General features: G+C 30.0%; 64 protein-coding genes (2 of these 64 cut by a window edge). 20 read left to right on the plus strand and 44 right to left on the minus strand.

What is annotated here, in order from left to right:
• Positions 1-406 carry the beginning of a sulfoacetaldehyde acetyltransferase gene (gene xsc / locus ACTTAO_RS00320; protein WP_440690260.1) on the minus strand. Its footprint begins 1,379 nt before the window's first position, so only the first 406 of its 1,785 coding nucleotides appear in the window; it begins with the start codon at positions 404-406; its stop codon lies off the left edge, out of view.
• Between the two features lie 116 nt (positions 407-522).
• On the opposite strand from xsc, the gene ACTTAO_RS00325 reads away from it, so the two are divergent.
• The 3 genes from ACTTAO_RS00325 to ACTTAO_RS00335 are packed head-to-tail and all read left to right on the plus strand — an operon-like array spanning position 523 to position 3,068.
• Positions 523-807 (plus strand): UxaA family hydrolase, encoded by a 285-nt coding sequence (locus ACTTAO_RS00325; RefSeq protein ID WP_440614486.1) that lies wholly within the window; start codon positions 523-525, stop codon positions 805-807.
• A gap of 4 nt (positions 808-811) precedes the next feature.
• A complete protein-coding gene (locus ACTTAO_RS00330) occupies positions 812-1,978 on the plus strand; it encodes a UxaA family hydrolase (protein ID WP_075506613.1) in 1,167 nt (388 codons plus the stop codon).
• Between the two features lie 16 nt (positions 1,979-1,994).
• A complete protein-coding gene (locus ACTTAO_RS00335) occupies positions 1,995-3,068 on the plus strand; it encodes a YeiH family protein (RefSeq protein ID WP_440690262.1) in 1,074 nt (357 codons plus the stop codon).
• Here the strand turns inward: ACTTAO_RS00335 and ACTTAO_RS00340 are convergent.
• The 12 genes from ACTTAO_RS00340 to mnmA all read right to left on the minus strand — a co-directional run bounded on the left by ACTTAO_RS00340 (position 3,065) and on the right by mnmA (position 14,530).
• Positions 3,065-4,144, minus strand: coding sequence for a TSUP family transporter (locus ACTTAO_RS00340; RefSeq protein WP_440651280.1), 1,080 nt, complete (start codon positions 4,142-4,144; stop codon positions 3,065-3,067). The two genes, ACTTAO_RS00335 and ACTTAO_RS00340, sit on opposite strands and share 4 nt — an antisense overlap.
• Before the next feature lie 229 nt (positions 4,145-4,373).
• Positions 4,374-4,724: a hypothetical protein gene (locus ACTTAO_RS00345; protein ID WP_075506610.1), complete on the minus strand. Its 351-nt coding sequence runs from the start codon at positions 4,722-4,724 to the stop codon at positions 4,374-4,376.
• Between the two features lie 27 nt (positions 4,725-4,751).
• Complete coding sequence (aprA, locus tag ACTTAO_RS00350) at positions 4,752-6,611, minus strand: adenylyl-sulfate reductase subunit alpha (RefSeq protein WP_262589350.1); 1,860 nt, start codon at positions 6,609-6,611, stop codon at positions 4,752-4,754.
• Positions 6,611-7,081 (minus strand): adenylyl-sulfate reductase subunit beta, encoded by a 471-nt coding sequence (aprB, locus tag ACTTAO_RS00355; protein ID WP_075506608.1) that lies wholly within the window; start codon positions 7,079-7,081, stop codon positions 6,611-6,613. The genes aprA and aprB overlap by 1 nt, the downstream gene beginning before the upstream one ends.
• Before the next feature lie 33 nt (positions 7,082-7,114).
• A complete protein-coding gene (locus ACTTAO_RS00360) occupies positions 7,115-7,909 on the minus strand; it encodes an adenylyl-sulfate reductase (RefSeq protein WP_440690264.1) in 795 nt (264 codons plus the stop codon).
• A 98-nt stretch (positions 7,910-8,007) separates the two neighbouring features.
• Complete coding sequence (locus ACTTAO_RS00365) at positions 8,008-8,406, minus strand: HIT family protein (protein WP_440690266.1); 399 nt, start codon at positions 8,404-8,406, stop codon at positions 8,008-8,010.
• A 2-nt stretch (positions 8,407-8,408) separates the two neighbouring features.
• Positions 8,409-9,152 carry an aminotransferase class IV gene (locus ACTTAO_RS00370; protein WP_440690268.1) on the minus strand — a complete coding sequence of 248 codons (744 nt, stop codon included), beginning with the start codon at positions 9,150-9,152 and terminating at the stop codon, positions 8,409-8,411.
• The gene (locus tag ACTTAO_RS00375) at positions 9,112-9,672 is read right to left on the minus strand and encodes an aminodeoxychorismate/anthranilate synthase component II (RefSeq protein WP_440690270.1); all 561 of its coding nucleotides are present in this window, start codon (positions 9,670-9,672) and stop codon (positions 9,112-9,114) included. Before ACTTAO_RS00375 ends, ACTTAO_RS00370 begins: the two co-directional genes overlap by 41 nt.
• Positions 9,669-10,889, minus strand: a complete 1,221-nt coding sequence (locus tag ACTTAO_RS00380) for a chorismate-binding protein (RefSeq protein ID WP_440690272.1) — start codon at positions 10,887-10,889, stop codon at positions 9,669-9,671. The genes ACTTAO_RS00375 and ACTTAO_RS00380 overlap by 4 nt, the downstream gene beginning before the upstream one ends.
• Positions 10,855-12,069, minus strand: a complete 1,215-nt coding sequence (locus ACTTAO_RS00385; protein ID WP_440690274.1) for an MFS transporter — start codon at positions 12,067-12,069, stop codon at positions 10,855-10,857. Before ACTTAO_RS00385 ends, ACTTAO_RS00380 begins: the two co-directional genes overlap by 35 nt.
• 3 nt (positions 12,070-12,072) lie before the next feature.
• Positions 12,073-13,248, minus strand: coding sequence for a trans-sulfuration enzyme family protein (locus ACTTAO_RS00390; RefSeq protein ID WP_440690276.1), 1,176 nt, complete (start codon positions 13,246-13,248; stop codon positions 12,073-12,075).
• Between the two features lie 163 nt (positions 13,249-13,411).
• Positions 13,412-14,530, minus strand: a complete 1,119-nt coding sequence (gene mnmA, locus ACTTAO_RS00395; RefSeq protein WP_440618548.1) for a tRNA 2-thiouridine(34) synthase MnmA — start codon at positions 14,528-14,530, stop codon at positions 13,412-13,414.
• 41 nt (positions 14,531-14,571) lie between these two features.
• Here mnmA and ACTTAO_RS00400 point away from each other — a divergent pair, with 41 nt between their 5' ends.
• From ACTTAO_RS00400 to ACTTAO_RS00410, 3 genes are read left to right on the plus strand one after another with little or no spacing between them, the layout of a single operon-like run.
• Positions 14,572-14,742 (plus strand): DUF3553 domain-containing protein, encoded by a 171-nt coding sequence (locus tag ACTTAO_RS00400; protein ID WP_075506600.1) that lies wholly within the window; start codon positions 14,572-14,574, stop codon positions 14,740-14,742.
• Positions 14,743-14,745: 3 nt separating this feature from the next.
• Positions 14,746-15,510, plus strand: a complete 765-nt coding sequence (locus ACTTAO_RS00405; RefSeq protein WP_440690278.1) for a 3'(2'),5'-bisphosphate nucleotidase CysQ family protein — start codon at positions 14,746-14,748, stop codon at positions 15,508-15,510.
• Positions 15,510-15,653, plus strand: a complete 144-nt coding sequence (locus ACTTAO_RS00410) for a hypothetical protein (RefSeq protein ID WP_179850440.1) — start codon at positions 15,510-15,512, stop codon at positions 15,651-15,653. Before ACTTAO_RS00405 ends, ACTTAO_RS00410 begins: the two co-directional genes overlap by 1 nt.
• On the opposite strand, the gene ACTTAO_RS00415 is transcribed toward ACTTAO_RS00410, so the two are convergent.
• Positions 15,645-16,208 (minus strand): regulatory protein RecX, encoded by a 564-nt coding sequence (locus ACTTAO_RS00415; protein WP_440690280.1) that lies wholly within the window; start codon positions 16,206-16,208, stop codon positions 15,645-15,647. The two genes, ACTTAO_RS00410 and ACTTAO_RS00415, sit on opposite strands and share 9 nt — an antisense overlap.
• Before the next feature lie 24 nt (positions 16,209-16,232).
• On the opposite strand from ACTTAO_RS00415, the gene ACTTAO_RS00420 reads away from it, so the two are divergent.
• Both ACTTAO_RS00420 and ACTTAO_RS00425 read left to right on the plus strand, forming a co-directional pair.
• A complete protein-coding gene (locus ACTTAO_RS00420) occupies positions 16,233-16,706 on the plus strand; it encodes an ABA4-like family protein (protein ID WP_440690282.1) in 474 nt (157 codons plus the stop codon).
• Positions 16,699-17,277 carry a 2-hydroxychromene-2-carboxylate isomerase gene (locus ACTTAO_RS00425; RefSeq protein ID WP_440690284.1) on the plus strand — a complete coding sequence of 193 codons (579 nt, stop codon included), beginning with the start codon at positions 16,699-16,701 and terminating at the stop codon, positions 17,275-17,277. Before ACTTAO_RS00420 ends, ACTTAO_RS00425 begins: the two co-directional genes overlap by 8 nt.
• Here ACTTAO_RS00425 and ACTTAO_RS00430 read toward each other — a convergent pair.
• Entirely contained in the window at positions 17,274-17,618 is a 345-nt protein-coding gene (locus ACTTAO_RS00430; protein ID WP_440690286.1) for a rhodanese-like domain-containing protein, read from the minus strand. The two genes, ACTTAO_RS00425 and ACTTAO_RS00430, sit on opposite strands and share 4 nt — an antisense overlap.
• 85 nt (positions 17,619-17,703) lie before the next feature.
• Between ACTTAO_RS00430 and bcp the strand changes: the two genes are divergently transcribed.
• A complete protein-coding gene (gene bcp, locus ACTTAO_RS00435; RefSeq protein ID WP_440690288.1) occupies positions 17,704-18,171 on the plus strand; it encodes a thioredoxin-dependent thiol peroxidase in 468 nt (155 codons plus the stop codon).
• A gap of 54 nt (positions 18,172-18,225) precedes the next feature.
• Here the strand turns inward: bcp and ACTTAO_RS00440 are convergent, their stop codons facing one another.
• The 11 genes from ACTTAO_RS00440 to ACTTAO_RS00490 all read right to left on the minus strand — a co-directional run bounded on the left by ACTTAO_RS00440 (position 18,226) and on the right by ACTTAO_RS00490 (position 31,070).
• Complete coding sequence (locus ACTTAO_RS00440) at positions 18,226-19,518, minus strand: ammonium transporter (protein ID WP_440691088.1); 1,293 nt, start codon at positions 19,516-19,518, stop codon at positions 18,226-18,228.
• Between the two features lie 227 nt (positions 19,519-19,745).
• The gene (locus ACTTAO_RS00445; RefSeq protein WP_440690290.1) at positions 19,746-21,047 is read right to left on the minus strand and encodes an ammonium transporter; all 1,302 of its coding nucleotides are present in this window, start codon (positions 21,045-21,047) and stop codon (positions 19,746-19,748) included.
• 145 nt (positions 21,048-21,192) lie between these two features.
• Positions 21,193-21,468 carry an HU family DNA-binding protein gene (locus ACTTAO_RS00450; RefSeq protein WP_075506581.1) on the minus strand — a complete coding sequence of 92 codons (276 nt, stop codon included), beginning with the start codon at positions 21,466-21,468 and terminating at the stop codon, positions 21,193-21,195.
• A 157-nt stretch (positions 21,469-21,625) separates the two neighbouring features.
• On the minus strand, positions 21,626-22,738 hold the full coding sequence (gene rseP / locus ACTTAO_RS00455; protein WP_440690292.1) for an RIP metalloprotease RseP: 1,113 nt from the start codon (positions 22,736-22,738) through the stop codon (positions 21,626-21,628).
• A gap of 89 nt (positions 22,739-22,827) precedes the next feature.
• The gene (gene hsdR / locus ACTTAO_RS00460) at positions 22,828-25,137 is read right to left on the minus strand and encodes an EcoAI/FtnUII family type I restriction enzme subunit R (protein ID WP_440690294.1); all 2,310 of its coding nucleotides are present in this window, start codon (positions 25,135-25,137) and stop codon (positions 22,828-22,830) included.
• Positions 25,134-26,336: a restriction endonuclease subunit S gene (locus ACTTAO_RS00465; RefSeq protein WP_440690296.1), complete on the minus strand. Its 1,203-nt coding sequence runs from the start codon at positions 26,334-26,336 to the stop codon at positions 25,134-25,136. The genes hsdR and ACTTAO_RS00465 overlap by 4 nt, the downstream gene beginning before the upstream one ends.
• The gene (locus ACTTAO_RS00470; RefSeq protein ID WP_440690298.1) at positions 26,333-27,787 is read right to left on the minus strand and encodes an N-6 DNA methylase; all 1,455 of its coding nucleotides are present in this window, start codon (positions 27,785-27,787) and stop codon (positions 26,333-26,335) included. Before ACTTAO_RS00470 ends, ACTTAO_RS00465 begins: the two co-directional genes overlap by 4 nt.
• Positions 27,788-28,064: 277 nt before the next feature.
• Positions 28,065-29,411, minus strand: coding sequence for an NAD(P)/FAD-dependent oxidoreductase (locus ACTTAO_RS00475; protein ID WP_440690300.1), 1,347 nt, complete (start codon positions 29,409-29,411; stop codon positions 28,065-28,067).
• A 46-nt stretch (positions 29,412-29,457) separates the two neighbouring features.
• Entirely contained in the window at positions 29,458-29,877 is a 420-nt protein-coding gene (locus ACTTAO_RS00480) for a hypothetical protein (RefSeq protein ID WP_440690302.1), read from the minus strand.
• A 10-nt stretch (positions 29,878-29,887) separates the two neighbouring features.
• A complete protein-coding gene (locus ACTTAO_RS00485) occupies positions 29,888-30,487 on the minus strand; it encodes a LysE family translocator (protein ID WP_440690304.1) in 600 nt (199 codons plus the stop codon).
• Between the two features lie 37 nt (positions 30,488-30,524).
• Positions 30,525-31,070 (minus strand): DUF4174 domain-containing protein, encoded by a 546-nt coding sequence (locus ACTTAO_RS00490; RefSeq protein ID WP_440690306.1) that lies wholly within the window; start codon positions 31,068-31,070, stop codon positions 30,525-30,527.
• Positions 31,071-31,102: 32 nt separating this feature from the next.
• On the opposite strand from ACTTAO_RS00490, the gene ACTTAO_RS00495 reads away from it, so the two are divergent.
• Both ACTTAO_RS00495 and ACTTAO_RS00500 read left to right on the plus strand, forming a co-directional pair.
• A complete protein-coding gene (locus ACTTAO_RS00495) occupies positions 31,103-31,306 on the plus strand; it encodes a hypothetical protein (protein WP_440690309.1) in 204 nt (67 codons plus the stop codon).
• 34 nt (positions 31,307-31,340) lie between these two features.
• Positions 31,341-32,012, plus strand: coding sequence for a GNAT family N-acetyltransferase (locus ACTTAO_RS00500; protein WP_440690311.1), 672 nt, complete (start codon positions 31,341-31,343; stop codon positions 32,010-32,012).
• 67 nt (positions 32,013-32,079) lie between these two features.
• On the opposite strand, the gene ACTTAO_RS00505 is transcribed toward ACTTAO_RS00500, so the two are convergent.
• On the minus strand, positions 32,080-32,949 hold the full coding sequence (locus ACTTAO_RS00505) for a bile acid:sodium symporter family protein (protein WP_440691090.1): 870 nt from the start codon (positions 32,947-32,949) through the stop codon (positions 32,080-32,082).
• 26 nt (positions 32,950-32,975) lie between these two features.
• Here ACTTAO_RS00505 and ACTTAO_RS00510 point away from each other — a divergent pair, with 26 nt between their 5' ends.
• Positions 32,976-33,950 (plus strand): hypothetical protein, encoded by a 975-nt coding sequence (locus tag ACTTAO_RS00510; RefSeq protein WP_440690313.1) that lies wholly within the window; start codon positions 32,976-32,978, stop codon positions 33,948-33,950.
• 71 nt (positions 33,951-34,021) lie between these two features.
• Here ACTTAO_RS00510 and ACTTAO_RS00515 read toward each other — a convergent pair whose 3' ends face one another.
• Genes ACTTAO_RS00515 through ACTTAO_RS00560 form a run of 10 tightly spaced genes read right to left on the minus strand, consistent with a single transcriptional unit; the run spans position 34,022 to position 42,123 of the window.
• Positions 34,022-34,411, minus strand: coding sequence for a DUF2306 domain-containing protein (locus tag ACTTAO_RS00515; RefSeq protein WP_440690315.1), 390 nt, complete (start codon positions 34,409-34,411; stop codon positions 34,022-34,024).
• 6 nt (positions 34,412-34,417) lie between these two features.
• A complete protein-coding gene (locus ACTTAO_RS00520) occupies positions 34,418-35,632 on the minus strand; it encodes a Coenzyme F420 hydrogenase/dehydrogenase, beta subunit C-terminal domain (protein WP_440690317.1) in 1,215 nt (404 codons plus the stop codon).
• Positions 35,632-36,363 (minus strand): class II aldolase/adducin family protein, encoded by a 732-nt coding sequence (locus ACTTAO_RS00525; protein WP_440634018.1) that lies wholly within the window; start codon positions 36,361-36,363, stop codon positions 35,632-35,634. Before ACTTAO_RS00525 ends, ACTTAO_RS00520 begins: the two co-directional genes overlap by 1 nt.
• Positions 36,360-37,256, minus strand: coding sequence for an NAD(P)-dependent oxidoreductase (locus tag ACTTAO_RS00530; protein WP_440690319.1), 897 nt, complete (start codon positions 37,254-37,256; stop codon positions 36,360-36,362). Before ACTTAO_RS00530 ends, ACTTAO_RS00525 begins: the two co-directional genes overlap by 4 nt.
• 1 nt (position 37,257) lies before the next feature.
• Positions 37,258-38,100: a HalD/BesD family halogenase gene (locus tag ACTTAO_RS00535; RefSeq protein WP_440676756.1), complete on the minus strand. Its 843-nt coding sequence runs from the start codon at positions 38,098-38,100 to the stop codon at positions 37,258-37,260.
• A 43-nt stretch (positions 38,101-38,143) separates the two neighbouring features.
• On the minus strand, positions 38,144-38,287 hold the full coding sequence (locus tag ACTTAO_RS00540; RefSeq protein WP_440690321.1) for a hypothetical protein: 144 nt from the start codon (positions 38,285-38,287) through the stop codon (positions 38,144-38,146).
• A gap of 57 nt (positions 38,288-38,344) precedes the next feature.
• A complete protein-coding gene (locus ACTTAO_RS00545; protein WP_440690324.1) occupies positions 38,345-39,796 on the minus strand; it encodes a deoxyribodipyrimidine photo-lyase/cryptochrome family protein in 1,452 nt (483 codons plus the stop codon).
• A gap of 22 nt (positions 39,797-39,818) precedes the next feature.
• Entirely contained in the window at positions 39,819-40,265 is a 447-nt protein-coding gene (locus ACTTAO_RS00550) for a YtoQ family protein (protein ID WP_440690326.1), read from the minus strand.
• 17 nt (positions 40,266-40,282) lie between these two features.
• On the minus strand, positions 40,283-41,488 hold the full coding sequence (locus ACTTAO_RS00555) for a M20 family metallo-hydrolase (RefSeq protein ID WP_440690328.1): 1,206 nt from the start codon (positions 41,486-41,488) through the stop codon (positions 40,283-40,285).
• Positions 41,488-42,123 (minus strand): DUF1028 domain-containing protein, encoded by a 636-nt coding sequence (locus ACTTAO_RS00560; RefSeq protein WP_440690330.1) that lies wholly within the window; start codon positions 42,121-42,123, stop codon positions 41,488-41,490. Before ACTTAO_RS00560 ends, ACTTAO_RS00555 begins: the two co-directional genes overlap by 1 nt.
• Positions 42,124-42,266: 143 nt before the next feature.
• Here ACTTAO_RS00560 and ACTTAO_RS00565 point away from each other — a divergent pair, with 143 nt between their 5' ends.
• From ACTTAO_RS00565 to ACTTAO_RS00580, 4 genes are read left to right on the plus strand one after another with little or no spacing between them, the layout of a single operon-like run.
• Positions 42,267-43,823 carry an ABC transporter substrate-binding protein gene (locus ACTTAO_RS00565; RefSeq protein ID WP_440690332.1) on the plus strand — a complete coding sequence of 519 codons (1,557 nt, stop codon included), beginning with the start codon at positions 42,267-42,269 and terminating at the stop codon, positions 43,821-43,823.
• Positions 43,824-43,879: 56 nt separating this feature from the next.
• The gene (locus ACTTAO_RS00570; protein ID WP_440614524.1) at positions 43,880-44,821 is read left to right on the plus strand and encodes an ABC transporter permease; all 942 of its coding nucleotides are present in this window, start codon (positions 43,880-43,882) and stop codon (positions 44,819-44,821) included.
• Entirely contained in the window at positions 44,818-46,680 is a 1,863-nt protein-coding gene (locus tag ACTTAO_RS00575; protein WP_440690334.1) for a dipeptide/oligopeptide/nickel ABC transporter permease/ATP-binding protein, read from the plus strand. Before ACTTAO_RS00570 ends, ACTTAO_RS00575 begins: the two co-directional genes overlap by 4 nt.
• Positions 46,673-47,635, plus strand: a complete 963-nt coding sequence (locus ACTTAO_RS00580; RefSeq protein WP_440690336.1) for an oligopeptide/dipeptide ABC transporter ATP-binding protein — start codon at positions 46,673-46,675, stop codon at positions 47,633-47,635. The genes ACTTAO_RS00575 and ACTTAO_RS00580 overlap by 8 nt, the downstream gene beginning before the upstream one ends.
• A gap of 18 nt (positions 47,636-47,653) precedes the next feature.
• On the opposite strand, the gene ACTTAO_RS00585 is transcribed toward ACTTAO_RS00580, so the two are convergent.
• Positions 47,654-48,673, minus strand: coding sequence for a D-2-hydroxyacid dehydrogenase (locus tag ACTTAO_RS00585; protein WP_440690338.1), 1,020 nt, complete (start codon positions 48,671-48,673; stop codon positions 47,654-47,656).
• Between the two features lie 62 nt (positions 48,674-48,735).
• Between ACTTAO_RS00585 and ACTTAO_RS00590 the strand changes: the two genes are divergently transcribed.
• Entirely contained in the window at positions 48,736-49,221 is a 486-nt protein-coding gene (locus tag ACTTAO_RS00590) for a YajQ family cyclic di-GMP-binding protein (RefSeq protein ID WP_262589405.1), read from the plus strand.
• On the opposite strand, the gene ACTTAO_RS00595 is transcribed toward ACTTAO_RS00590, so the two are convergent.
• Positions 49,218-50,003, minus strand: coding sequence for a TIM barrel protein (locus ACTTAO_RS00595; RefSeq protein WP_262589406.1), 786 nt, complete (start codon positions 50,001-50,003; stop codon positions 49,218-49,220). The genes ACTTAO_RS00590 and ACTTAO_RS00595 overlap by 4 nt on opposite strands.
• A 122-nt stretch (positions 50,004-50,125) precedes the next feature.
• Between ACTTAO_RS00595 and ACTTAO_RS00600 the strand changes: the two genes are divergently transcribed.
• On the plus strand, positions 50,126-51,421 hold the full coding sequence (locus tag ACTTAO_RS00600) for a DEAD/DEAH box helicase (RefSeq protein ID WP_440690341.1): 1,296 nt from the start codon (positions 50,126-50,128) through the stop codon (positions 51,419-51,421).
• Positions 51,422-51,423: 2 nt separating this feature from the next.
• On the opposite strand, the gene ACTTAO_RS00605 is transcribed toward ACTTAO_RS00600, so the two are convergent.
• Genes ACTTAO_RS00605 through ACTTAO_RS00625 form a run of 5 tightly spaced genes read right to left on the minus strand, consistent with a single transcriptional unit; the run spans position 51,424 to position 54,398 of the window.
• Complete coding sequence (locus ACTTAO_RS00605; RefSeq protein ID WP_440690343.1) at positions 51,424-52,044, minus strand: SOS response-associated peptidase; 621 nt, start codon at positions 52,042-52,044, stop codon at positions 51,424-51,426.
• 1 nt (position 52,045) lies between these two features.
• Positions 52,046-52,594 carry a tetratricopeptide repeat protein gene (locus tag ACTTAO_RS00610; protein WP_440690345.1) on the minus strand — a complete coding sequence of 183 codons (549 nt, stop codon included), beginning with the start codon at positions 52,592-52,594 and terminating at the stop codon, positions 52,046-52,048.
• A gap of 40 nt (positions 52,595-52,634) precedes the next feature.
• Positions 52,635-53,087, minus strand: a complete 453-nt coding sequence (locus tag ACTTAO_RS00615; RefSeq protein ID WP_440690347.1) for a hypothetical protein — start codon at positions 53,085-53,087, stop codon at positions 52,635-52,637.
• A 9-nt stretch (positions 53,088-53,096) separates the two neighbouring features.
• Positions 53,097-53,786: an ion transporter gene (locus ACTTAO_RS00620; RefSeq protein ID WP_440654432.1), complete on the minus strand. Its 690-nt coding sequence runs from the start codon at positions 53,784-53,786 to the stop codon at positions 53,097-53,099.
• Positions 53,787-54,398: an arylesterase gene (locus tag ACTTAO_RS00625; protein WP_440690349.1), complete on the minus strand. Its 612-nt coding sequence runs from the start codon at positions 54,396-54,398 to the stop codon at positions 53,787-53,789.
• Here ACTTAO_RS00625 and ACTTAO_RS00630 point away from each other — a divergent pair.
• Positions 54,397-55,062: an ABC transporter ATP-binding protein gene (locus tag ACTTAO_RS00630; protein WP_440690351.1), complete on the plus strand. Its 666-nt coding sequence runs from the start codon at positions 54,397-54,399 to the stop codon at positions 55,060-55,062. The genes ACTTAO_RS00625 and ACTTAO_RS00630 overlap by 2 nt on opposite strands.
• Positions 55,046-55,829, plus strand: the 5' end (the start) of a protein-coding gene (locus tag ACTTAO_RS00635; protein ID WP_440690353.1) for an ABC transporter permease. 1,751 nt of this gene lie beyond the right edge of the window; 784 of the gene's 2,535 nt are visible here — the first part of the coding sequence; it begins with the start codon at positions 55,046-55,048; its stop codon lies off the right edge, out of view. The genes ACTTAO_RS00630 and ACTTAO_RS00635 overlap by 17 nt, the downstream gene beginning before the upstream one ends.

Raw genomic sequence — 55,829 nt, forward strand, 5'->3', positions numbered from 1 at the left:
TTGATGGGTCTCTAACTTCTTCTTGATAACAAACCATGTCTTTAAACAGGTTCATTTGTTCTACTTCTTGAAAACCACCTTGGCCCATAGTTTTATTTGCAGCTTGTGGTGTTACCAACAATAGAGGTGTGTGGTTCCAATATGCTGTTTTAATTGGAGTTACTAGTCCTGTTATTCCTGGTCCGTTTTGTGCAATGACCATAGACATTTTACCTGTAGCTCTTGTGTAACCATCAGCAATTAAACCACCATTTGTTTCATGGGCTACATCCCAAAAAGTAATTCCTGCATCAGGAAAAATATCTGATATTGGCATAAAAGCAGAACCGATAATTCCAAAAGCGTGCTCAATGCCGTGCATTTGTAAAACTTTTACAAAAGCTTCTTCTGTTGTCATTTTTGTCATAAGACTAGAACCCCTCTAAAGTATAATTATTAAGAATTTATAAAATTCGTTTGTCAATTTTCGCGATTAATATATAAGATTTCCTAAATTTCAAACAAACAATTCGACACAACATTATGGCTACAGACATCATTATACACGACGAAAAAGACAACGTAGGAGTAGTTGTTATTGAAAAAATCACTCCAAAACAGGACTGCTCTTGCTGGATTATGGAAAATGACAAGACAGTTAACATTCAATCTGAAGATGAAATCCCTCTAGGACACAAAATTGCAATGAACGATTTAAATGAAGGTGACACTATTATTAAATACGGTCATGATATTGGTAAAGTAGTCAAATCAATCAAAAAAGGTGAACACGTACATGTTCACAACGTTAAAACAAAGAAGTGGTAGTAATATGGAAATCCCAAAAAGTTTTTTAGGTTATAAAAGAGAAAATGGCAGAGCTGGAACAAGAAATCATGTAATCATTTTGCCTGTTGATGATATTTCAAATGCTTGTGCAGAAGCTGTCGCAAACAATATTAAAGGCACAATTGCGTTACCTCACTCGTATGGAAGATTACAGTTTGGTGCTGATTTAGAGTTACATTTTAGAACAATGATAGGTACAGCAAAAAACCCAAATGTTGCTGCTGCTATAATTATTGGCATTGAGCCTAAATGGACTAAAAGAATTGTTGATGAAGTGGCAAAAACTGGAAAACCTGTTGAAGGTTTCAGTATTGAGGGTGCTGGTGACATTGAAACAATCATGAAAGCTTCAAAAAAAGCTCAAGAATTTTCAATGTGGGCTTCTGAAAAACAAAGAGAAGAATGTCCAATAAGTGATCTTTGGATTTCGGTAAAATGCGGTGAGTCTGACACTACTTCAGGTCTTGCGTCTAATCCAACAGTTGGAAATTTAATGGATAAATTAGAGCCATTAGGAGTTCATTTATGTTTTGGTGAAACTTCAGAACTTACAGGTGCTGAAACAGTTTGTGAAAAAAGAGGTAAAACTCCAGAGGCACAAGAGAAGTTTAAAAAAACTTGGAATGAATACAATGATTTCATTTTAAAAGAAGCAACAGATGATTTATCAGAAAGTCAACCTACTGCGGGAAATATAGCTGGAGGACTTACTACGATTGAAGAAAAAGCATTTGGAAATTTCCAAAAAATAGGTTCAAGACAATTTGTCGATGTTTTAACACCTGCTGAAGAACCACAAAAAGGTCCAGGATTATATTTTATGGATACTTCTTCAGCTGCAGCAGAATGTGTTACTTTGCAAGCTGCTGGAGGTTTTAATATTCACTTATTCCCAACGGGACAAGGAAATATTATTGGAAACCCAATTGAACCAGTTGTAAAATTAACAGCTAATCCATTAACAGCAGTCAGCATGAAAGAACATATTGACTGTGATGTTTCTAAAATACTTTCTAGAGAAATGAATTTGGATCAAGCTGGTGATGAACTAATTAAAGCAACTATTCGAACAGCTAATGGAAGGTTAACTTGTGCTGAAGCTTTAGGTCATAGAGAATTTGTAATGACTAAGCTTTACAGAAGTGCTTAACAAATAACCCTAGTTTATGTCTAAAAATAAGTACCTGGTACTTTTACCTGGTATTATACTTGCGTTTGTTCTTTACACGCTATCGCAAGGTTTTAACAATATTATAGGCACAGAGTTACTAGGATATGAAAAAAGTCCTATATCCACTGCAATGATAGCAATCCTTTTAGGAATGTTCTTTGGAAATGTTTTTAAAATAAGAGAAAGTTTCATAAGAGGTTTGGATTTTACTCAAAAAAATATTTTAAAACTTGGTATTATTTGCTTGGGTATTCAACTAAAACCTTTTGAGTTTCTAGAATTTGGTGCAATTGCTATTCCTTTAATAGTAATTTGTATCGTAAGTGTATTGGTAGTCATTAAACTTTTAATCAATAAATTAAAAATTCCTAGAAATATGGCTTATCTAATTTCTATAGGAAGCACAGTATGTGGAACAACAGCCATCATGGCAACTGCTCCTGTTATTGGTGCCAAAAAAAATGAGATATCCTATGCAATTGCAAACATCACTTTGTTTGGAATTCTTTCAATGCTGATCTATCCATACTTTGCAAATTTTTATTTTAATGGGGAACCACTTCTAATCGGTTTGTTTTTAGGAACTTCTATACACGAAACAGCACAAGTAGCAGCTGCTGGATTGATCTATGATCAGCAATTCAATAGTCCAGAGACTTTAAATGTAGCAACAGTTACTAAACTAATCAGAAATACTTTTTTGATTATTATGATACCCTTGTTTGCGTATCTTTATAACAGAGGCCAATCTAAAGAAAAAAAATACTCAATAATTGATATTTTTCCCTATTTTGTCCTTGGATTTGTTGCAATGATTATTGTTCGAAATGTTGGTGATCAAATTTATATTACAAACAATAGTGAAATTTGGCTTAGCACTGTAGATAACATTAAATCTTTATCAAAAATATTCCTAACAATGGCAATGGCAGCAATTGGTATGTCTACTAATTTAAGAGATATAAAAAATATGGGATACAAACCTTTTGTAGTTGGATTTGTGGGAATGGCTACTGTTGGAATTGTTTGTTTAGGAACTATTGAATTATATCTTTACTTATTTAATTAAGATTTCATCAACATTTGTTTTTTAAAATTTGAAAAAAACCTTCTTATAAAAGCTGCTGCAACACCTAAAAATATAGCAAACATAATTGAAAATAAGCCATAAAAGAATGGCATCTCATTAGAAAAATCTAAAATAAATTGTGAGAAAAAATTTAAATCAGGAATTACAGAAGTGGTTGTTGAATTTGTATCATGATCTGCAAAAAATGAGTCATAAGCAATAGCAATACCAACTGCTAAAATCAAAATAGCCATCAATGCTCGTAATCCTGAGCTATCAATTTTTTCTCCTAATTTTTGTCCAATCTGAACACCAATTATAGATCCAATAACAAGTAGAAAAACTAAAAGTAAATCAATCGAACCATAATTAAATGAATGCAAGAAAGTAACAATTACACTTACAAAAATAGTAACAAAAAGCGATGTTCCAGGAACAAGTTTAGTTGGCATCTTAATTATATAAATCATTGCTGGCACTAATATAAATGCTCCACCTATTCCCATTATTGCAGCAATAAAACCAACTACTAAACCAATAACTATTGGGGTAAAAATACTTTCATATAATTTTGATTTTGGAAATCTCATTCTTAAAGGAAGACCATGGATCCAATAATGAACATGTAATTTTTTTTTAACTAAAATGTTTCTTTTTGCTTTATCTATTTCACCAAGACTTTCGACTAACATTAAAGATCCAATGATTGCTAAAATATACATGTAAGCTAAAGAGATTACGGTATCTATTTTCCCGATACCTTTAAAATAAGAAAAGGTAAAAATTCCTAATGAGGTACCTATGGCTCCACCAATGACAATCATTAAACCCATTTTGTAATCTAAAGTGTTTTTTAAGTAATGTGTTGTTGAACCAGAAACTGAAGTAGCTAAGATATTGTTTGCTTCATTTGCAACAGCGTATGCAGGAGGAATGCCTAAAAAAATTAAAAAAGGTGTCATTAAAAAACCACCTCCCACTCCAAACAATCCAGAAAGGACACCAACGATTGCGCTTAAAATTAAAATTTCTATTGGATTAACAAAAACTTGAGCGATGGGTAAAAATACATCCATTTAAATAAATAAATTGTTTAAAAACAACTTAGTTAAAAGTAATAAAAGTTCCAACTATAATAACCCCCCAATAAGCAGCTAGACTTAAAAATATACCTGTTTTCATTAAAGAAACTTTTAAGCTAGTTAGTTTATTGAAAATTTTTACGTTAGAAAATTGCATTAAGTGCGTCAATACACCCAGAGAACAAATTGTCAAATATTATTTTAATATTAGATAAATTTTTTTCTAATAGATCGTAGCACCAAAAACTTTAACCATTTCATCCTCAACACCTAAAACTAACCTTCCCAAAAATTCTCCTGGAATTTCTTTATTGGTCTGTTTTATCAGAACGGTTATATGCTCTCCTCTTCTAAGACACCCAAAAGGCTCAAATGTTTCGTGAAGATTTGTAATTAGCTTATTGTTAGCCCATTGTTTTCCAAGCTCTACCTCATTAGCTCCAAAGAGCATCTGAGTTGAAAAATCTCTAGTAAATCCACCATAATCTTTTAAATTTGACGATTTTACCAAGTTGAACCAAATAGGTTTAGCCAACTCATATATTTCATCATCTTTTTTTGATAAAATATCCATAACTTATCTAATTCTAATTAAAGTATCTTAAGAAGCTTTTTTCTTCTCGTTCTCATCCACTATGTGGTAGACAGGAACCTTCTCCATACTAAATTTACCAGTTTTTGGATCTCTTCTTGAAACTGTCAGACAATGCCAATTATCATCATCAAGTTTCATATGGTCTCCTCTATAATAGTATCCTGGCCATCTAGTTTCTTCTCTAAATAAAGTATGTTCAGTTACACACTGAGAAGTTAAAGCTCTATGTTTCAACTCCCAAGCTCTCATCAATTGGTGATAATCCTCAGCACCAACATGCTCAAGATCTTCTTGAAGCCATTCAAGCAATTCAAGGCCTCTTTTCAACATATTACCATTAGTCATGTAATTAGATGTAATTCCACCTACATATTCATCCATAATCTTCTGTAGTCTTTGTAGACCTTGGATTGGTGATATATAGCTCGGAGAAACAGTTCCACCAGTGATTTCATTTTGTGCAACAGTGAAGTTTTCAAGTGGTTTGTATACCATAGCTTTAAAATCCTCACATTGTTTGTCTGAAACCTTAACTCCTTCGGCTTTTTTATCTTCGATATACTTAACAGCAGCTTTAGCAGCTAATCTACCTTCTGTGAAAGATCCAGATGAAAACTTGTGAGCACTTCCACCCACAGTGTCTCCAGCACCAAATAACCCATCAATTGTAAGCATTCTGTTATATCCCCAGAAGTATTCTGGTGGAGATAAATCTTCTGGTCCGCTTACCCAAGCTCCTGAACAAGTAGCGTGTGAACCCATTACATAAGGTTCTGAAGTTGTTAACTCAGGATTTGTGTATTTAGGATCAATGTTTTGAGACGCCCATACTACAGCTTGACCAACAGTCATTCCTAAGAAATTCTCCCAACCAACTGTTTCTAAATGTGGATCTTGGAAAGCTTCAGTTGTAACCATATGAATTGGTCCACCACCAGCAGCAACTTCTTGAATGAAAGCATGATTTCTTAAACAAGTAGGTGTTGGGTGATGATCAATATATTCGCCAACTAACTCTTTGGTTTGATCATACCATTTCTTCTCATAATTTTCCCCATTAGCATTCTGAGTATATGTTTTTAAGTGTAAGAAATAAGCTCCAACAGGACCATAACCATCTTTAAATCTACATAACACAATTCTATTTTCCATTTGTGTCATTTTAGCTCCAGCAGCAATAGGAAGAGCATAAGCTGAACCATTACTCCATGGAGCATACCAAGTTCTACCCATTCCTTCTCCAACTGCTCTTGGTTTGAAGATATGAGAAGCACCACCAGCTGCAACTATTACAGCTTTTGCTCTAAACACATGAAAATCACCTGTTCTCATGTTGAAGCCAACAGCTCCACCAATTCTATTATCTTGAGACTCATCCATAAGTAAATGAGTGATCATTATTCTATTATAAATTTTGTCAGCAGATTTTTTTGCCGCCTCAGCAACAATAGGTTTGTAACTTTCACCATGGATCATGATCTGCCATTTACCTTCTCTTAAATATCTTCCAGTTTGTTCATTTTTCATCATTGGAAGACCCCATTCATCAAACATATGAACAGTAGAGTCTACATGTCTAGCCATGTCGTAACCTAAATCTTCTCTAACCATTCCCATTAAGTCATTTCTTGCATATCTAACATGGTCTTCAGGTTGATTTTCTCCCCATTGCATGCCCATGTAACAATTGATTGCATAAAGACCTTGGGCAACTGCTCCACTTCTATCTATGTTTGCTTTTTCTACACAAACAATTTTCATATCTCTTCCCCAGTGTCTAGCTTCGAACGTAGCACCCGTTCCAGCCATACCACCACCAACAACTAATATATCGCAATCTTCGTAATGTGTCTTATGTCTAGCCATTAGTAGTAAACTCCTTTTTTAAACGACTCTTTTGGAACTGATGGTAACTCACCATCAATATTTAAACCTTCTGGCTCAGTATAAAGTCTTTGTGAATTAATCTCACCTTGGTTTGGTTTATCACCTTCAGCAAGCTTTGGAATAAATTTACCCCATGGTTTTGTAGTAATTGGTGAAACAAAGTTTTTCTCTGTTCCATTTCTAAATTTGATCTTCCATGAAATTGTTCCTTTTTCTTCTTCTCTTCTAACTCTAACGCTATGACCCATAGGAGCAAAATCAGCATAACCTCTTACGTCTATTGCATGATTTGGGCATGCTTTTACACATGAATAACATTCCCAACAAAAGTTAGGTTCAATATTTTTTGCACGTCTGATATTTTCATCTATGTGCATAATATCTGATGGACAAATATCTACACAGTGACCACAGCCATCACATCTTGTCATGTATACGAAAGTTGACATAATTATTTATTCTCCTTTTTTAATTTCATCATATTAATAGTGTTTAGGTTGTTCTCTTTTAATACCTAAACCAAACTGTTCAGGCGCGTCAGCAGGAGGAGGTAAGTTGTCTCGCGAACCATCTGCTTCTGCTAAATTTTTTTGGATTGCTGCACCAGGTTTATAAAACATGTGTGCAAATTTAGACCAATAAACTCCTCCAAATAAAACTAAATTTGAAAGAACAAATAAAGTCAAAAATAAATAAGATAAACCTGCTTGACCATTAGATTGTGTGTAAGACCACAACAAACCAAAAGTCGAACAAGCTAATAAAGCTAAAACAAATAAATCAGCTTTAATTATTCTGTACCAAGGATGCGCTTCAGCAGATACATCTACTCTTAAAAAAAACCAAAACCAATAACCACCAACACATGTAAGTATTGCTCCTACATGCCAAACCATTGACCACGTAGATGAAGTAGGTTTATCAGCCCCTGTATAACAGAATACTAAAACTGCTGATGCAACCCAAAATAATATTGTGCCATACATACCAAGAACATGTGCAAGTCTTCTTTTTCCAAATCCAAGTTCTGCAGTTGTGCCGATATCATAAACTGTTGTCTTTGCAATGATTGAAGCTCTTTCTCCTGAACTCAATTCCTTAACAGCATTAGCTCTAGCTTTTTTGGCATTATTAAAAAAATAAGTAACGTTTTTGTGAACAATCATTTGTATAATTGTTCCTGCTGCAATCAAAATTACCATAGCAATTATGAAGCTTTGCATTGCAAAAGGTGAAACTGTTTCAGCTAAAATTGAAAAAGGATTTGTAGATAGCATAATTTTTAATTATTTATAAAGTTAATTTGAGATTTTCTAGTCTAGTTAAATAAAGAGTTCAACTAAAACTATTGGTCAATATTGTCATTAATAACAACTTATGGTTTACGTTTGTAATGTTGTTTATTAGGAATTACTGATCTTACCCCACCTTGGGGGTTATCAACGTCACCTTCTCTTCTTGGTATCAAGTGTATATGGCAATGCATTATAGACTGACCTGCAATTTTACCAGCATTTGTACCAATATTAAATCCTTTAACATTAACATCTTTACTTAGAATTTCTTTTTTAACTATTTGGATAAGATCATTGCAAGCAATCAATTCATCATTTGTCATGTCAAAATAATCTTTAATATGACGCTTAGGAATTATTAAACAGTGGTGATCAGAAACAGGATAAGAATCGTAACTTGCGTAAGCAAGATCATTTTCATGAGCAATACCACTTTTTTTTGAATCACAGAATAAACAAGGATTGTTAGGATCTCTCATATTTAAATTAGAGTATTATATATTTTTCTAAGTTTATTAAAGGAAACATTATTTCGACTTTTCCATTTTAATTCATCTATTTTTGATACTGATGTAACTCCCTTTCCTGATCCAATAAGAATTATTTCTTCATAATCATTAATTTCTTTAATTGATACATCTTTAAAAGTAATTTTAACTTTTTTACTTATGAACTTAAGTGTGTTTCCAAAATAACAATTCTTTTTTGGAGAAAATATTTTTCCATTTTTAACAAAAACTAAATTTGAAGTACCAGTTTCTAATATTTTATTGTTAGCAACTAAAGCAATATCAAATTTAGATGAGTCAACCTTACTAAGTTTTGCTAAAATTTTTTTATAATAAAGATTTTTATAATTTGGTTCAATTCTTTTATATTTAAACAATAAAAGACTAAATTTTTTTTTAAGTTTTGGTCTTTGTCTTATCGAAACAGATATTAGTTTTTTATTTAAAGCAATTCGAAATAAATTGTCAGGACCTTTGTAGAGTGTATTTTTATTAATTAGATCTAAAATAATATTCTTTAAGTTTTTTTTTCTAATTCCATATTTTTTTGTAGATTTAATTAAGTTTTCGATATGTGGTTTTAACAATATTAACTTAGAAGGTTTTCCAACCATTCGCATTGTTGTAAATACACCTCTGGACCCCCAAAGATCTTTAAAAGAAACTTCTTTAAGATTACTTAATTGATAAGATTTTTTTAATAAGAGTGTTACCATTGATTGTTAAAAATGATTCTGGGTGAAATTGAAATCCATAAACTTTATCAACGTTATTTTCTATAGACATTGCAGAACCTGAGATAGCACATCTCATAGTTATATCAAAATTTTTAGCCTTAAAAGGCTCTCTTAATTTTAATGAATGATATCTTCCTACTTTAAAAATTTGACCTTTTTTAAATAACTTACTCTGTTTATTCACTATGACATTGGATTGAAAACCATGATAAATTTTATTTTGTTCAACTATTTTTCCTCCTTCAGAAAATAAGATTTGCTGAAATCCCAAACAAATTCCTAGTATTTTTTTTTTACCTTTAAATTTTTTATAAATTTTAGTTGTTAAAGGATAATCTTTTGGTGAACCTGGCCCTGGTGATAGTACTATTGTTGAAGCTTTGTGAAGTTTAGAGTAATTAATTTCATTAAAATCACTGCACTCAACTTCATCATATATAGAAAGTTGATGCACTACATTATGAGTAAAAGAATCTTTATGATCAATAACATAAATCATTTAAACAAGTCTATTAATGCTTTTGCCTTTATATAATTTTCATTAAATTCATGTTTGGCATTACTATCTACAACAACTCCAGAGGCTACAGAAATTTCTGATGTATTTTTATAGTTTAAAATTGATCTAATAATAATATTAAATCTCATATTTCCATTAAATTTCATATAACCAAAACTTCCTGTGTAAATGTTTCTATTTTCTTTTTCTTGATTATTTAAAAGATTTAGAGTGCTTATTTTAGGACAACCTATTACTGAACCTCCAGGCATCATGGCTTTAATTATATCAATATTTTTAACACCCTTCTTTAATATTCCTTTAATTAAAGTAACATAGTGATAAAGATCCTTATACTCTTCGACAGTTTTCTCTTTAATAATTTTTACACTTCCTGGATTGCAAATTTTTGAAAGATCACTTCTTTCCATATCTACAATCATATTATGTTCTTTGGTTTCTTTTATATTTCTTCTAAAAAAACTTAACGCTTTAGTTTTATTAAGATTTTTATTTTTTCTAAGTGTTCCAGCAATAGGTTTTGTTAAAATATTTAGTCCTTTTTTATCTATTAATGTTTCAGGTGAGCAACTTACTATAGAGTAATTTTTATCTCTAATCATAAAGGCTTCTGGAGAAGCATTAACTTTCATTAATTTCCAAAAAAAATTGATAGGATCTATATCTGATTTATTTTTGTATTTTGTACAAATTTTAATTTGGTAGGTTTCACCTTGTCTAATTTTTTTTGAAAAAACATTAAAAATTTTTTCATATTTTTTGAAATCAATATTTAATTTAAAAGCTGATAATATTTTTGTAGGTTTAAAGCTGCTGTTAAACTTTTGTTTCTTAATTTTAGAAAATATTGAAATTTTTTTTCTTATTTTTATTACTGTTTCAGGTTTATAAAATATACCTTTATAAAAATTTAACTTTTTTTGTTTTTTAATTTTTAATCCAAGCAAATTGCATAAAATTTCATAGCCAAAAAAACCTATAAACATATCTGTTTCTGATTTTTTTTTTGATTTATTAAAATTGTTTAAAAAATTATTAATATTTTTATTTGTTAAAATAATCTTTTTAGAAAAATCTGTATAAATATCATATCCTCCACTTACCTTGTATATAATCATAGGTTTATCTGATTGATAAAGATCCTCTAAATAAGGATTAAATTTATGCCGGTTGAGTTCTTTCAATCGCTTTTTCATTAATAGGCAAATGTATCAAACCTGCAAAAATTGATAATGCGATAGATCCGTACCATGCATAATCAAAATTTCCTGTAAGTTCATAAAAAACTCCACTTAAATATGCTCCTAAGAATGATCCAAATTGATGACTCACAAACACGATACCATAAAGCATTCCCACATACTTTGTTCCAAATATATGAGCAACTATACCATTTGTTGGTGGAACGGTAGAAAGCCACAAGAAACCAAACGTAATACCAAATATTATTGAATTAATTACACTTGGGGGAAAAGAAATAAAAACAATTATAGAGACACCTCTTAATAAATAAATTGCACTCAATAAATATTTTTTACTATATTTTGTTGCCAGATAACCACTCACAATAGTTCCTACCATATTAAAAAGTCCTATTAATGAAAGAACAGTTGTTGCACACCAGTCAGGCAAACCTTTGTCTACCATATAAGTTGGTATATGTGTTGCCACTAGTGCTATGTGCCATCCACATACAAAAAATCCTAAAGTTAAATAAATAAAACTTTTATTATTAAGTGCTTCTTTCAAAGCCTCTCTCGCGGTTTGATTGTTATTATCTTTAACGCCAACCGGAGTTTTTGGAGTACTAACAAACAAAGAAATGATTAATCCTAGTCCCAATAAAAAACAGAAGTAAAGCATCGTGCTCTCCCAACCATTTTCAACAAGAGAATAACTTACAATCAAAGGCGAAACAAAATAACCAAAAGAACCTGCACTTGTGACTATTCCTGTGGCCATTGTCCTTCTCGATGCTGGATAATGTTTAGCAACAACAGAAACGGGTATACTGATTGCTGTAGATCCTAAACCTACTCCTATCAAAATACCTATTGTATAAATAAAATTAACTCCAGTATTAAAACCCAAATAAAAAAGAAAAACTCCTAATAAATAAAAAAAGAAACCAATGAAAATGGCAATATTACCTCCGTACTTATCTGTAATAACTCCAAACAGAGGATTGAAAGCACCCCATAAAAATAATTGCAAACCCATTGCAAAACCAAACTGAGAAATAGTGATGTCAAGATCTGTAGAGAAATCAAAATAAAACAAACCAAATGTTTGTCTAATTCCAAGAGATATAATTACGACTAAGCAACATGCAATGAGTGTAACCATTGCTGTTTTGGTTGGAAAAAAATTATTCACAGTTTACTTTAAATGTTTCATTGACTGCTTAATATCGGCGATAAGGTCGTCTGGATCCTCTAAACCAATATGCAGTCTAACTATGTACTCGTTTTTTGCTAATTTAAGATAGCTTCTATTACCTTGCTCTCTAACATTTTGATGTAAAGCTAAACTTTCAAATCCTCCCCAACTGTAACCGTGTCCAAATAATTTTAAATTATTTACAAATTTAACAACTGCCTTTTCACTTTTTGCTTTAATTCTTAAGCCCATTAAACCTGAAGCACCCGAATAATATTTCTTCCACATTCTAAAATTGTAAGAGTCTTTCTTGTATGGATACAATAATTTTATATTTTTAAATTTAGATAAAAACTCTGCTACTTTTTTTGCATTTTCTCTATGTCTGTCTAATCTTACATCTAAAGTTCTTAATCCTCTTGTAATTAGATAAGCATCATCAGGTCCTAATCTTAAACCTGTAACTTTTTCTGTTGCTTTTACTTTTGGAAATACTTTTTTATTAACGGCTAAACTTCCACCCATTACATCAGAGTGACCTGAGTAGTATTTTGTTGCTGAAACAATTGCCATATCAAAACCAAGTTTAATAGGTTTTAAAAAATATGGGGTTCCCCATGTATTATCAAGTGCAGTTAAAATTTTATGTTTTTTTGCAATAGAAACAATCTTCCCTAAATCTTGAAAATCAAATGTATTACTTCCTGGGTTTTCTACAAAAATTAATTTAGTTTTTTTGCTAATTGCTTTTTCTAATGTCTTAAGATCGTGTGGATCGTAAAAAGTTGTTTTAATATTAAATTCTTTTAAAAAATCTTGTGTCAAAAGTCTTGTTGGACTGTAAACTGGGTCAGCTGCAATAATTTCATCACCAGGTCTTGTAACACTGAATATTGCAAGGAATACAGCTCCAAATCCAGTAGGTGTTAAAAAAGTAAAATAACTTTCCTCTAGTTTAGATAAAATTTGCTGCAAAATATGAGTCGTAGAAGTTCCTTGTCTTCCGTAATCAAAATGTCCACCTGTTGGGTTTTTTTTTGCCTTGTCTTGTGTTTTCCTAATATCTTGCATCGATTTAAAAATAATCGTTGATGCACGCACAATTGGTGGATTAACAGACTGATTATGAAAGTCTTTCGCTGTATGTTTTAAAAATGTTTTAAAAGAATTACTCATAATAAAATTTGATATGTTTAAAAGACAATGCTATATCCCGTAAAAAACGTCAATAAATTAATAAATAGGACTAAATGAGTTATCCGAAGAAACATAGGGGTCGAAGAAAACAAGGCTCCAAAAAGAGAAGAGCAAAAAGAAAAAATAAGAAGAAATAATTCTTTTATTCTTTAATCCAACCACCGCCAAGAACTCTATGACCATATTGGTCTTTGCTATAGAATACGCATGCCTGTCCTGGAGATATTCCATCCTCAGGATTTAATAGATGAACATTTGCAGTATTATTATCTTTTAAATCTACTTTTGCCTCAAGAAGACTACCTGTTGATCTAACCTTTACAAATATATTTTGATCAAGGTCTTTTTTGTCAGTTAACAAATTTAAATCTTTTAAAGATATTTCTTTTTTTCCAAGGTTTTCTTTAGGTCCTACTATAATTTCATTTTTGTCTGAATTTATTTTTAAAACATACAAAGCTTCTTTATCTGAAACCTTAATTCCCTTTCTTTGTCCAATTGTAAAATTAATAATACCATCATGAACACCAATCACTTTTCCATCTAAATTTTTAATATTCCCTTTTTGAAAAGAGTCCGGTCTAAATTTTCTAATTACTGATGCATAATCTCCATTAGGCACAAAACAAATATCCTGACTATCTGGTTTATCAGCTACATTTAAATCTAGCTCTTTAGCAATTTCTCTTGTTTTATCTTTTAACATTCCACCTAATGGAAATCTTAAATAATCTAGCTGCTCTCTTGTTGTGTTAAATAAAAAATAACTTTGATCTCTATTTTCATCAATTGCTCTGTACATATTATTGGTATTATTTGATGTAATATTTTTTACATAATGTCCTGTAACTAATGCATCTGCTTTAAGATCTTTTGATACTTCAAATAAATCTTTAAACTTTACTGTTTGATTACATTGAACACATGGAATTGGAGTTTCACCTTTTAAATAACTATCAACAAAATTATCTATTACTCCTTGCTTGAATTTATCTTGATAGTATAAAATTTTATGCTCAATACCTAATTTATGAGCAACACGTTTTGCATCCATTATATCTTGACCTGAACAACACTGTTTAGATTGCGCTACTTCTTTTCCATCATCATAAAGTTTAAGAGTTATTCCTATAACTTTATAACCTTCGCTTTTCATAATTCCTGCTACAGTTGACGAGTCTACCCCACCAGACATTGCAACAACGACTGTTGTATCTTCAGGTTTTTTGTCAATTCCGATAGAGTTTAATTCTTTATTCATTAGGTGGTATTTATACTGATTTACAATATAAGTTAAATTAAATGATTTTAGATTATGAACCAGGTGACAAAGTCACTAATCCTGAGAATAAAGACTGGGGTATTGGACAAGTACAATCAATCATAAAAGATAAGGTTACTGTCAATTTTGAAAATGCAGGTAAAAAAGTAATAAACGCAAAAAATATAGAATTAAAAAAAATTGGTAAATAATAAATGGACTTACAAAAAATTATTGAAGATTTAGTTGATACTTTTTTATCAGCAGGAGATTTATCTCTTCAGCTTAGAGAAAAAGGATTAAGTAAAGAAATTAAATCTGATAATACTCCAGTAAGTAATGGTGATATTGAAGTAAATAATTTTATTTCTTCTCAAATATCAAAAGTAACACCAGACATTCCAATTATTTCAGAAGAAACTTCTGAAAATAAAGATAATTCTAAATTAAAAGATTTTTGGTTGGTTGATCCTATCGATGGAACTTATGATTACATAAACAATTTAGAGGAATTTACTATTAATGCAGGTTTAATTATCAATAATAAACCTGTTGCAGGATTAATAAATGCGCCTGCTAAAAAAAGAATGTTTTATTCATATGGGAAGGGCAAATCTTTTGAGTTTGCTAATGAAAAAACAACAAACCTTTCTGACTTACCATCTAAAAGAACAGAGCCACTTAATTTCATTTCTTACAGCAATAAAATTAAACCTGAGATACAAAAAATTTATGATGAATTAGGTGTTAAGGAACATACTAGAATGAAAAGTTCTTTAAAATTTTGTGTTGTTGCTGCATGTGAGTTTGATGGTTATGTTGCTGAACCTCGAGCTTACGAATGGGATATTGCAGCAGGACATGCAATTTTAGAAAATGCAGGAGGGTCTGTTAGAGACTTTAATGGTAATGAAATTTTATATGGTAAGAAAGATTTAAAAAATCCAAGTTTAATTTTGAAAAGTAAAAATATAATTTAATGGATGAACAATTAAGAATTATTTTAATAATAATAGTATCAGTCTCAATTTTTGGATTACTAGTTTTTGTTTTTGTTAAAAATTATATCAGAAACAAAATAAATCATCTTGTTGATGAAGAGAAAAAAAGAAAATTAAAGTAGTTTAATTATCTTTTCATATTCATTTTTATCAATATCCATTACTTTTTTTGATGTTTCAAAATCAAATCCATTTCTTGCAAGCAAGGAAATATCTTTTTTATAAAACAAAGTTCTATTATCCTCTGCTCTTGAAGGTCCTATTCTCTTTTTCTTACATAATTTTATTGCTGAAAAGAAATCCTGATCAGAATTATCTTCTTTTATTTTCTCGACTGTATCCTTAATAAAACCATCATCAATTCCTTTGCCCATTAAATAATTTCTAATTTTATTTATAGAGTTTCCTCTTTGAATCATACTCTTCGCTTTGCTTTCTGAATAAAATTGATCATTGATAAATTTATTTTTTTCTAGATCAGATAGAACAATATCAATTAATTTGTTTACATCTTTTTTTCTAGAGTCTGTTGCAGAGAGTTTCATGTATTTTTTTAATAAATATGTTTTAAGTTGTTGTTTTGAAGGTGCATATTTTTCAACATAGGCAAACGCAAAATTCCTCATTTCATCAACAGTAACTTGAAGCGTTTTTCTCTTATTTCTTATAGGAATCATCGTTAGATTTTATATAATATAAACATGATCGAACAAATTTATAACTATTTCACAATTGATGTGCTTTATATGTGGATCAATTTAGGAGTTATACCTTTTTGGTTCATCTTAATTGTATTTCCCCAGTCTCACTTGAGTAGATATGTAGTAACTACTATATTTCCATTTATATTATTAGGCGGGGTTTATATTTATATTTTATATAGATCTTTCATAGTTGGTTATGACTTCGACGCTAATTTTAGTTTGTACCTTGGTTTGGTTGAGTTATCTCGACTGTTTGAGGATAATCTATACCTAACTCTTTTCTGGACGCATTTTATAGCTATAAATTTATTTGTTGGTGGATGGATGGTTAAAGACTCTCAAAAATACTATGTAAATAAAGTATTAATGTCAGTTCCTTTAATAATTACATATTTAATTGGTCCTATTGGTTTGTTTATTTATTGGATAATTAGAATTTTTTACGCCAAAAAACTAAATCTATATGAGTAATCATATAAATTTTTACTTCGATATTATTAGTCCTTACGCTTACATCGCATATAAAAAAATTTTAAAAATTAATAATGTTAATTTTAAATTGAAGCCAATATTGCTAGGTGGCCTTCATAACTTAGCAGGTATTACTGCTCCCGCATTTAACAAATATAAAATGAAAAATATGCAAAATGATTGTGAGCTTGTTTCAAAAAAAAATAACATAAGTTTCAAATGGAATTCTAGATTTCCAATAAACTCTTTAAGTATAATGAGAGGTTATCTTTGTGTTAAAGATAATAAAAAAGAAGAATACTTAAATAGTTTTTTTGAAGCTTATTGGAAAGAAGATGTAGATTTATCTAATGAAGAAAATATCAAAATACTATTAAAAAAATTAAAAATTGATGAGAATGATTTTTTTAATTCTATTGGTAATCAAGATATTAAAGATAAATTAAAAGAATTAACTCAAGAAGCCTTTAAAAAAGAGGTGTTTGGAGCTCCAACTTTTATAGTTAATAATAAAATATTCTGGGGACAAGACCGTCTAGAATATGCTTTAGATGAAGTTAAAAATATTTAAACTATTTTAAAACTACTATTGTTGATAGATCCAAAACCACCTTCAATGTGAGAAATATTTTTGAAACCTTTTTCAATTAAGGACTTTACTGACATCTCAGATCTAATCCCTCCAGCACAAAACAAAACCACTTCTTTCTCTTTATCAATTTGACCATTTTTATAAACATCACTATTAGGATCAAGAAGAACTTCTAAATTTACCATAGGTATATGGTTAGCTCCTTCAACTCTTCCAGTGAGTTCTAATTCATTTAATTCTCTAATATCAATTAGATTGCATTTATTTTCTTGAAACATTTGATAAGCTTCATCAGCATTTATAGTTTTTATATCACTCATAAAATTTAATAATTTTGGTTTAAATAAGTTTAATTTAATTATTTTATTTTAAAATATCAAAAAAGGACTATATAGCTAGAGTATTATGTTAAAAATAAATTCTAAAGCACCAAGTTTTGTAATTCCATCAACTTCAAAAGATAAATATTCTTTAAAAGACTCACTTGGAAAATATGTAATTTTATATTTTTATCCAAAAGATGACACACCTGGATGCACAATTGAAACTAATGACTTCAATAAATTGTTAGCAAAATTTAAAAAACTAGATTGTGAAGTATACGGGATTTCAAAAGATAGCTTAAAAAGTCACGATAAATTCAGAGATAAATACAAAATTAAATTTGATCTACTTGCAGATGAAGAGATTAAAGTACTAAAAAAATACAAAGTCTGGGGTAAGAAAAAATTTATGGGACGTGAATTTATGGGAATAAATAGAACAACTTTTTTAATTGATAAAAAAGGTAAAATCCTAAAAATCTGGGAAAACGTTAAAGTAAAAGATCACGCCAAAGAAGTCCTAGAAACATTAAAAGAAATTTCAAAATAAAAAAAGGCCCCTTATTTCTAAGGAGCCTTTAATTGTTGTATATTGAGAGATATTTTAGTCTCTTATTGCGTAGGCTTTAACACCCACTTCTGCAACATCAGTTCCAAGTTTTTCAGCTTGAGAACTAATTCTAAGACCAATTGTTTGTTTTAGAACTTTAAATGTGATGTAAGAAAGTATGAAACTAAATGCACATACTGCTATTACACCTGTTAACTGAGTTCCAAAGTTTGTATCCGGATTACTTAAAGGCACAACCAAAGTTCCAAAGATACCGGCAAATAAATGAACAGGAATTGCACCTACAACATCATCAATTTTTTTGCTTTCTAAAAACTTTGTACCAAAGTACATGATGATTGATCCAACAGCTCCAATAGCAATTGCAAGCACTGGACTTGGAGTTAAAGGTTCTGCTGTAATTGCAACCAAACCTGCTAATGCTCCGTTAAGCATCATTACAATATCTGTTTTACCACCTAATAATCTTGTAACGACTGCAGCAGTAACAGTACCAGCAGCTCCTGCTAAATGAGTGTTGACTGCAATTTTACTAATTGCATTTACATCATCGAACGTTCCCATTGCAAGTTGACTGAAACCATTAAATCCAAACCAACCAAACCATAATAAAAAAGTTCCTAATGTAACTAGAGGTATAGAAGATGCTGCAAAAGGTACTAAAGATTTTGTTTCACCTTTTTTATTAAATCTTCCCTCTCTTGCACCTAATAATATTACGCCCGCTAAAGCAGCTGCTCCACCACATGCATGAACTAAAGTTGAACCAGCAAAATCAGAAAAGCCTGAAGTTGCTAACCAACCTCCGCCCCACTGCCAACCCATTGAAATAGGGTAAATGATACCAGCCATGATCGCCGCAAAAATAAAAAATGGCCAAATTTTAATTCTTTCTGCTACAGCACCAGATACTATTGATGCAGTTGCACATACAAACATTGTTTGGAAAAACCAATCTGAATAATCTGAGTAACCAGTTGAAAGTTCAGATGCATCACTCCACATTGAGAATGATCCAATAAACCCACCTTCAGGAATTCCGTAAGCTAAATTGTAACCACAGAAAAAAAATATTAATGAACAAATTGCAAACTTACCTATATTCTTTGCTGCAATTGTTGAAACACTTTTAGTTGTCACCAGTCCACTTTCAAGCATACAGAAACCTGCTGCCATGAATGCAACTAAAACACCACCAAGATAAAATCCTAGGGAATTGAAAATGTATTGTCCTTCTGCTGACATTGTTGTTTCTGCTGAAGCTAAATTAGTAAAGCTTAAAAATATTAATAAGCTTAATGATATTTTTTTTATATGATTAATCATTATCTCTCCTTTTTTTGATCTTGTCGTTTTAATAAACATTAAAATTTTAAGTACTGCTGATAGGTCAAAAGAGTTATGAGAAATAAGCATATGTGTAAAAAAAAGGCCCCATTTCTGGGGCCTTTGGTTATTAACTAACTAGAGAGAGATATAAGTTAATTCTTTGTTTAGAGGCTCTTCAATGAGATAACGACATGGAGATCGAAGAGCCTCTATATTGCATGCAATTAGTCACGTATTGCGTAAGCAATTACACCTGTTTCAGTAACGTCTGTACCTTTAGTTTCAGCTTCTTTACTTAATCTGATTCCAAACGTACCTTTCATTATTGACCATATGATGTAAGACACAGCAAACACAAAAATGTTAATTGAAAGTACACCAATTAATTGTGCACTGAACGATGCATCAGCGTTTGTTAATGGCACTGCAAGTGTTCCCCAAATTCCAGCAAATAAGTGAGCTGGGATTGCACCGACTACATCATCAAGTTTAAAGCTAAATAATAATTTAGTTCCAAACACTACGATTAATCCACCAACAGCTCCAATTAAAATTGCTGCAAATGGAGATGGTGCTAATGGTTCTGCAGTGATTGCTACTAGACCACCAATTGCTCCGTTTAACATTTGAATTACATCTGTTTTACCGTACATTAATCTTGTAATGATACCAGCGGCCATTACTCCACCACAAGCTGCAAGATTTGTATTGATAAAGATTGATGAGATCGCAACCGCATCATCAAAAGTACCTAATGCTAATTGTGAACCACCGTTAAATCCAAACCAACCTAACCACAGGATGAAAACACCTATTGTTACTAATGGAATTGAAGAAGCAGCAAAAGGTTGTAACGCTTTTGGTTGACCTTTACTGTCAAATCTTCCACTTCTAGCACCTAACAACATGATACCTGCTAAAGCAGCTGCACCACCAGTTGAGTGTACTAAAGTTGAACCTGCGAAATCAGAGAAGCCTAGTTCTGCTAACCAGCCTCCGCCCCACTGCCAACCCATTACGATTGGATAAATAACTCCAGCTAAGATAGCTGCAAATAAGAAGAACGGCCATAACTTGATTCTTTCAGCCATAGCACCTGAGCAAATTGAAACTGTTGTTGCACAGAATACCATTTGGAAGAACCAGTCAGAACCATCTGAATAACCAGTGTCAATTGCACTTGCATCTGACCATGGTGTAAATGATCCAATGTATCCGCCTTCTGGAATACCATAAGCTAAGTTGTAACCAACTAGCCAAAACATAATTCCAGCAATTGCATACAAACCAATATTCTTTGCGCAAATTACTGAAACACTTCTTGAAGTTACCATTCCAGATTCTAACATTGCAAAACCTGCTGCCATAAACATGACAAGGAAACCACAAATTAAAAATAGTAGAGTGTTAAATATAAACCCCACTTCAGCAGAAACAGTTGTTTCTGCCATACCCGCACTACTCATGTTTAGTAAAAATACTAAACTTAGTAATGGTGCAGACATTCTCTTTATTATTTTAGTCATAAGACCTCCACTTGTTAAAGTGGTGGTTTATAAATTTAAAAAATTTAAAAACTAACGCTGATTAGGAAAATTGGGTATGCAGTTTTTGCATATAGTAACAGCCCTAAACGTGTTTTTACAATCGTTTAGGGCTGTTAAAAAAATATTATCTATTGAATACTTCTTTTAAAGCTTTCGCTGGTAAGAATTTTACTTTCTGAGAAGCAGCGATTTGAATCTGCTCACCAGTTCTTGGGTTTCTTCCAACTCTAGCTTTTCTTTTAGCTACTTTGTACGTACCAAATCCAGCGATTTTCACTGAATCATCACCTTTTAGTGCATCTAAAATAGTGTTGGTAATTGTATCAAAAGTTCGCTCAGCGTCTGCTTTGCTCAAGTTTAATGAGCCAGAAAGCTTTGCTACTAGTTGTTTTTTGTTCATTTTAGCTCCGGTTTTGTTGGTTAATATTCATAGTTGTCATAAACGTTGATAAATCAAGCTTTTTTTTAGTGTCTTTATTAATAAGACACACAATATCTTGTTAAAAATTAAATAAACGTTGATTTTATTGATCTTTTTAACTGTTTAAAAAATTAAATTATCTAAATAAACCAAGGTCTTTTAGGTCATTAAATGTGGTGAAAAACATCAATGATAGCAACAAAAATAAACCGATTCGAAAAAAGCCTTCTTGTGTTTTTTGAGATAAAGGCCTCCCTAAAACCTTTTCAAATGCATAAAACATTAAGTGTCCACCATCTAACATTGGTATCGGAAACAGGTTTATTAAGCCTAAACTTATTGAAATATAAGCCATCATACTAATAAAAGCTAAAACTCCAAAGGTTGCAACTTGCCCTGATATCTTTGCAATCCTTATTGGTCCACCAAGTTGTGAGGTGTCTGCTTTACCCATGATCATTCCACCAATGTATTTTAATGACGAAACACTTACAAAATAGACTTCGTTTGCTGCATGGTACAATGCTTGTGCTGGACCTAATTTAACATGGTTAATTTTATCATTGTAAGCACTAAGTTTTATACCAACCATTCTTTTATTAATTTTATTTCCTAAACCATCTTCACCTTCAACGATGTTTGGTTTTACTTTTAAAATTAATTCTTCATAAGAACGCTTAACTTTAAAATCTATAAAGTCTGATGTGGACATTGTGATATACTTTGAGACTTCCATGATGCTTTTAACTTCATTGCCATCAATTTCTAAAATAATATCTTGGTTTTTTAAGCCACCAACCATTGCAGGGCTATCTTTTTGAACTTCGCTAATTACAGCAGGAGTAAAATCTTTTCCAACAAAAGTATAAATACAAAAGAAGATCGCTAAAGCTAATAAAAAGTTTGCTAAAGGACCACCAAATACAATTAAAACTCTTTGATACAAAGGTTTTAAAATAAATAATTTATCTCTTTCCTCTTCATTATATTTTTCTAAAATTTCTTCATGATCAGCTTGTGAATAAACATTACGATCTCCAAAAAATTTGACATAACCACCTAAAGGAATTGCACATACTTTCCACCTAGTTCCATGCTTATCATTCCAACCAAATAATTCTTTTCCAAATCCAATAGAAAAATCAGTAACCCCTACACCATACTTTCTTGCAAAATAATAGTGTCCATATTCATGGATGAATACAACCACTAAAATAAGAATTAAAAAAGGAATTATATAACTAAGCATATTTTTATATTTTAATTTAATATCAAATTAATCACAACCCCTCATTACCAGTAGTAAGTCTTAGACTTTTGAGATAAAACAAAAGATATTCAATAAAGGTGTTTTTGAAAGCCTATAAACAATTTTTTAATTGCATCAATATTTCCAAGTGCTTGTTGACCCTCTAAAACTCCTTGATATTTCAATTCTAATAAATCACTCAATCTATCAATTCCTAACTCTTCAACTCCACCTTCAATATATTTTGTTAAAATAAATTGAATAAATTCTTTTTGATTATCTGACAGTTCATTAAAAATTTTGTTTTCAGAGTTCTCTACTCTAGTCTGTCTGGTAATTGGTTTTTTAGTAAAAGCTATATATTCTAGCACATCATATAAATCACTTTTTTCAGCTTCAATTAATTTTTGAATGTTCTTTAAATCTTCAGTAGTAAAACCATTGTCATTTAATTTTCTAAGTAATTCGCTCCTAGTAATTGGAGATGACCAAATCTTTTTTAATTCTTCCTCATCGTTGAAAAAAGTTGGTAATGATAAAGTATTGAAAAGTTTTTGAATAAACTCTTTCGCTGTAATAGTCTGTCCATCATAGAAAAATAAATTAGTTTCCATTGATTGAATTTCAATCTCTTTATCTGCAGATAATTTAATTTTAATTTTTTCTCTTGTAGGGTTAACTGGAGATTTTCTATTTATTATGGTTTTGCGCTTTATTTCATTATCTCCTGGTTCATCTATTGATGTTACGCCCCATTCAGGATCTAGAAAATTTTTATAAGCTCCGACAAAATCAATTACAGTAAAGTGAGATTTGCTATCATTTAATCTAGTCCCTCTTCCAATAATTTGTTTGAATTCAATCATATTGTTTACAGGCCTTAGTAAAACAATATTTCTTATATCTGAAGCATCAACTCCTGTGCTAAGTTTTTGGCTAGTTGTTAGTATTGTTGGTATTTTCTTTTCATCATCTTGAAACTGTCTTAAATACCTTTCACCATCAGCACCATCATTAGCTGTTACTCTTACACAATAATCTGTGTTTGGATTATTACTTTGTTGATTAATTAAATTTCTTACTAAACCTGCATGAGCAATATTTGCACAAAATACAATTGTTTTCTCATCAGTATTAATTGCATCCAACATTAATTGAACACGTTTCTTTTCTCTTTCTTTTATTTCTATACGTCTATTAAAATCAGTTTCAGTGTAAACTTCTCCCTCCTCAATCTCATCTTGACCTTGTAAAACTTCATCATCATTAGAAAAAACATATTCATCTAAAGTTGTTTGTATTCGTTTAACTTTAAAGGGTGTTAGGAAACCATCTTTAATACCATCTTTAAGTGAGTAAATATAAACAGGTTGTTTGAAATATTTATATGTGTTTGAATTAATATCTGATTTTGGTGTAGCTGTAAGACCTATCTGCACGGCAGTTTTAAAGTACTCTAAAATACCTCTCCATGAACTTTCATCTCTAGCTCCTCCTCTATGACATTCATCAATTATAATTAAATCAAAAAAATCTTTTGGGTATTGACCAAAATAATGACCATCATCAGGTCCAGACATAAAAGTTTGAAATATTGAAAAAAATATATTTCCATTAGTTGGAACAGATCCTGTATCTCTGATGTCTCCTGGATTAATTCTAACCAATGCATTTTCTTCAAATGCACCAAAAGAATTAAATGCTTGGTTGGCTAAAATATTTCTATCTGCTAAAAAAAGTATTCTTGGAGATCTCTTACCATCTCTTTGCAAATTCCATTTTGACTGAAATAACTTCCAAGCGATGTGGAATGCAATAACAGTTTTCCCTGTACCAGTAGCTAGTGTTAATAAAATTCTATCTTTTTTATTGGCAATAGCTTCAAGAGCATTATTTATTGCTATTTCTTGGTAGTATCTTGGTTCAAGGTTACCTTTGAATGGTTTAAAATTAATATCATCAAATTTATTTGACCATTCATTTGTTTTTGAAAAAGTCTTGTTCCATAGTTCATCGGGAGATGGATATTTAGAAACTTCTTTTTCTGATGAAATAACCATTTCTCCTTTTTCATTTTTTGAATAATTAATTTCATAGATTTCATTTCCATTAGTTGAAAATGTAGTTTGAACTTGAAGCTTTACAGCATATTTTTTTGCTTGGGCAACTCCTTCACTAACTTCATTTTCATCACTTTTAGCCTCAATTACTGCTAGTTTTCTGTTTTTATAAATCAAAACATAATCAGCTTTTTCGTGTCCTGCTCTAATGCCTCCGGGTTTTATTTCACCATCAGTTATTTTATATTCAGCACGTATTAAACTTCCTTCAACAATACCCCATCCAGCCTCTTTTATTTTTGGGTCAATTAATTCACGTCTAGTGTCTGCTTCGTTCATGCTGCTTCTTTTTGTTTTGCCACTAACTCTTTTGAGAGTATTGCTTGTCGAAGAGAGTGTAAATGTATTGTTTTTTTATAATAGTAATCTTGTAATTTTGATGAATACTCATTTATCAAATCAAATTTTTCAACTAATTTTTGTTGATTTGACTTACTTATAATCGGTATTTTTAATTGACTTAATTTTGATGAATTGAAACCTCCTTGAGCTGAACCAGAAATTCCGTCATTAACTTGTTGCCAGTATTTGGCACTTTGAAAAAAATGCATTAAAAATCTTGGTAACAAAATTTCCCTATCCACAGAAATACGAATTAAATATGATGCAAATATTGAATTTACTGGGTTTTGAATAAGAAAACTTTTTCCTGTAGTAGCTCCAGTTCGTGCAAATACAATATCTCCATGCTTGAGAATTACACTTGAAAGTTTATGAGATTCTACGTTACAGTAAGGTACTGTATTCCAGTCTACAGAGTTATTTTGTATGTCTGTAATTCTTAAGAGTTTATAATTGCCTTTATCAAAGCTTGCTTTTGCTGTGTAACCATAATTTATTTTACTGTAATTGCCAATTTGTTGTAGCTCATTAGAATATTTAGAAAATTCTTTATCAATTGTATAAGAATAATAACTTTTTAAATTTAAAATATTTTTTTTTGTTAATTCTGTTACCTTATCAATCTCATAGAATATCTTATCAAGTTTATCTACAATGCGTTGTTGTTCTTTAAGTGTTGGTAAAAAAAACTCATAGTCTTCTATTTGTGAGAACTTTAAATTATTTATGTTAGAGCCATCATTTAATGAAGACAAATATTTTTTAAAGCTGTTTGTAATAAGGTGATAATAAAGAAATTTAGAATGGCACTCATTATTACACTTTAATACAGCCATGAATCCTCCGAATGCCATATTTAAGTTCTTTTCCACTAGAGCTACTTTACCTAGATGAATTTTACTTCCACTAGCAGTACAAATTAATATATCATCTTTTTTAACATATTTTTCTTCTTTAACTTTTGCTGACTTACTTATATATCGAACATCATCCAAAATAATCTTATGATTAGCCAAATCAATGTTAGTTGCACGCAACACAGGAATGCCATTTTTTTCTACTTCATCTTTTTTAGAATATGTTAGTCCTCTTACCCATTTAACTACATTTTTTAACTGTACTAGATTCCTTTTCATATTAAATCTTTAATTGATTTAAAATATTTTTTACTTTGCAAATCTAACTCTTCTATTTCTGAGATTATTTGTTGTGGAGTCCTGCTGTCTTCTTTTTTTATTAAATTTGGATTTTGAACAGCTAAATCTAAAGTTTCTTTGTTAATTTTATTTATATCCAATAACCAGCTATTATTACTAGACTTTTTTTCTTTAGCTAATTTTATGTAATCTTCCAAATCAATTTCGTTTAAAGAATTAGTCTTACCCAAGTTTCTTCCAGTATTAAGTTTATAATACCAAATTTTTTTTGTTGGCTGACCCTTTTCAAAAAATAACACTACTGTTTTTACTCCAGTTCCAATGAAAGCTCCACTTGGTAAATCTAGAATTGTAAATAAATTACATTCTTCAAGTAGTTGTTTTCTCAATGCTATACTTGCATTATCTGTATTACTTAAAAAAGTATTTTTAATAACAACGCCACATCTACCTCCCACTTTAAGTTTCTTAATAAAGTGTTGAAGAAACAAATAGGCAGTTTCACTTGTTTTAATAGGAAAGTTTTCTTGAATGTTTGTTTTTTCTTTTCCACCAAAAGGAGGGTTTGCAAGTATTATATCAACTCTATCCTTGTTTTGAATTTCTTGAATATTGGTATCTAATGTATTTTGATGAATTATATTAGGACTCTCTATTCCATGAAGTATCATATTCATAATACCAATTATGTAAGCTAAAGTTTTTTTTTCAGCTCCATAAAATGATTTTGTCTGAAGTGTTTTAAGTTCCGAAGTAGTTAAAGATTTTGATTTACTCATGTGCTCAAATGCTTCAACTAAAAAGCCAGCACTACCTACTGCACCATCATAAACTGTTTCTCCAACTTTAGGATCTATGACTTTGATTATAGATTTAATTAGAGGTCTTGGAGTATAGTATTCTCCACCATTACGACCAGCATTACCCATGTTCTTAATTTTTTCTTCATAAAGAGCACTTAATTCGTGTTTCTGTTCACTGCTTTTAAACTCAAGATTATCAACTTCATTTATGACGTCTCTTAAAGTGTAACCATCTTGAAGTTTATTTTTTAGTTCTGAAAATATTTCACCAATTTTATATTCAAGCGTATCAAAGCTTTCTGCTTTATTTCTAAAGGAGGATAGATATGGAAACAATTTCTCATCGACAAACTTTTTTAAATCTGGTCCCTGAAGAAGTTTATTAAAATCAACTTTCCCATTCTTTTTCTTTACGATAGCCCATGAAGACCATTGATATTGTTTATCAAGTACTGGTTTAAATGTCTTATTTTCTAAAGAAGCTTTAGTTTCCTTTTCTTTTTCATAATCATCTAGCCATTTAAGAAATAGTATCCATGATGATTGCTCAGCATAATCAAGTTCAGTGCTGCAGCCTGAATCTTTCCATAAAATATCATCAATATTCTTAAAAGTTTGCTCGAACATAATTTTACGATAATATAGGACAACTAGTGTCCAGACTAGAGACTTTTGAAATAAAACAAGTTTTGGAGTGGCATGAACAAAGAAAACGCAAGTAAACTCTGTAAAATTATTCAGGAAGCCGGAGATTATTTGGAGGGACAACTTCTAAAAATTAATTTTTTAAAAAGTTATTTGCCTTTAAACTTACAATATAGAGAAAACAAAATAAGACCTACAAGGACAATTCCTACAAATATCCTTAGGTATTGATTAAAAAATATATCTATAAACTCAATCATTAAATATTAAACTTATCCTTAATTCTATAAAACCACACCGCTAATTTAAAATAAAATACTCTTAATTTTGGGAAAATAAATTTCTTAGGCAAACCTTTATAAATTTTTGAAATATCTAAGTCTTTACTATTTGATGAAAAAACTAACTTAGACAATTGTTTTCCAGTCCATGGAGCAGCACTAACTCCTACTCCGCTGTATCCAAATCCATAATAAATTTCTTCATTATCTATTTTACCAATTGAAGGCGTAAGTTTTTGAGATAGTGCAATCAAACCCCTCCAATTATAATCAATTGTAACATTTTTCCATTTAGGAAAAATATTTTTTAAAAATTTTTCCATATCATTAGCTCTGTTTTGATTTGATTGATCACTACCTTCAAAATCTCCTCTCGTTCCAAATAAAATTCGATTATCAGGTAACTTTCGATAATAATATAAAAGGTTTTTAGAATTAGCTATTGGGGCATAAGTATTAAAGTTATGTAAACTAAGCTCTTCATCAGTAAGTGGTCTTGTTACAATAATATTTGATATAACAGGTAATACTCTTCCATCCATTTCAGGTATTAATCCTTCTTGATAAAACCCATTAGTTGCAACAACAATTTTTTTAGTTTTTATTGAGCCTTCATGGGTTCTTAAAAGGTAAGAGCCATTTTCTTTTTCAATTTTTTCAACTTTTGTGTGTTCATATATTTTTAACTTTTTAGACAAAGCATACTTTGCAAGTCCATTTACAAATTTTAAAGGATTGATTGCAAATCCAGGCTTATATGAAAAAGCTCCAAATTGCTCAGTTCCACCATGCCCTACTTCATCAAATTCTTCCTTTGAATAAACTTTAGTCTCTATACCAAATTCAGATTTATAAACTTCAGCTTGTTCTTTGATTTGATCAAATTTATTTTTATGATGCGAAACAACAAAGTTATTTTCACCAGTTACATCACAATCAATATTACAATTATCAATTAATTCTTTAGTGTAATTTGCTCCTTCAACTGAATTTTTAAAAAATCTTCTAGTCTCCTCTGTTCCATAAACAGATTGCATTTTTTTATAAGACATCTTACTTGGAGGAAGACAGCAAAATCCTGCATTACGAGAAGAAGCACCCCAACCTATTTTTCCAGCCTCAACTAAAACTACATCTAAATTATAATTTTCAATTAAATTTATTGCACAAAGTAAACCCGTATAACCCCCACCTATGACTACTATTTCTGAACTAATATCTTTTTGAAGTTTATCTAAATTTAAATTGTCACTTGATGTTGCTTCCCAGTAACTAGGAACAGGTTTGTTGAACTGATAAATATCTGAATGATAAATATTACTCATTAATTAATATTAGGTTAACACAAACCTTAATTATCTAAATAATAATTTACTTAAATTTATCTTCCCAGAATAGAACTCTTTCGTCTGTTTTTTCTATTAAGTCCTTACAGAATATTCCGTATTTATCTAAAACTTTTGAAAAATTTTTATAATCTTCACCCATCTCATTTTTCATACTTTCAAAGGATGTTTTAACTCTATTTCTCATTGTGTCTGTATTCATACCTAATTGCTGACCAATCATAAACACAGATTCTAATGATAAATCTGCTGATTTATTAAGTCCTGCTATAGTTTCATCATTAGCACTACCACTTTTTTTAAAACCTTCTTCAGATAACAAGTAATAACTATAACAAGTCGTGAAATCTCTTTGTAGATTATTAAACACAAAGGTTTGTTGATCATCAGCATTAGCACTTGAGCTTAAGATGCTAAGAATTATTACAGATATAAGTTTTTTCATTTTTTATTTTTTAAATTTTAATTGAAAGCATCCATATACCAACCAAAAATAAAGACAATGAGAAGATTTTGTTTAAAATTTTTGAATATTTTTCATTTCTAAATTTTGCACCAAGTAAGTCACCAAATAATGTCCAGAGAGTAAATGACACGCAGTTATTAATTGTAAAAATTGTACTGATTAAAATTATTCTCATTAAACTTTGAGAACCGTCTAAAAAGATTGTGAACATTAAAGAAATTATCACATAAGCTTTTGGGTTAAATACTAAAAGTATAACTCCATCAACAAAAGTACATTTTAAATTTTGATTGTTGTTTTCATACGTGCTTGCTTTAAAGAATTTATAAGCAAGATAGATTACATATAATGATCCAATTATCTGAATGTATTGATACTGATCATTAATAAATGAAAAAAATATATTAAAACCAAAACCTATAAGAAAAGTAACTATAATCGTTGCAAAATGATAACCAAAATTTGCTGATAATGTTTTAGCAAAACCAAATCTAGCTCCATTAGCTGCAAAGAACATGTTCCCAGGTCCTGGGCTATATGCCAGAGGAAATAAAAAAATTATTAAAGCTACTATTTCAATTAGGGTCATATTTTAATAAGTGATTAAATTTATACTATTCTTTAATTTAGGCCTTTTTGTTCTTTTTATACATTCTCATCCACTTTTCAAAGATCACAATTGCATCATCCATATCTTTAGTTTTGTTAGGATGATTTTTTGCTCTTCCAAGCATAGTTGCAATAACATTTACTTGATACTTGATTGATCTTTTTTTGATAGCTTTAACTGTATAAAGCGCCTTTTCTTTATTCTTAAAACCTAATCCATGTAAAGTTGTCTCAGGTTTATAATCAGAAAATAATGAAAGATTTAAAGGTTTAAAACTTTTGTCTTTAATCATCTTATTCATTGGCATTTTATCCACTAAGGTAAAAATTTTTTTTATATTTATTGTATTTAATTGAGCTTTTTCAGTTCCATCAAAACCAATTAAACTCACACTAAAGTTTTTAGCTTTATCTAATTTTGTAACGAGTTTAATAAATCGTTTGTGAAATTCTTTTATGTGCTTTTGGTAAATATCTTTTGAATTTTTATACTCTTGATTAGTGTAGTTTGGAGTATTCAAAACTAACAATCTACATTTCCATATATATTTTTTAAAATTCATTGGTATATTAAGTATTTTAGTTAATCGTATATATGAAGGAAAAAGAAATTAAATCTCATTTTAAGAAAAAAGGGCTATCTAAACTTGCTTTATCGATAAGCTTTTTCTTGGTTCTTTTAACTTCCACTGGATACATATTTAATTCTAAAGCAGCAATTTTTCTATTTTATATTTTTAGTTTTGCATTCATTTACAATTTATTAATCAATTTCTTATTAGAAAAATTTGATATCTGATAATGAGACATAAACAATTAGAAAAAAATAAATAATGAAAATAGGCTTTAGTGTAAAATTTAATAAAGCAAAATACCCTTCAAAGAAAAAATTAATTGGTAAATATTGTTTTTTAGAACCAGTTAACGCAAAAAAGCATGCTAAAGATTTATATAAAAACTTTTCTTTAGACAGAAAAGGAATTGATTGGACTTATATGCCAACAGGACCCTATAAGACTTTCGGTTCTTTTAAGAAGTATTTAACTACTGATAAGTTATCAGGTAATCCGTTTTTTTACTCAATTTATTCAAAAAGGCTTAAAACCTATTGTGGTTTAGCAAGTTATCTTAGAATTAAACCAGAAATCGGGACAATTGAAATAGGTTGGATTACTTATGCTAAAAATCTTCAAAGAACAGTTGAAGCAACAGAGGCAATGTATCTTATGATGAAAAATGTTTTTGAGAATTTAGGTTACCGAAGATACGAGTGGAAATGTGATAGTTTAAATAAAAAATCGAATAAAGCTGCTTTAAGGTTAGGTTTTAAATTTGAAGGTATATTTAGACAGGCTACAATTTATAAAAAAAGAAATAGAGACACTTCCTGGTATGCAATTATTGATAAAGATTGGAAAAAAATAAAAAAAGGTTATTTGAAATATTTATCAAGCAAAAATTTAGATAAGAATTTAAATCAAAAAATAAGTCTTAAGTTAAATTAAACTCAATTAGCTATGTCATTGGAGCACTATTGGAGAAATAGAGGTAGCGGATTATTTTGGAAAATATTTAATTTAATTTTCTTATGAGTAATAAAAATAAAATAGAGGTTATCATCATTATTAATGCATATGCAGCTGTTGGCACCATATATACAATCTCATCAAATAATTGTGTTCCAACAAATACAGCTAAAGTTCCATTTTGAAGACCACACTCTAAAGAAATACATTTTTGCTGTGCGACTCCTGATGCAAAAAATTTAGCAATATAAAAACCTACAGTCATCATGGTAATATTTAATACTAAAGAGATAGTTCCTGCTTTAATTAAAAAATTAACAATCTTATCCCATTCTTCAATATAAATTGAAATAAATACAATAATGAATAGCCCAACTGAAATTCTTTGAATTGTTTTTGTTTTATCTAAAACAAAATTATTTGCATAATGTCTTATAATCATCCCGACAATGACTGGGATAGTGACAACAAAAAACATTTTTAAAGAAATAGATAAAATAGAAATATTTTTTTGAACATAATCGATGTTTAATAAATCTGCTGAGAAAAATATTATAAACGGCACAGAAAAAATACTTATTAAACTTATAATTGCTGTGAGAGATATTGATAAAGCGACATCTCCATTAGCAAATTTTGTAAGAATATTAGATGTAACACCTCCAGGGGCAGCAGCGATAATCATTACTCCTAAGGCAATTTCAGTTGGTATATTAATTATTTTAATTAATAAAAAAGCAATTATTGGTAAAATTATCATTTGGCAAAACAAACCTACAAAAAAATCTTTTGGGTATCTAAATACTCTTAAAAAATTATCTATTTTTAAAGATGTACCCAAACCTAACATTATTAATGCTAAAGCTATTGGAGATATTAATTTTGCAGTTTCCATAAAAAATTGTTTAATTGTAATATATTAGCAAACTAAACAATATAAAAATGTCAAAAAAACTCATATTGGTTAACAAGTTAAATGAAGATGAAATTTTTCACTTCATAGTAAAAAATTATAAAATTCTTTCAAGGAAATGGATTAATCATCAATGGAATTGGATGGGACTATCATTTAGTTTTTTTAAAGATCATGCAAAAAGTTTAGTTCTAGAGGTAATTTTAAAAGAAATCTTAAAATCTTATTCTCAAAATAAAATTTTTTATCAATTTGATGAATTTTTTAATAACTCTAATTTAATAATTGATACATTTACTATCCGTAAAATTTCTGAAAATTTGGATAGTCCTAAAGAAACAATTAGAAGAAAATTAATTGAATTAGAAAAAAAAGAACAGATCAGTATTAAAAATAAACAAATAATAACTAAAAAATCATTGTTACAGAAAAGTATAACTGATCAAAAAATTAAACTTTTGATTAATTACTTGGAATATTTTTCTAATTTGCTTTATGAAAAAAAATTAACACCAAGAAATTTCAATTCAAATGAAATTGAAAAAACAATAAAAAATAACTTTTCACATATTTGGCCTTGGTATTGTGAAATGCAAATATCTATGATGACTAGTTGGAAAAAACATTTTGGTGATTTTGTTAGTTTTCAAATATGGTCCACATGTCTTATTAATCAACTGTATCATTTAAATAAAAAAGATTTTATGAATAGTGGAGATATAGATCGTGAAACATTACACAAATTTATGACTACTGAAAATTTAGGGTATGGTGTGAACAGTTTTTCATTATCTGAAATTTTAAACATTCCAAGAACAACTGTCATGAGAAAGTGTAAGGAAATGATTGAGAGTAAAAAATTAAAATACAACGATAGAAAACAGTTTGTTTTACCCGGCACAAATGTAGCAAAATTTAACTCTGTTCAAGAAAAAATATTAAGAATTAAAGCTAAATTTTTATCAAAATTGCTCAATTTTCAATTAGTAAATATAAATGATTAGTTTTTAATCATTATGAATTAACAATTATACAAAACCAATTTCATTGACGTGTATATGAGGTAATAGAGTTGTCATCCAATTAAAATTTGATGCATGATACGCCCTGGATAAAGCGTAAAAAAACCTGCTACGATTAAAGCAAAAAAATATAAAGTAATCATTGTTTGTTTATGACGTTTAATATTTCTAACACGTACATAATAAATACCAACACCAAGTGTAAAAACCGTCAACAAACTCAACAAATGTATAGGACTATAAGCGCCCCATAATTTTATTTCATGTATAAAAAAAGAAGATATTGCTACAAACATCATTATGCCTACCCATATACGACCTAACGATTTATGAATTGCTCCACCTTTTTTCATAGAAAGTTGAATGCCACCTAAAATTACAGCAATCATTGCCATAATAGCATGAATTGGTATGGGGTGAGTTTCATTGAATAACAAATTCATGTCTTCTTAATTTCCTAATCTTTTTGAAACACCTTGTTCTTGTTGTTTGTTAAACTCATCATCATTTAATTTATACAACTTCTCTATTCTTAAGTTTTTAGTTGTGATTGTTGGAACATTATTATTTTTCATACCTAAATGTCTTGCATAAACAGCTTGTTTTTTAGTTGTTTGATGAGGTTGAAAATCTTTAATGTCTTCAATGGTTACTTTGTCTCCTCTAACAAGATATCCACTTTCAACAGCTTCATTAAAAACTTTAATTCCTTTTTTAGTTCGCATCACTGCAGCATTAAACCCTTCATCTTCTCCTTTAGGTGAGCCCCCTCTCCAAGTATCAAGTGCTGCAATATCAGAACTTTCGCCTATTGCGTCTGGGCAAATTTTACATCGAAATGGAACTTTCCAATTACTTTCATCACCCCAAAAAGAATTATAATCTTTATCAAACTCCCTTTGATCTTTTGTTTTGATATACATTCTTCCAGGGTTACCAAATCCTCTATATCTAAATTCTTCTAACTCTTGTTCTTTAACATTAAAGCTATCAATAAACTCTTGTGATTTTGTAAGTTCTTGAAAACCTCCACAAACAAGGGTGAAGATATATTTACAATACTGATCAACCCTTTCATCTGATTTAGCAAGTAATCTAATAGTTCCTGCATCACAAGGTTTACCAACGAAAGCAAAGGTTTGTTTTTTGTCTAAGGCTTTATGAAATTCACTTAAAGGTGAGGATGGACCGTATCTTGATCTACTTTCACAGTTAATTAAGTCCTCTTTATTATAACTGTATTTTACAATGTTTCGCATGGGGTTATCTTTGTCCCCTGCTGTATGCATAATAAAATCAACTTTCTTTTGTTCTAGTAAATATAAAGACAAACCATTTAACAAACCACCTGTTGAACTTTGAAATCTGATCTTTGGATCAGTAGACCAAGAATAATATAAATCAAAATAATTTCCCCAAACCAAATCTTTATTAGCTCCTTCATTTTCTTTATGATCTTCAGGTCCTTCAGCAATAACTCCAGGACAAACTTTTTTAATTTCCTCTAAAGTTTCATTGGTAATTGGTGTTAATTCTTTAGGTTCTAAATTACCTTTGTCACTCATCTCCATTTGAAGAGAATTTCCTGCAATACTTTTACAAAGTCCGCAGCCAATACAAAGGCCATTTTTTACAATATCGTCTAAAGAATTAATTTTTGTCATTACTCTTTATAAGATGGGTCTTTTGCATCACATCTTCTAAGTAATGCTGGCCACTCGTTTAATCCTGGTGAAAATAGATCATATTGTTTTTGAGATAATTTCCACATCTCTTCTGTTGCTCTTTCAAGAGGTAAACCTGAACCTGTTGCTTGTACTGCAACTTCACACATTCTAATTGCATAATACATGTTCATAAAAGCTTCTCCTGCTGTTGCACCAACAGTAAGAAGACCGTGGTTTTTCATAATCAAAACCTTATTATCCCCCATGTTTTCAGCAATTCTAACTCTCTCATCTTTATTAATCGATAGTCCTTCCCACTCATGGTAACCAACTTTTCCATAAAGCATTGAACTATCTTGAACTAAATGAGGGATACCATCTTTTAATGCAGTTGCAGCTAAAGCTGATGGAGGATGTGCATGAAAGACAAACTTTGCATTTGGATGATTTAAATGAATAGCGCTGTGAATAATAAAACCTGCAGTATTAGCTTTTTCAGGTCCTTCTAAAACTTTACCATGTTCATCTACTTTAATTAAGTTTGATGCTTTTACTTCTTCATACAACAAACCCATCTCATGCATAAAAAATGTATGATCCGTTCCAGGTGCTCTTGCAGTGATATGGTTCCAAACCGTATCATCCCAACCCATCATGTTTGTTAATCTAAACATGGCAGCAAGATCTACTCTTACTTTCCAATCTGCTTCGCTTATATTATTCTTCATCGTCCCTCCTTTGAAAAAGTTAATTTATTATTTTGTTCTAAAAGTTTAATCACTTTTAAGTGATTAGAATTTGCTCCATATTTTTTAATTGCTTTATTATATATTTTTGAAGTTAGGTTCATTATTGGTAGTTTTAATTTTTGAAGTTTAATAATTTCATTAGCAAGATTTAGATCTTTCATTGATAAACCTAAAAAGAAAGATGGGTCATAATCTCCATTAATCATATTAGGGCCGTATCTTGTTGATGTATAACCACCACTTGCACTTTTATCGATGATCTCTAACATTGTTTTTGGTTTAATCCCTGACTTTACTCCAAGCATCAGCGACTCTGAGAGTGATAAATAGTTTAAATAACAAAGGCTAACTTGTGCAATTTTAGCAGCATAACCCGCACCTGGTTTATTTAGATAATAGATGTTTTTACCTAATATATTAAAGACAAACTTAAGCTTATTAACTGTCTTTTTATTACCACCAATGAATATTGATAAATCTCCTGATTGAGCTTTTAAATTTCCACCTGATATCGTTGCATCAACAAATTGATTAATTTTTTTACTTAACTTTTGTTTTAAAAGATTAAAGCAAGTTAAAGAATTAGTAGAACAATCAATCCAAATTTTATTTTTACCTAATTGATCAATGATTTTACCTTTACCAATTGATAATGCTTTGATTTGTTTTGGTCCAGGAACGCAGGTGATAATTACATCAGAAAACTTAATTAATTCATATAATGAGTTTGTTGCTTTTGCTTTTTTGGATTTAAATTGTTTTAAAGATTTAAGACTTACATCGTAACCTAATAAATCTATTCTTTTGGATTTATGTAAGTTTAATGCCATTGGCATACCCATATTTCCTAAACCAATAAAACCTATTTTCATATCAATCCATTAACCCATCTACTTCAACATTATTTCTCTCATAATGAATTGGAAGTGCTTTACCGTAAACTTGTTTAGAGTGTTCTGGTTTATTTACTCTGTAACTATCTTTTACATATGTTGGTAATGCAATGTAACGAGAAGTATTTCCTTCTATTTTTGTTACTCTATGCATAGAAAATCTTCCTTTAAATATTTGAAGATCTCCTGGTTGAAGGTCTAATGATTTAACTTTATCTCTTGAACCTCGAAGAACCTTTGTTACTTCATCAAAGTTTTCATTTTCAGTGCTTCTTAAATCAGGTGAGTATTCAAACAATCCACCTTTTTCAGCTTTTTGAACTAAAATACTTAAAGTAAATTCATTGCCATCAAAGTGCCAAGGAAAGTAATGATCTTTATGCATGATACTGTATGGATTTTTACCTAAAGGATCTGACCATCTATAAAGAGGAAAAACTCCTAAACTATCTGAAATAAATTTTAACATTTCTTCAGACTCGTAAATTTTATTTAAATCAGATTGTTCTTCTAAATCATCTGAATTGATGTATCCGCTTTCTCTAAATGAAAATACTCTCTTTGGATGATCTTTAGATAAATTTTCATCATCTTTTGAAAAATAAGGATTGTGATGATCTTTGGTCCAATGAGTTTTAGGAAGATTTCTTTCAACTTCTTCCTTCATTCTTTTCAAAGACTCGCTAAGTACAAAGTTAGGAAGTACACAGCATCCGTCTTTATCAAGTAGCTCTCTATTTTTAGTAATTAAATCTTGGTACTCTTTTGATCCTGTCTGATCAATTGGGTAATCTTTTAAGTTAACAATGTTTTTTATTTCCATAATTCTCCTTTAATTAAAATTAATTTTTTAAAAAAAGAAGTGATTACAATTTCGTGGGCGTTGAAGAATTTATATGATTTTTACAGTCTACTTTTTGAAGTAATAAGCTAAATAATTTTGAAGAAAGTCTTGAACTTAAACCTACTCTTGCAAGTCTATGATGGTGTGTAGATAAGTTTAGATTCATGTAAGGAACGATATTCTATTTCAAAACAGTCGTAAACAAAATTGTGATGTAAAATATTTAACGTCTACCCTTAGCACTTGCGTGCTTTTCTAAGATTTTTTTGGCATTGAACTTTGCCTCTTCTGTTTTTTTAACCATCCAAATCTTATCTCTTGCAATCTTTGATGAAGAATGGTGATCAACAATTGGATTTGGATAATGTTTTCCTATTTCAATTCCTAGACCCTTTTGATCTATGTATGTAAGTTTCCAAGGCTCATGAACTAATTTATTGGGAATTTCTTTTAATTCTGGCACCCATTTTTTTATAAATTCACCTTCTGGATCCTGATCTGTTGATTGTTTAATAGGGTTATAAATTCTAATAGTATTGATGCCGGTTGTGCCTGATTGCATTTGAAACTGTGAATAATGAATTCCAGGTTCATAATCGGTAAATAATCTCGCTAAATGTTTGCTAGTTTTCCTCCAATCAAGCCATAATTGGTATGATGCAAAGGATACTAGCATGGCTCTCATTCTAAAATTAATCCATCCATTTGATTTTAAATACCTCATACAAGCATCAACAAAAGGATAACCAGTTAAACCATCCTTCCAGGCTTGATGATACTGTTCATTAAAATCATTCTCTCTGATACCATCATAGGCTCTATTCATATTTTGATATTCAATTTCAGGCTCATCATAAAGTTTTTGAATAAAATGACAGTGCCATGCAAGTCTACTTCTAAAAGATCTTAAAGATTTAACTTTATTAAAAGACATATTGATCTGTTTAGCATTATCAATTGCATGATTAATTTCTCTCAATGAAATAGTTCCATAAGTAATGTGAGGACTTAATCTTGAACAAGCAACTTCACCAGTAATTGGTGAAGACATTTCTTTTTGATAATTTTCAGATCTTTGTTCTAAAAAACTATTTAAGAGGGAAAGCGCTTGAGTTCTTCCACCTTTTTGAATATTTGAACCATCAATTGGATTTGTTTTGACCTCAATAGATGATGTTTCTGTGGTTAAAAATTTACAATTAGCTTTAATAGTTTGTGGTCCGTTATCTATAAATTTATTCCACTGATTAGCCCAAAAATTTCTTTTTCTATTTTCAAGTTGAATTCCAAATTGTTGTAATTGATGCCAATTAACTCCTTTTTCAACAAAGAGCTCAGAGCATTTTTGATCTAAATCTAGTGTGTATTTATTTCTAAATATTTGGTTAGTAAAAATATCTGTAATTTTAAATTGGTTGATTAATTTATTTAAAATTTCAATTGTATTTCCATAAAATATAGAAATTTTAGAATTATATTTACTTATCAGTTCATTATTTAATTCTTCTAAGCTTTCTTTGGTAAAATTTAAATGAAATGAACTAGATGTCTCTAATTTCCAATACCCTTCATCATAAATAAAAATTGGTAAGACTTCTCCATCATTACAAGCTTTGTTGAAAGCTTCATTGTCTTCAATTCTTAAATCATATCTGAACCAAAGTATTTTTTTCATCTTAAAATGGAGACTTTAAAAATTATAATGAGCCTTCTAAAACGTATTTTAGAATTCTAACTACTTGTTTTTGATCTGAAGCAACAGCAGAGGCTGCGGCATCTACCTCTTTAAGGGCATGTTGATGATCGTCACTATGAATAACTATAATAGATTTGTTTAATGCAGATGCATATCCAGCATCAAATGCTGCATTCCATTGTTTGTATTTTTCACCAAATTTAACAACGACAACATCGCTTTCTTTGATTGATTTTTTAGTTCTAATTGAATTGATATTAGCCCCTTTTCGATCTTTCCAAAAATTTTTCTCTTCAGGACCTAAAATTTCAACCCCACAATCATCTGAAGATGCGTGATCAGTAACTGGTGATGAAAATTGAATGTCTAAATTTTGTTTTTTACATTCATCAATAATTTCATCTCGCCAATTTGTGTGAATTTCTCCTGCTAAATATACTTTCAACATCAATACCTCTTATTAAATCAATTAAAATTAATTAAAAATTTTTCAATAACTTTGACTGCTATTTGCATATCCTTTTCGATAGTAAATTCTTTTGGGTTATGACTTAAACCCTTTTGACTTCTTACAAAAAGCATTGAAATAGGACATAAATCAGACATTGCTGATGCATCGTGTGTTGCTCCCGACATCAATACAAATGGATTTAATTTTAAATTCTGAAATGATTTTTTAAGTGTACTCATAATTTTCTTATCACAACTAACAGCACTTTGATCGTAAGTTTTGTTTAAATTAAATTTAAGACCTCTTTTCTTACAAATTAGCCCAATTTTTTTAGAAATCTCTTTTTCTACTTTTTTTCTTTTTTTATCATCGACACTCCTACATTCTACGAAAGATAAAGATTTTGCAGGAATAGCATTTACACTATTTGGTCTATTCTCAATTGATGCCATCGTTGCTAAAAAGTTTTTATTTTTTTTAGCCAAATTTTCTACAGCATTAATTACTTCTGCAGTTGCAGCTAATGAATCTTTTCTAAGATGCATTGGAGTAGTACCTGCATGAGAAGCATAACCTTCGATTTCAAGTTTAAATCTAGATATTCCAGAAATACCATTTACTATTCCAACTGCTAAGTTTTTACTTTCTAGGACTGGTCCTTGTTCAATATGAACCTCAAAAAAACCTAGCAGGTCTTTTTTATTTCTTTTTAATGAATTAATTTTTGATGGATTACATCCAAAACTTTTTAAAGCTTGTTCAATAGAAATATTATTTTTGTCTTTAAGTTTTAAATCTTTTTTATTAAATGTTCCTGCTAATGATCTTGGTCCCATTAATGCTGTTGGAAACCTAACACCTTCCTCATCTGCGAAAGCTAAAATTTCTACATTAAAAGGTAAAATAATTTTTTTTTTCTTTAATTCTTTTAAAGCTAAAATTGGAAGTATCACTCCCATGATACCATCATATCTTCCAGAGTTGTAACCGCTATCTTGGTGTGAACCTATCAATAATGTTTTAGCATTTTTTTTAGGACTGACGTATTTACCAATTAAAGTTCCAGCTGCATCTAAACTAATTTTTAATCCAGCATCACTCATCCATTGTTTTAAAAGATTGTTTGCAGATTTATGTTCTTTAGTAAAAGGTAATCTCGTAACCCCTTCTGCAGGTTTTGAGCACTTTGCAATTTTTTGTATATAATTTTGTATAATCATTATTTAGTTGGAAGTTTTTTTAACCACTCTTTATATTTAGTTTTATTAGTCATTTTTAGAATTTTTTCTAGTTTTACCAATGGATTTGTATCATGATCCACTCTTATATTTAGTGGTGGATTGTTTTTTTTAAAGACCAGTAATGCAGCAGACATCAATCCTCTTTTGTCGCTGCCAAACTTTTTGCCTATTTTAAGAGCTTCTAGCAATGTCTTAGCTAATGGTTCGTTTTTAAACTTAAAATTATCCACAATTTTATTGATCACTTTATCGTTGGACAGCATGTTTCCACTTACAACCAAATTTGGTAAAACAATATGATTAAAGTATTTTGTATTTTTATTTCCTGTAAATGAAAAACCTTTGCCAGATATGTTTAAACAAGCAATTTGTCTGTAATGTTTTTGCTTATCATTTTTGATAACCTTATTGGTTGCTATTGTTGGCGAATATTTACCTAAATTATTTAAAATGTTTTCACCCCAAATAGTGCTTGGATAAAAACCTTGTGATGCTGTAACACCTTTTTTTATATCTCCTCTTAAAACCCATCCTCCAACACAAAGATTTCCTGTAGCAGCAGCTCCACCTATTTCGCCCGTTTTTGGATTTCTAGCTAAAATTGAAAATGTCATAACATAAATAGCCTACTACAAAATTGCTTAATTTTACTATTTTTTTTAACCAGAAAAAAACTGAAATGAACAAATGATCGGGTTGAATTCAAAATTATCAATTGTTAGGCTTTAATTATAATAAATACAACGATGGAGATAAAATGTTAAAAAAGTTAAGAACGTTTTTTATTAGTCTTCTATCAGTAGTTTTCATTGCTGGTTTTACAGTTGCATCTAACGCTAAAGTATTGGTGGTAGGTCAAATAGCTGAGCCAAAATCTTTAGATCCAAGTACAGTTACGGCTGTAAATGACTTTAGAATTGTAATGAATATCTATGATGGGCTTGTAAGATATACAGACGGAAAATTAGAAGTCGAACCAGCTTTAGCAAAAAGTTGGGACATTAGTAGCGACGGAACAGTTTATACATTCAATTTAAGATCAGGAATTAAGTTTCATGATGGATCAGACTTTAATGCTGATGCAGTGAAGTTTAACTTTGATAGAATGTTAAACAAAGATCATCCTTATCACAATACAGGACCTTTCCCGCTATCTTTCTTTTTTTCAGCAATCAAATCAGTTGATGTAGTAAATGCTAATACTGTTAAGTTTACATTGAATGAGCCTTACGCTCCTTTTTTATCTAACTTAGCGTATCCAACAGGTTTAATTGTTTCACCAGCAGGTGTTAAAAAACACGGAAAAGATTTTGGAAGAAATCCTTCTGGTACTGGTGCATTTAAATTTAATGAATGGAAATCAAATGAAAGAGTTGTTGTAGACAAAAACTCTGGTTATTGGGATGGAAAAGCTGGAACAGATGCAGTTGTTTTTAGACCTATAACTGATGCTAACACTAGAGTTGCTGAAATGCTTTCAGGTGGAATTGACATGATGGTTGAAGTTCCTCCTGCATCATTAAGTAAATTTGGTGGAAGTAAATTTAGCGTAGTTGAACAAGCAGGACCTCACGTTTGGTTCTTGATCTTAAATGCAAAAGAAGGTCCTTTTGCTAATAAGAAAGTAAGACAAGCTGCTAACTATGCAATTAACAAGCAAGCAATTGTAAATGACGTGTTAGAAGGAACAGCTGCGATAGCTGCTGGACCAACACCTCCTGCATTTGCTTGGGCGTATAACAATAGTTTACAACCATATCCTTATGACCCTGCTAAAGCTAAAGCTTTAATTAAAGAAGCAGGTGTTGAAGGTGCAAAACTTACTTTCTATGTTACTGAAGGTGGTTCTGGAATGTTAGATCCTGTTGCAATGGGAACTGCAATACAAGCAGATCTTAAAGCTGTAGGTTTTGATGTTGAAATCAAAACTTTTGAATGGAACTCATTCCTAGGTGAAGTTAACCCAGGTTTAGAAGGAAAAGCAGACATGGCAGAAATGGCATGGATGACAAACGATCCTGATACACTTCCTTTCTTAGCGCTAAGAACAGAATCTTGGCCTGACAAAGGAGGATTTAACTCTGGATATTACTCAAACCCTAAAGTTGATGATCTTTTAAATAAAGCAAGATCATCTACTGACCAAGCAGAAAGAGCAAAATTGTATCAAGAGATGCAAGAAATTGTTCAAGAAGATGCTCCATGGGTATTTGTTGCTAACTGGAAACAAAATGCAGTTACTAGCAACAAAGTGAGTAACTTCTCACTTCAACCTTCATTCTTACTTTTATTAAAAGACGTTAAGAAAAACTAAAAAAAGTTAAGAATTATAATAGTTGCCCTAGGCTTAAAAAAGCCTAGGGTATTATCATGAATTATCTCCTTCAAAGATTACTATCAGCAATCCCTGTTCTTTTAGGTATTACAATTATAGTTTTTTTTATTATTTCACTCATTCCAGGAGATCCAGCAACAGCAATACTTGGTTCTTATGCAACACCTGAGAATGTAAAATTACTAAATGAACAGCTAGGTTTAGATAAGGGATTAGTTCAAAGATACTTTATTTGGCTTGGTAATTTAGTTCAAGGTGATCTTGGAAGATCGTTTGCTTTAAATCGTCCTGTATTGGATGAGATTTTAGAAAGATTTAATGCTACATTAATTTTATCAGGGACTGCATTTATTTTATGTTCTGTTGTTGGAGTTTTAATTGGAACAATCTCAGCATTTAAACAATACACTATTACAGATAAGATAATCACTTTTACTGTTTTAACTGGAATTTCATTGCCATCATTTTTTTTAGGAATGATGATGATTTTATTATTTGCAGTTAATCTTCAATGGCTCCCTGTATCAGGAATGTATGCAATTTATGGTGGGGGTGATTTTTTAGATTTAATTCATCATTTAATTATGCCTGCAATAGCACTTGCATTAGTTGCAACTGGAGTAGTTGCAAGAATAACTAGAAACTCTGTTTTAGAAATACTTAGACAAGATTATATTAGAACAGCAAGAGCTAAAGGGGTTAGAGAAGGAAATGTACTTTTCAAACACGTTTTAAGAATTGCAATTGTCACTATTCTTCCAATTTTAGGTTTGCAGGCTGGATTTGTTTTATCTGGATCTGTTTTTATTGAAATTGTTTTTCAATGGCCGGGTGTTGGACGAATGTTAGTCGATGCAATTTTAAAAAGAGATATTTTACTTGTTCAAGGTGGTGTCATGTTTGTTGCTGCTTGTTATGTATTATTCAATATCGCAGTCGATTTGTTACAAAGATATTTAGATCCAAGGATTAAATGATTAATTTTTTAAAATTAATTTCAAGAAACAAACTTGCTTTATTTGGTGGGATTTTATTAATTATAATTTTTGTAGTCTCATTTCTAAGTCCCTTGTTGCCTTTAAAAGATCCTGATGTCATTAAAACCAGCGACAGATTTCTTTTACCTTTTTCAGATGGATATTTGCTTGGTACAGATCACTTAGGTAGAGATTTGTTATCAAGATTATTATGGGGAACTAGATTAAGTTTATTGGTTGGAATATCAGCAGCTTTAATTTCAGCAACCATTGGATCAATACTTGGAACTATTGCTGGGTTTTATGGAAATAAAACTGACAATGTTATTATGCGTATCATAGATGTCTTAATGGCATTTCCTTATATTTTGTTAGCACTTGCAATAGTTGCTGTTTTAGGCCCCGGTCTTTTTAATGCTATGATTGCAGTTGCTTTAGTTAACATTCCTTTTTTTGCAAGAAACATCAGAGGTGTCACTGTCACGATTGCTAACAAAGAGTTTATTGATGCTGCAAGATTATCTGGAATGAGTAATTTTAAAATTATTATTTACGAAATTTTTCCAAATATTCTTCCAGTAATAGTTGTTACAATTTCAACAACTGTTGGTTGGATGATATTAGAGACAGCTGGTCTATCATTTTTAGGTTTAGGTTCACAACCTCCACAAGCTGACTTAGGTTCAATGCTTGGTGAAGGAAGAAGTTCACTAATTGTAAATCCTCACACATCTTATGTACCTGGAGCTATGATTTTCTTAATTGTTATTGGAGTTAATTTATTTGGCGATGGTATTAGAGATGCATTAGATCCAAGATTAAGCAAAGGAGAATTAGTTAAACCTCAACCTGTTACTCAAATTAAATTAAATAGAAATGTTGAAAATAACAGCAATTCTTTTTTATCGGTACAGAATTTAACTACAGCTTTTGAATTCAATAACAAATTACACCTAGCATCTAAGGATGTTTCGTTTGATATAAAAAAAGGTGAATGTTTAGGTTTAATTGGTGAAAGTGGTTCAGGAAAATCAGTAACAGCTTTATCAATTACCTGTCTTGTTGCCTCTCCTCCAGGTGTGATTGTTGATGGATCAGTAAAATTTCAAGGTGATGATATTTTAAAAATGAATTATGAACAAATTAGAGAGTTAAGAGGAAATAAAATTTCATATATTTTCCAAGATCCTCTTTCTACCCTACATCCCTTGATTAAAATTGGAAAACAGCTTGAAGAAGCATTTATTGAACACAATCGTCAAAAAAGTAACGAAGCTACATTAAAAGGGAAAGAGTTATTAAAGTTAGTTCAAATTCCTAACATTGAAAATGTATGGAATTCATATCCTCATGAACTTTCTGGCGGGATGAGACAAAGAGTTTCTATTGCAATGGCCTTAACTAATGATCCAGAATTAATTATTGCAGACGAACCAACAACTGCTTTAGATGTAACGGTTCAAGCTCAAATATTATCATTACTGGATACTTTAAGAAAAGAGAGAGGATTATCCGTTTTATTTATTTCACATGACTTTGGAGTTGTTTCACAAATTTGTGATCGTGTAATTGTAATGTATGGAGGTCAAATTGTTGAGGAAGGTAAAACAGAAAAAATAATGAGCAAACCAAGACATCCATACACCAGTCAGTTAATGGAGTGTGTTCCTCATATTGGATTTGGCAAAAGAAAACTTCCAACGATATTAGGTAGTCCCCCATCAATTACACATAAGAAAGAAATTGGATGTTCATTTGCTAGTCGTTGCTTAATTAAAAAAGACAACTGCCTAAATGAAGATATCAAAATAGTTCAGAAAGGAGATAGTGAGGTTAGGTGTTTATATCCTCATGAATAATACGATGGACATTTTATCTGCAAACAATCTTTCAAAGTTTTATTCAAAAAATAAAGGTTTATTTAACAAGCAATCAATAAATTTAAGGGCCGTAAACAATATTAATATTAATTTAAAAGCAAAAGAGTCACTTGGAATAGTTGGTGAGTCTGGTTGTGGTAAATCAACTTTAGCAAAAATGTTAGCAGGATTAATTTCACCTTCTTCTGGTGAAATAAAGATACAAGACAAAGATATAAATAATTATGAAAAGTATAAACTACCAAATCATATTCAATATATGTTCCAAGACCCAATCAGCAGTCTCAATCCAAGAAAAACAATCTATAAATCTCTAGCAGCACCTTTAAAATATCTTAGAAATCTCGATGAAAAAGAAATTGAAAAAGAGATTAAAAGCATAATTAAAGAAGTTAATTTAAAAGAAGAATTTTTAAATCGTTTCCCACACGAATTTTCAGGAGGCCAAGCTCAAAGAATTGGTATTGCAAGAGTATTGCTCTCAAAAGCAAAAATTATAATTCTAGATGAGCCAGTTTCTGCTCTAGATGTTTCAGTTCAATCACAAATATTAAATTTATTAAACGATTTGCAGAAAAAGTTTGAATTGTCTTATATTGTAATTAGTCATGATCTTGCAGTGATAGAAGCTATATGTGACAGGGTAATGGTTATGTATTTTGGAGATATAGTTGAAAAATCTGATGCTAAAGAATTATTTCAAAAACCTTATCATCCATACACAAATTTACTTTTAAATAGTGTACCTAAAACTAATCAAAAAATTGAAATTCAAAGTTTAGTTGAAACAGAATTGCCTGATCCAATTAATCCACCAAAAGGATGTTCGTTTTATTCTAGATGTGAAAATAAAACTGAAAAATGCAAAGATATTAATCCTTCAGAAACTGATAAAGAAAATAGAAAATATAAATGTTTTTTCCCAAACATTTAATAATTGTTTAAACCAGACCTAATAACCTAACTTTCTATCTATTTGATTAATTAATTCTTTATTTTCTGTGAATAATTTTAAATTTTTAAAGAAAATTTTAAGAACCATCTCAATATAATTCCCCTCACTATCAGATGAAATATGAGGAGTGATAATTAAATTTGGAGTATCCCAAAGGTTTGATGTTTTTGGAATAGGCTCTTGTGAAAATACATCTAAAATTGCTCCTGCAATTTCATCATTTTGAAGTTTAATCCTTAAAGCCTCATAATCTAAAACAGATTGTCTTCCAATGTTTACAATTCCACACTTAGATTTTAATTTATCTAACCTTGATTTATTAATTAATCCTTTTGTCTCTTCCGTTTCTGGAACTGCTAGATATAAAAAATCAGCATCAGTCAACACATCATCAATTTTATCAAATGTAATAACTTTTGAGCATCCCTCAACATTTTTTCCTTTTCTATTTACACCAATAACGTCTGCTCCAAGTTTACTAATATGTTTAATCATTGAACCACCCAAAGAACCAGTTCCAACAACAACTACCTTCCTTCCTTCAATAGGTTTTCCAAGTAAAGATACAAATTCTCTATTTTTTTGGTTGGTTACAATTCTAGTCATGTGATTTTGGAGCATTAATATGCTCATCAAACCAAACTCCCCTGCTTTTTTGGCATGGACCCCACTACTATTTGTTAAAACTAAATCTTCGTTCATCCAATCAAATGGAGATAAATGATTAACACCAGCAGATATTACATGGATCCATTTAAGGTTGGGTGCAATTTGTTTTAAATCTTGTGTTGGAAACTGCCAGCCGAGTAAAATGTCAGCTGATTGCATTGAAGAGACAAAATTATCATCATCCCAATCAATTAAATATTCTACTTTATCCCTTAACTCAGGATATTGATCAAAACCCTTTTCAATTTCTTCTTTAGTGATTGTATTATTTTTCTCACCTTCAGCATCACAAGGTAAAAATCCCTCTTTCCAATGATTATTTCTGATGTGAATTTTAATTTTTTTCATATTTTAAATTAATATTATCTTTAATTTCGTTTAATAAAAAATAGATTATTGTATAAATAACTATGCCTTCATTTGATGTAATTAGTAAAATTAATTATCAAGAATTTGATAATGCTTTAGCAAATTGCTTAAGAGAAATAAGCAATCGATATGACTTTAAAGGACTTCACATCACTATAGAGCGAAAAGATAAATCAGTTACTACTAATGCTCCTGATGAATTAAAATTAAAGCAAGTTAATGAATTATTACAAACTCATTTAGTAAGAAGAAAAGTAGATCCAAGGGTTTTAGAAGTTAAAAGTTCCGAAGGTGCTTCAGGTGGAGCAATAAGACAAGTAAGTGAACTTAAAGAAGGTATCAGCCAAGAAAATGCAAAAAAAGTAATTGCTGACATTAAAAAACTTAAACTTAAAATTCAGGTTAAAATTCAAGGTGATGAATTAAGAGTTGATGGTAAAAAAAGAGATGATCTTCAAGAAGCTATAGCAGCAATTAAAGCTATTGATATTGGGCTTCCTATAGATTTCGTAAATTTCAGAGATTAAAGATCAATAGTAAAAGCTTTCTCAAATCTTTCTAAAGCTAATTCTGGATTGTTAGAGGCAAAAGATTCCAAACCAACTGGTCCTCTATAATTCATATCATAAAGTGATTTTGCAATTAATTTATAATTCATCTCACCAGTTTCTGGCTCACACCTTCCTGGATTATCTGCAACTTGAACTTCACCAATGTAATCTAGACATTTCTTACACCACCTGATCACATCTCCTTCACCTATTTGTGTGTGATATAAATCAAGATTTATTTTCAATTGAGGCCTATTTATTTTTGATACTAATTCATAAACATCAGCGGTAGAATTAAATGGACAACCTGGGTGATCTAAAAGGTTTAAATTTTCTAGAGTAAAAACAACACCTTCTTTTTCTGCAATGTCACAAACTCTATTTAAAGTATCATTAGCTTTAATCCACATTTCCTTAGATGGATTATTATTTTGCTTTATTGGAATTCCTCCTTCGCCTAGTCCCGTACCATGTAAATTTAATCTAGATACATTTAATCTTTTTCCAACAACAATTGTTTCTTTTATAGATTTAATTAATTCATCAGCACCCTTTTCATCAGCTAAGGATCCAACTAAATATCCATTCATAATGGTATAGTTGGCTTTTATTTTTTCTAATTGATCAACATCATGATCAATCCAATTCCAAATACCTACGCCAAACCCCATTTCAGTTAAACGACTTACTCTCCAATCAAAAGGCTTATCGGTCCATAACATTTCTGCACATGCAGCAAGAGGAAATTTGTAGATCATATTTTTAATTTATCATTAATACCTGAAAGATATTTAAGCAATTAAAGAATTACTTGTATATAAGTCTAAAAGATATATGCATTGTTTTTAAGTACTAATATATATTTATCTTTCCCAACATAATGAACTTCTCTGATCTAAATATTGAAAATAAATTAAAAAGATCAATTGAATTAGCTGAATTTAAAACTCCAACGCCTATTCAAAGTCAATCAATACCAATTAGTTTAGAAGGAAAAGATGTTTTAGGAACTGCTCAAACAGGTACGGGTAAAACATTAGCATTTACAATTCCAATGCTGAATAAGCTTTTAAAAGATAAGCAAGCAATGGCATTAATAATTTGTCCAACAAGGGAACTTGCAACACAGGTAATGGAAACTGTTTTAAAACTCAATATTAGAGAGATAGGAATTGGTAATGCTCTTTTAATTGGTGGTGAGGGTATGCAAAAACAACTTAGACAATTAAAAAAAGGAGCAAGAATTATAGTTGGCACCCCAGGAAGAATTAACGATCACATAGAACGAAAAAGTTTGAACTTATCTAGAGTAAACTACCTTGTCCTAGATGAAACAGATAGAATGTTAGATATGGGATTTACTCCTCAAATAGAAGTAATTTTAAAATTTATTCCAAAAGATCATCAAACACTATTGTTTTCTGCAACTTTACCAGAAAACATTTTAAAAATTTCTCAAAAGTATCTTAATAATCCTGAAAGAGTATCTGTTGGGTCTTTATCAACTCCAATTGAAAAAATTAAACAAGAAACTTTTCAAATCACAGCTGACAAAAAATACCATGAACTGATTAATCAATTAGTTGAAAGAAGTGGATCCATTTTAGTTTTTGTTAAAACTAAACATGGTGCAGATAAAATTGTAAAAAGATTAAAATATGATGGACATAAGGCTGATGCCATTCATGGAAATCTAAGACAAAGTAAAAGAGATAGAGTTATTAGAGGATTTAGAAATGGTAATAGTAGGATTTTAATTGCAACAGATGTTGCGGCTAGAGGATTAGATATTCCAGTTATAAAACATGTAATTAATTATGATCTTCCACAAGTTCCGGAAGATTATATTCATAGAATAGGTAGAACTGGTAGAGCTGGAAAAGATGGATCAGCTTTAACTTTTTTAACAAACAACGACAGAAGTATGTGGAGATCTATACAAAAATTAATAGATCCTGATTTTAAAGTTAAAGAAGAAGCAAGACCAAATAATCAAAAGAGTAAGAAATTTAATAAAAAAAATAAATTTAAAAAGAAATTTAAGAATAAATTTTCTAACAATAAATTAAGTAAAAAGAAGAAATTCAAAAAATTTGAAAACAAAAATAATAAAAGAAAATTTAAAAATAGAAAAAGACCTAAAAACTTTAAGTTTAAAAAAAATAAAAGAAAATAGATTTATAATTTTTGTATTAAAGAAGCGCTGTTATTTGTAGGCTTATTTACATCTTTTGAAACTTCATGAAATATAAGATCTGGTGATTTACGTTCATTTAGAAACGCTGATCCTTGTAATTCTAAATTAAGATATCTATTAACATCTGCTTGATTAAGAATAACTGGTTGTCGGTGATGAATTTCCTTAATATTTTCTTTTGCTTCTTCTGTAATTAAACAAAACTGATCATCTTCAAATATCCCTGCAAAATAAATAGTATTGCTATCTTCACGAGTAAAGTAATGAGGAGTTTTTTCTTTCTCTTCCCTCTTCCATTCATAAAATCCATCTGCAACAGCAACACATCGATTATTTTTTATCAATTTTTTAAATGAAACCTTTTCATCAATGGTCTCAAGTCTTGCATTAATCAGAGCTTTAAAATCTTTATCTTTTGCCCAACTTGGAACTAAACCCCATTTCAAAGCTTCTAAGGTATTTCCATTTTTATATTTTTTTATAACTGGAAGTTTTTGATATGGATGAGCATTATAGTTTTCATTATCCTCAACTTGAATTGCAGATTTAACTAATGAACTAGTTTTTGTAACTGGATTTTTAACAACGTATCTTCCACACATTTTAAATTGTTTGTTCTTTCATCAAATCTTCGATTTGTTTTATCATGATTTCTGGAGATCGCATGGAAGGATAAATCTCTTGTGCTTGTTTGTAGCTTCTAATTGCTTTTTCAAAATTTTTTAACTGAATGTTTACTAAACCCTGCCCTGCTAAAGCACCAAAATGTCTTGGTTCTAATTCTAAGACTTTATCAATATCTTCTTGTGATTTTTGATATTCTCCCAACATATAAAGAACAGTTGCTCTCTTATTCCAAGCTTCAGCCCAATTTTCATCAAGATTTATTACTTCAGTAAATATTTCTTTTGCTCTTTTTGGCTGTTGGTTTCTAACAAACATTGAACCTTCTTCTAAACGAGCAGTCAATTTTTCATCAGTTGGATGAGTACTCCATAAAGACCAAATTTCTTGCTCAACAATAGCTGCAACTTTTGCTTTATTAACTTTTAGCTGATTAAACAATTGATTAAGTCTAACATCTCTGTCATTTGCAAAAGAACTCGTTAAAGAAAATAAAAAAATTAAACAAATTAAAAGTACTCTCTTCATAGTAAGATATTAACAAATAAGAGAATTAGAGTCTTTGTTCTTATGTATTTTGATTGATATTTTTACAACTATAAAAAGAAATATCCTTTTCTTTCTCTTCTAGTTTAATATTTTTTGTAATTTCGTGAACAAGCTCACCTGTTTTAATAGTTAAAACTGCAGATTCTGAATAATTCTTTTCATCATCAAAAGCTTGAATTAGAACCACATCTTTATTAGAAATTTTTACCTCTAGTTCAATTTTATCAAAAAAATTAGATAAATTTTTAATATTCAATAAATTTGGTGATTTAGACTCAATTACTAATTTATTAATATTTTCTCTTTTAATTTGATCTTTTGTAAATGTCTCAAAGTTATGATCTGGATTTTTTAAAATTACTTTTTCAAATGCACATGTAAGATTTAAATTTGCATCTACAGTAATGTTTGTATTTTGTGCGTTAGCATAACCGATGCAAAGGAAACTCATAACTATAATAAATCTTTTCATTCAAAAGCCTTATAGCTTTTTCTGATTGATTACTACGTCTACTAATATCGCAATCAACAAATTAAGCATTGTAATTCCGCATATAATTATAAAACTGAAAAAATAAATCCAAGCCCACCAGTAAACATCTTGTAATGGTAGCATTACTTGTTCCCAACTTGATAGTGTTAAAACTTGAAACAATGTAATCATAGCAACCCCAACGTCGCTCCATCTCTCAGGAATATCTGTACTAAATAAAATTGAACCAATAGTTGCGTATATATAAAGAATTATGAACAGTAATAATCCCACATAAAATACTCTTTTGACTGAAGTTAGTAGAGCTTCAATGATTTTTTTTAATTCTGGAACAACTGAGATAATTCTCAATACTCTAAATACTCTTAATAACCTTAAAAGTAAGAAGCTAGAATTATTAGGTATTGGAATTAATGAAATTAAAACAATTAAAGTATCAAATACATTCCATCCACTTTTAAAAAACTGTAGCTTTTTAGGTTCTCCTACAAATCTAATTATAATTTCAATGACAAAAAATATAGTAATTGAATAATCTAAATAATTAATTGCTTGTCTGGTGAGATCACTTAATTCATACGTGTTAACCCCAATTGTGATTGCATTTAATATGATAATTGAAATAACAACAAACTGAAAAATTCTGCTTTCTTTAAGATTATATAAAAATTTATTCATTTAATTTAAAATATTAATAATACTTTTTTTAATAGTTTCACTTACTTTAATTGTTCCTTCTTTATTTGGGTGAATTCCATCTTGTTGATTTAAACTTGGATCGAGCGCAACTCCTTCAAGTAAAAATGGGATCAAGGGTATGTTATATTTTTTTGATAGTTTTGGATAAATTGCATCAAACGCTTTTTTATATTCAGCACCATGTGTGGTTGGAGCAACCATGCCTGCAATAATAATTTTGATTTTTTTATTATTAGCTATCTTTATGATTTCTTCTAAATTTTTCTCAGTTTCTTCTGGTTTTATACCTCTAAGCATATCATTGGCGCCTAAGCCTAAAATGATTAAGTCAATACCAGGCTCAGATAAACTCCATTCAGCAATGTTAAGCCCTCCTGAAGATGTGCTCCCTGAAACACTGCTATTAATTACCTTTATATTTAAACCATCTTTTTTAAAATCATCTTCTAATACTACTGATAAGTGATGTTCTTTAGGTAAACCGTATCCAGCCATTAAACTATCACCAAATAAGACAACCTTTTCTATTGCACTTGCATTAATGTTCACTAGAAAGATTATCAAAATTTTAATAAATAAACTTTTGTTCATGAGTGCACTTCTTAAATTAAAAAAAATAAATCTCAAATACCAAACTGGTAAGGAAAGCATCAGTGTTTTAAAGAATATTGATCTTACCATCAAGAAAAAGGAGACAGTTTCTGTCGTTGGCGAAAGTGGATCTGGCAAAACCAGTTTAATCATGCTTGTTGGAGGGCTAGAAAAACCAACTTCAGGTAAAATTATTTTTCAAGATCAAGAAATTACAGGATTAAATGAGGATGAAGTATCAGAAATTAGAAAGAAAAATATTGGAATTATATTTCAATCCTTCTATTTAATTCCAAATTACACAGCAGTTGAAAACGTTGCTTTAACACTAGAATTAAATAATTTTAAAAATCCTGAGAGTGAAGCAAAAAGTTTATTAGATAGATTTGGATTAAAGCACCGATTTAATAATTTACCTAGTCAGTTATCTGGTGGTGAGCAACAAAGAGTTGCAATTGCAAGAGCTATAGCAATGAAGCCTGAATTAATTCTAGCTGATGAACCTACTGGAAACTTAGATACTGAAAACTCATTAATGATTTCAGATATTTTATTTAAATATGTAAAGGAGGAAGGATCTTCCTTAATCATGGTAACGCATGATCCAAAACTTGCAAATAAAGCAAAAAGAAAAATCAAAATAAAAGATGGAAAAATTAAATAATCGATCTGAATTTAGTTTGATTTTTAAATATGCTTTAAAGGATTTAAGCAGAAACTATCACAAAATCTCAAGTATTATTGTTACTCTATTTATCAGTCTCTTTATATTAAGTGCTATTTTTACAATTGAAGATAGTCTTAAAAAAGAACTAAACGATAATGCAAAAGCTTTATTGGGTGGTGATTTAGAAATTGATTACAATCGTAACCAAGGAAATCTCGAACTAGTTAATCAGGTAAAAGAATTTGCAACTGTATCTCAAATGATTGAGTTCAGTACGATGCTTTCAACAACTGGAAGAGAGAAAAATAAATCTTTATTCACTAGAATTAAAACAGTTGATGAAAAATATCCATTATATGGTGAAGTAGTATTTGAACCTGAAGGCGCTTATGAGCGAATGCAAAAGGAACCAAATACTATTTTAATTAATGAAAGTTTGTCAAAAACACTAAACATAAAACTTAATGAACAAGTTAAAGTTCAAGACCAAAACTTTACAGTTATTGGAATTATAAAATCAGTTCCTGATGTTAGTGGATTTGTTGCTTTTGGTGATTGGGCGCTAGCAGGAAAACAAACGTTAGAAATATTAAAACTAAATGGTATTGGAAGCTTTTTAAACTACGAATACAAAGTAAAATTTAATGAAGGAGATAACCCTGAAGAATTAGAACAAAGAATTGAAAATATTTTTAAAGATGATCAAAAAGTAAAACTTCGTTATCCTGAAAATTCAGCAAGTGGAATAAAGAGAATAATTAATA

Source organism: Candidatus Pelagibacter sp. HIMB1782, assembly GCF_052047475.1.
Classification (GTDB): domain Bacteria; phylum Pseudomonadota; class Alphaproteobacteria; order Pelagibacterales; family Pelagibacteraceae; genus Pelagibacter.

What these genes read in the sequence shown, in the direction of transcription:
- mnmA (WP_440618548.1), bottom strand. Translation starts at nt 14,530, where the DNA reads ATGAATAAAGAATTAAACTCTATCGGAATTGACAAAAAACCTGAAGAT.
- ACTTAO_RS00575 (WP_440690334.1), top strand. Translation starts at nt 44,818, where the DNA reads ATGATTAATTTTTTAAAATTAATTTCAAGAAACAAACTTGCTTTATTT.
- ACTTAO_RS00375 (WP_440690270.1), bottom strand. Translation starts at nt 9,672, where the DNA reads ATGATTTATGTTATTGATCATAAAGATTCTTTTACTCATAATGTAGTG.
- ACTTAO_RS00425 (WP_440690284.1), top strand. Translation starts at nt 16,699, where the DNA reads ATGAGTAATCATATAAATTTTTACTTCGATATTATTAGTCCTTACGCT.
- ACTTAO_RS00410 (WP_179850440.1), top strand. Translation starts at nt 15,510, where the DNA reads ATGGATGAACAATTAAGAATTATTTTAATAATAATAGTATCAGTCTCA.
- ACTTAO_RS00555 (WP_440690328.1), bottom strand. Translation starts at nt 41,488, where the DNA reads ATGATTATACAAAATTATATACAAAAAATTGCAAAGTGCTCAAAACCT.
- ACTTAO_RS00345 (WP_075506610.1), bottom strand. Translation starts at nt 4,724, where the DNA reads ATGGATATTTTATCAAAAAAAGATGATGAAATATATGAGTTGGCTAAA.
- ACTTAO_RS00625 (WP_440690349.1), bottom strand. Translation starts at nt 54,398, where the DNA reads ATGAACAAAAGTTTATTTATTAAAATTTTGATAATCTTTCTAGTGAAC.
- ACTTAO_RS00380 (WP_440690272.1), bottom strand. Translation starts at nt 10,889, where the DNA reads ATGAAAAAGCGATTGAAAGAACTCAACCGGCATAAATTTAATCCTTAT.
- ACTTAO_RS00475 (WP_440690300.1), bottom strand. Translation starts at nt 29,411, where the DNA reads ATGAGTAATATTTATCATTCAGATATTTATCAGTTCAACAAACCTGTT.
- ACTTAO_RS00400 (WP_075506600.1), top strand. Translation starts at nt 14,572, where the DNA reads ATGATTTTAGATTATGAACCAGGTGACAAAGTCACTAATCCTGAGAAT.
- ACTTAO_RS00365 (WP_440690266.1), bottom strand. Translation starts at nt 8,406, where the DNA reads ATGAGAGATCCTAACAATCCTTGTTTATTCTGTGATTCAAAAAAAAGT.
- ACTTAO_RS00600 (WP_440690341.1), top strand. Translation starts at nt 50,126, where the DNA reads ATGAACTTCTCTGATCTAAATATTGAAAATAAATTAAAAAGATCAATT.
- ACTTAO_RS00325 (WP_440614486.1), top strand. Translation starts at nt 523, where the DNA reads ATGGCTACAGACATCATTATACACGACGAAAAAGACAACGTAGGAGTA.
- ACTTAO_RS00480 (WP_440690302.1), bottom strand. Translation starts at nt 29,877, where the DNA reads ATGAAAAAACTTATATCTGTAATAATTCTTAGCATCTTAAGCTCAAGT.
- ACTTAO_RS00415 (WP_440690280.1), bottom strand. Translation starts at nt 16,208, where the DNA reads ATGATTCCTATAAGAAATAAGAGAAAAACGCTTCAAGTTACTGTTGAT.
- ACTTAO_RS00445 (WP_440690290.1), bottom strand. Translation starts at nt 21,047, where the DNA reads ATGACTAAAATAATAAAGAGAATGTCTGCACCATTACTAAGTTTAGTA.
- ACTTAO_RS00490 (WP_440690306.1), bottom strand. Translation starts at nt 31,070, where the DNA reads ATGAATTTTAAAAAATATATATGGAAATGTAGATTGTTAGTTTTGAAT.
- aprA (WP_262589350.1), bottom strand. Translation starts at nt 6,611, where the DNA reads ATGGCTAGACATAAGACACATTACGAAGATTGCGATATATTAGTTGTT.
- ACTTAO_RS00550 (WP_440690326.1), bottom strand. Translation starts at nt 40,265, where the DNA reads ATGTTGAAAGTATATTTAGCAGGAGAAATTCACACAAATTGGCGAGAT.
- ACTTAO_RS00510 (WP_440690313.1), top strand. Translation starts at nt 32,976, where the DNA reads ATGTCAAAAAAACTCATATTGGTTAACAAGTTAAATGAAGATGAAATT.
- ACTTAO_RS00495 (WP_440690309.1), top strand. Translation starts at nt 31,103, where the DNA reads ATGAAGGAAAAAGAAATTAAATCTCATTTTAAGAAAAAAGGGCTATCT.
- ACTTAO_RS00330 (WP_075506613.1), top strand. Translation starts at nt 812, where the DNA reads ATGGAAATCCCAAAAAGTTTTTTAGGTTATAAAAGAGAAAATGGCAGA.
- ACTTAO_RS00595 (WP_262589406.1), bottom strand. Translation starts at nt 50,003, where the DNA reads ATGATCTACAAATTTCCTCTTGCTGCATGTGCAGAAATGTTATGGACC.
- bcp (WP_440690288.1), top strand. Translation starts at nt 17,704, where the DNA reads ATGTTAAAAATAAATTCTAAAGCACCAAGTTTTGTAATTCCATCAACT.
- aprB (WP_075506608.1), bottom strand. Translation starts at nt 7,081, where the DNA reads ATGTCAACTTTCGTATACATGACAAGATGTGATGGCTGTGGTCACTGT.
- ACTTAO_RS00340 (WP_440651280.1), bottom strand. Translation starts at nt 4,144, where the DNA reads ATGGATGTATTTTTACCCATCGCTCAAGTTTTTGTTAATCCAATAGAA.
- ACTTAO_RS00530 (WP_440690319.1), bottom strand. Translation starts at nt 37,256, where the DNA reads ATGAAAATAGGTTTTATTGGTTTAGGAAATATGGGTATGCCAATGGCA.
- ACTTAO_RS00420 (WP_440690282.1), top strand. Translation starts at nt 16,233, where the DNA reads ATGATCGAACAAATTTATAACTATTTCACAATTGATGTGCTTTATATG.
- ACTTAO_RS00535 (WP_440676756.1), bottom strand. Translation starts at nt 38,100, where the DNA reads ATGGAAATAAAAAACATTGTTAACTTAAAAGATTACCCAATTGATCAG.
- ACTTAO_RS00450 (WP_075506581.1), bottom strand. Translation starts at nt 21,468, where the DNA reads ATGAACAAAAAACAACTAGTAGCAAAGCTTTCTGGCTCATTAAACTTG.
- ACTTAO_RS00525 (WP_440634018.1), bottom strand. Translation starts at nt 36,363, where the DNA reads ATGAAGAATAATATAAGCGAAGCAGATTGGAAAGTAAGAGTAGATCTT.
- ACTTAO_RS00545 (WP_440690324.1), bottom strand. Translation starts at nt 39,796, where the DNA reads ATGAAAAAAATACTTTGGTTCAGATATGATTTAAGAATTGAAGACAAT.
- ACTTAO_RS00520 (WP_440690317.1), bottom strand. Translation starts at nt 35,632, where the DNA reads ATGACAAAAATTAATTCTTTAGACGATATTGTAAAAAATGGCCTTTGT.
- ACTTAO_RS00485 (WP_440690304.1), bottom strand. Translation starts at nt 30,487, where the DNA reads ATGACCCTAATTGAAATAGTAGCTTTAATAATTTTTTTATTTCCTCTG.
- ACTTAO_RS00630 (WP_440690351.1), top strand. Translation starts at nt 54,397, where the DNA reads ATGAGTGCACTTCTTAAATTAAAAAAAATAAATCTCAAATACCAAACT.
- ACTTAO_RS00500 (WP_440690311.1), top strand. Translation starts at nt 31,341, where the DNA reads ATGAAAATAGGCTTTAGTGTAAAATTTAATAAAGCAAAATACCCTTCA.
- ACTTAO_RS00560 (WP_440690330.1), bottom strand. Translation starts at nt 42,123, where the DNA reads ATGACATTTTCAATTTTAGCTAGAAATCCAAAAACGGGCGAAATAGGT.
- ACTTAO_RS00580 (WP_440690336.1), top strand. Translation starts at nt 46,673, where the DNA reads ATGAATAATACGATGGACATTTTATCTGCAAACAATCTTTCAAAGTTT.
- ACTTAO_RS00565 (WP_440690332.1), top strand. Translation starts at nt 42,267, where the DNA reads ATGTTAAAAAAGTTAAGAACGTTTTTTATTAGTCTTCTATCAGTAGTT.
- ACTTAO_RS00390 (WP_440690276.1), bottom strand. Translation starts at nt 13,248, where the DNA reads ATGAGTAATTCTTTTAAAACATTTTTAAAACATACAGCGAAAGACTTT.
- ACTTAO_RS00515 (WP_440690315.1), bottom strand. Translation starts at nt 34,411, where the DNA reads ATGAATTTGTTATTCAATGAAACTCACCCCATACCAATTCATGCTATT.
- ACTTAO_RS00430 (WP_440690286.1), bottom strand. Translation starts at nt 17,618, where the DNA reads ATGAGTGATATAAAAACTATAAATGCTGATGAAGCTTATCAAATGTTT.
- ACTTAO_RS00615 (WP_440690347.1), bottom strand. Translation starts at nt 53,087, where the DNA reads ATGAAAAGATTTATTATAGTTATGAGTTTCCTTTGCATCGGTTATGCT.
- ACTTAO_RS00360 (WP_440690264.1), bottom strand. Translation starts at nt 7,909, where the DNA reads ATGCTATCTACAAATCCTTTTTCAATTTTAGCTGAAACAGTTTCACCT.
- ACTTAO_RS00620 (WP_440654432.1), bottom strand. Translation starts at nt 53,786, where the DNA reads ATGAATAAATTTTTATATAATCTTAAAGAAAGCAGAATTTTTCAGTTT.
- ACTTAO_RS00570 (WP_440614524.1), top strand. Translation starts at nt 43,880, where the DNA reads ATGAATTATCTCCTTCAAAGATTACTATCAGCAATCCCTGTTCTTTTA.
- ACTTAO_RS00440 (WP_440691088.1), bottom strand. Translation starts at nt 19,518, where the DNA reads ATGATTAATCATATAAAAAAAATATCATTAAGCTTATTAATATTTTTA.
- ACTTAO_RS00405 (WP_440690278.1), top strand. Translation starts at nt 14,746, where the DNA reads ATGGACTTACAAAAAATTATTGAAGATTTAGTTGATACTTTTTTATCA.
- ACTTAO_RS00470 (WP_440690298.1), bottom strand. Translation starts at nt 27,787, where the DNA reads ATGTTCGAGCAAACTTTTAAGAATATTGATGATATTTTATGGAAAGAT.
- ACTTAO_RS00585 (WP_440690338.1), bottom strand. Translation starts at nt 48,673, where the DNA reads ATGAAAAAAATTAAAATTCACATCAGAAATAATCATTGGAAAGAGGGA.
- rseP (WP_440690292.1), bottom strand. Translation starts at nt 22,738, where the DNA reads ATGCTTAGTTATATAATTCCTTTTTTAATTCTTATTTTAGTGGTTGTA.
- ACTTAO_RS00465 (WP_440690296.1), bottom strand. Translation starts at nt 26,336, where the DNA reads ATGAAAAGGAATCTAGTACAGTTAAAAAATGTAGTTAAATGGGTAAGA.
- ACTTAO_RS00370 (WP_440690268.1), bottom strand. Translation starts at nt 9,152, where the DNA reads ATGGTAACACTCTTATTAAAAAAATCTTATCAATTAAGTAATCTTAAA.
- hsdR (WP_440690294.1), bottom strand. Translation starts at nt 25,137, where the DNA reads ATGAACGAAGCAGACACTAGACGTGAATTAATTGACCCAAAAATAAAA.
- ACTTAO_RS00335 (WP_440690262.1), top strand. Translation starts at nt 1,995, where the DNA reads ATGTCTAAAAATAAGTACCTGGTACTTTTACCTGGTATTATACTTGCG.
- ACTTAO_RS00590 (WP_262589405.1), top strand. Translation starts at nt 48,736, where the DNA reads ATGCCTTCATTTGATGTAATTAGTAAAATTAATTATCAAGAATTTGAT.
- ACTTAO_RS00605 (WP_440690343.1), bottom strand. Translation starts at nt 52,044, where the DNA reads ATGTGTGGAAGATACGTTGTTAAAAATCCAGTTACAAAAACTAGTTCA.
- ACTTAO_RS00610 (WP_440690345.1), bottom strand. Translation starts at nt 52,594, where the DNA reads ATGAAGAGAGTACTTTTAATTTGTTTAATTTTTTTATTTTCTTTAACG.
- ACTTAO_RS00540 (WP_440690321.1), bottom strand. Translation starts at nt 38,287, where the DNA reads ATGAATCTAAACTTATCTACACACCATCATAGACTTGCAAGAGTAGGT.